Origin of the sequence: Trichocoleus sp. FACHB-90 (assembly GCF_014695505.1) — a bacterium.
In the GTDB taxonomy this organism is placed as follows: domain Bacteria; phylum Cyanobacteriota; class Cyanobacteriia; order Cyanobacteriales; family FACHB-T130; genus Funiculus; species Funiculus sociatus.
Genome location: NZ_JACJOK010000058.1, coordinates 115,344 through 173,014, shown reverse-complemented (window position 1 = coordinate 173,014; position 57,671 = coordinate 115,344). Strand labels below are relative to the sequence as shown.

Genomic DNA, 57,671 nt, shown 5'->3' with positions numbered 1-57,671 from the left:
CATGAAAGATGCGGTGCAGTAGCGGCGGCGGTCAAAGGCGATCCACTCCCTGGTAGAATTGGCACTTTTGTTGAGGATATCAAACCAGCCTTAGCAAAGATAAAAGGCAAATCGGGCGATCCAGTTGAAAATGCAGTCGTAGCCAATGTTCAATATCAAGTTGAATTGTTGCAGGAAACTTCTGTGATGCTGGCTCAACTGATCCAAGAAGGCAAACTAAAAATTGTCGGCTGTCGTTACGATCTAGATAGTGGGGAAGTAACTATTGTTACTTAATAAATATTAGGACTTACGCACTAGGAACCAGGAAATCAATTTCCTGGCTGAAAGCCCAAGTCAGTTGAAACTGACTAAAAAACCCCGAACCAACCCATTTCAATGGGTTTGGGCTTTGAGCCGGAACTTTAGTTCACGGTAAGTGCGTAAGTCCTGAAATATTTCTAGATGCGTAGGGTGCGTTACGCTTACGCACCCGTCTCCCCAGTTAGAGGGTAGGTTGGGCGATTAGTACCAACCTACCCTTTCAAGCATTTATTAGGTTTTGCTTAGTTGCACTGCACCAACCTAAAAATATTTTTAACTAAAACTATAAATGTAAGCGACAAAAATAAAATGAAAAAAATAGCAATTGTCACAGGTGCCAATCGGGGACTCGGCTTTGAAACTTGCCGACAACTGGCTTCAAAAGATATCCAAGTTGTTCTTACCAGTCGTGACGAAGCTAAAGGCAAAGCAGCGGTTGAAAAGTTGCAAGCTGAGGGATTGGATGTTGTTTATCATCCGCTTGATGTCACTAATGCAGAAAGTATCGAGCATTTGGCGCAGTTTATTCGCAATGAGTTTGGGAAACTGGATATTTTGGTGAATAATGCGGGAATAGCTAGAGATTTTACGGATGCAGAAAATAGCATATTTAATACCAAAATTGATACCTTGCAGGAAACAATCGAGACAAATTTATACGGGCCATTGCTGCTTTCTCAGGCTTTAATTCCCCTGATGAAAAAGCATAATTACGGACGAGTTGTTAATGTATCATCGGGTGCGGGACAGTTGTTCGAGATGAACACAGGATACCCTGCATATCGAATTTCCAAAACTGCCCTGAATTCACTAACGCGGCTTTTTGCCAATGAGTTGAAAGACACAAATATTTTAGTAAATGCCGTGTGTCCAGGCTGGGTGAAAACTGATATGGGCGGCTCGAATGCTCCGAGAACTGTAGAGCAAGGCGTTGATACAATTGTCTGGCTGGCTACGTTACCTGATGATGGTGCGACAAGTGGTTTTTGGCGCGATCGCCAACCCATACCTTGGTAAGCACGTAGCACAATAGAAGTGATAGGCTTCTTGCCTGTCGTCAACGTTAGGTATAATTATGGCTCATTTAAATCAAAGCCGTCCCCAAAATGTGAACGGCGATTTTTACGTTGATAGCACTTGTATTGATTGCGATACGTGCCGCTGGATGGTTCCAGAAGTATTCTCTCGCATTGATGAGCAGTCAGCTGTTTATCATCAGCCAGAAAATCAGGCAGAAAGATTGCTTAGTCTCCAAGCTCTCCTCGCTTGTCCTACCGCTTCCATTGGTACAATTGAGAAGCCAAAGGATATCAAAGAAGCGCAGCAGAGTTTTCCAATTTTAGTCGCAGAAAATGTCTACCATTGCGGCTATCATTCGGAAGATTCCTATGGTGCGGCAAGTTACTTGATTGTGCTGCCAGAAGGTAATATTTTGGTTGATTCTCCCCGGTTTACGCCACCTTTAGTTAAGCGGTTAGAGGAGATGGGGGGAATTCATTATATGTACCTGACCCACAGAGATGATGTGGCGGATCATAAAAAGTATAGAGAGCATTTTGGGTGTCAGCGCATTCTCCACACCGACGATATCACTTCTGGTACTCGTGATGTGGAAATTCAGCTAACTGGTACCGAGCCTTATCAGCTGACACCGGATCTATTGATTATCCCAGTTCCCGGTCACAGCAAAGGTCACACAGTTTTGCTGTACAAGAATAAATTCTTGTACACCGGAGATCATCTCGCTTGGTCTTCCCGACTCAATCAGCTGATTGCTTTCCGGGATGTGTGTTGGTACTCTTGGCAAGAACAGATTAAATCGATGCGAAAACTGGCGAACTACTCCTTCGAGTGGGTGTTACCTGGTCATGGACGCAGAAATCATGCGGACGCAAAGACAATGCACCACCAGATGCAGCAGTGTATCGCTTGGATGGAAGCAAATTAAAAGTTTTGATTTAACCAATTACCAAATTACGTGGCTATAAGTTGAGAGGGTGCCACGCGCCACAACTGATCTAACCGATTTGCTGGCATAGTCAAATATAAAATATCACCAGCACCGAGTCCAGTTTCCAAAACATTCCAGCCGTGGATGGTTTGGCAGTTGGTTTCGATGTACAAAGGCACGAAATCTGCATCCATTGCGGACTCTTTAACGCGCTTACCACAAAAGGGATGTCCGGGTGTAATCATCGTGGCTAAGGCAACCCAAAGACTATCGCCAGTCATGCCATTGCCTAAAACTCGCCCTCCCAAAGCCGCCGCCGCGAAGGAAGGCGCTGCTAATTCCGTCGGACTCAGCACAGCCTCAAATTCAAACACTTGTTGCGCTTGGGAAGCAAACTGCGGATCTTGAGTACGCACGACAACTTGCAACTTGGGAGCAATGCCTTTGGCGCTTAAGGCAATTTCTAAATTTGCCATGTCGTCGCTGGTGACGGCTAAGAGGGCATTTGCTTTGTGGATATTGGCAGCAGCCAGGGTGGCAAATAAGCTGGCATCTCCATGAACTACTGGTACTCCCAAGGCGCGGACGGTGTTGAGAAATCGATTGTCGGAGTCGCGTTCGATTACGACAACCTCATGTCCGTGGGTATGGAGTTGCTGGGCTATTTTTACACCAATGCCGCCGAGTCCGCAGACGATGTAATGATTTTTCTGGGGAACTCGTGCGGCATCCCAAAATTGTTTGAAGCGGCTTCCTAGGACAAAATCGTTGAGGAGGGCATAGCAAATCCCAATTACACCAGCACCAACTAGCATCATTATGGCTGTGAAGACTTTTATGCTGTCGGGAGCATTTTCTGCTACTTTCTCTTGTCCACCTGCGCCAGTAATCATACCGACGGAGAAATAAAGGGAATCAACAACAGAATTGTGTCGCTCGAAACAGATGAAGGTAAGGGTGGCGATGAAAATTGTGATCAGTAGGACGAGAGTCATCATTAAAACTGGTTGAGCGTGTTGCTGAAACTGTCGCAGGTTGGTAAAGACTTTGAGCAGTTTTGGCAGCGCCAGTTTACGTTCTCTAGCGATGTTGGGCTGGGTGCCAACGATTAAGCGATCGCCTACTTCTAATTCTTGCCCATACACTACCGCAGAAACCAGATCCATCTGACTATTTACTGGCAAATAGTAGATTAGCATCCGGGCGCGATCCTCCCATAAATCGCTCAATCGGCGACCTAGCCAAGGGTGATTTTCATGAATATACTCTTCGTGGATGGGCCAAGTTTGGTTAAATAGCCGCAACTGTCCAATCGCTAGATTTCCCAAGGCGGCAAAGGCAAAAACGGGCGCAGCAAGGGCAGCAACGCTCATGGTGACGTGTTCGGGGAGCGTATGGTCTAAGCGATCGCCCAAGCTAGTATTAAACAATCTATTGATAATCCGAATCCGAGGATTGAGAATTCTTGCTTGGGTGAGAATTGCTAAATTCAGCGCCTCATCTTCCCCAGATAGCACTAATGTATGTGCTTCCTGAATCCCGGCTGCTTTTAAAGTAGAAGCTGCTCGTAATTCTCCAATTACGACATCATATTCTTCACCAGGTACAGGCGCGGCATTGATGCCCACGACGCTTGCACCCTGCTGTCTTAGTAAACAGAATATTTTATACCCAGTAGAACCCAAGCCACAGACGATGATTCGAGGTTTCATCAACCAGATCGCTGCCTTCTAATCGTGCAACTGCATATTGTGACTTACTACGGCTGTTGAGGACTGTAGCTGAATACACCGCCTTATAGAAGTTTTGAGTTGAGTAAAGCGCGATCGCGTATTTAAAGCTTTTCTTCGGTTGCTTAAACTGGATATAACCCTGAAAGCGAGGTAATTGCAGATGATTGCAAATCCAAGTTATAGCCACATCTCCCCAGAGGAATATCTAGAAGCAGAAGAACTTAGCCCTATCAAGCATGAGTACAGAAATGGGCAAGTTTATGCAATGGCAGGCGCAAGCAATGTCCATGTAATTATTGCACTCAATTTAGCTTCAGCATTGAGAAGCCATTTGCGCGGGAGGGGATGCCAAACTTACATAGCAGACACCAAGGCTCATATTGAGTCAATTGATACTTATTACTATCCTGATGTGATAGTGAGTTGTGATCGCCGGGATAGGGAATTTAATAACTTTTTGCGTTACCCTTGCTTAATTGTCGAGGTGCTATCTTCCACGACAGAAGCATTTGACCGAGGCGATAAATTTAGTGATTACCGACAGATGGAGTCGCTTCAGGAATATGTCCTGATTAGTCAAACTCGGATGCGGGTGGAATGCTTTCGCCGCAATGCAGAGGGTTTGTGGGTGCTTTATCCCTATGACGAAGGCGCAGAGGTTCATTTGGCAAGTGTAGATTTTCGGTGCGCGATCGCACATATATACGAAGATGTAACTTTCCCCTCCCCGCAGCCAGAGGCTTCAGAATAGAAATATACTGCTAATCCTAAAAAAGAAAGCGATCGCAATGACTTACAACGTAATCTATGACGGCAATTGCAATCTCTGCGTTACTCTAGTGCAATTTCTGGAAAACTTAGACAAGGGACAGTTGTTTCAATACATCCCGATGCAAGACAAAGAGGCTTTGAATCACTTTGGAATTACACCTCAAGACTGCGAAATGGGGATGATTTTGATTGATGGTGAGCAAACTGAGAGACGATGGCAGGGTAGCGATGCAGCTGAAGAAATTGGGCGTTTGTTGCCGATGGGTAGCGCGTTCGTGGATGCTTATCGCGCTTTACCTGGGGTGAAATGGATGGGCGATCGCACTTACGAACAAATGCGCGACAACCGTTACACTATCTTTGGTAAGCGTTCTTCTACCTATCACTCTTCTTATCCGGCTGCTTGTACGGGTAGTTGCTCTTAATCTGTCTCGCCGCCGTTGAACAATTCAAATATCTGTCGGCAAAAGTGTTTCAGCTTTTCTCCCACCTCAGCTGCTGGCTGGGTTTCCCCGACAAACTGCCATTCCTCAACGGTGGAAAGTCGCCACTGTTTGCCTTTATGGTCAAATCCCGCCGCTTCTACGCCGATGACACGGCGATCGCCTGTTAGGGGATCTTCGTAAAAACGAATTTGCACTAGAATGCTGCGACTTTGAAATAATCGACTTCTACCTGGAAAATGAAAGCCGATATCGATGGAATCCGGATCTACTAATTCTCTAGTATCCGGATCATTTGCCCACGGTTTTAAGTCTGCCTTAGCATCAGGAAACTCAGACTTATACAGATTGACAACAGCAGCAATCTTACTAGCGACTTGTATATTTGTGGCTTGTTCAGCTGCGTTCACTTAGTTCTCTGTGTTGTTTTGGGGTTTTAATATATCAGGATGTTCCTTCGGAAGCAACCTTTGGTGCATCCTTCTTTAAGTTTAATTATTAAATCGATGCAAAATGGTAACTCGTTATACTATGCGATTCCCCCCTCTGGATGTATACTTAGATAATGGAAATATGTGCATTTTTTTGAAAAACGGATAGATTTCTACTATTAAGAAATAGGGTATAAATAAATATTACCACGATACTAAACAAAGGAGAAAAAAAATCGCAAATTTTGGATAATATCTGAACTTTATATTTTTAAATAAAATCCTTGCATCGATGCGACTTGCCTGTAGATCGCGTTGGGCGGTAAGCTCTTTCCAACCGGAAAATGTGCAGGCAAAGATAGTGTCAACGAACGAGCAATTAATTAAAGTAGGTTCGCTGGAGTGGTTTTATCGGGAAGAGAATCCGCTTGGGAGGACGGATAGACTGCCAGTGGTGCTGCTGCACGGGTTGCCGTCGCAGAGTTACAGTTGGAGTGGGGTAATGCCCGCTTTGGCAGAGAAAGGGTATAAAGCGATCGCGCCCGACTGGATTGGTTTTGGCTTCTCGGCAAAACCCGACAAGCGAGACTTTGCCTATACACCCGATGCTTTTATTAACGCCTTAGAAGAATTTATCAAAAATCTGAAAATTGAGCAATTTTCCCTGGTAGTCCAGGGATTTTTGGGTTCTGTCGGTCTACAGTATGCCTTGCGTCATCCAGAGCAAATCGAACGCTTGGCAATCCTCAACGCGCCAGTATCAACCACCGCCAAGTTACCCTGGAAAATCCAACAACTAGGTTTGCCTTTGGTCGGTGATATGATGACGCAAGACCCCCTCTTAGTGGACAGAACCCTAGAAGGTGGCAGCGGTTACAGGATAGAAGACAAAGATTTAGACATTTACCGCCGTCCCTTCCTCAAAAGTTCTGATGCGGGGCGAAGTCTTCTCTACACCGTGCGGAATCTCCAGCTAAAGGAGTCAATGGCAGAAATTGAATCCGGCTTTGGTAGCTGGACGCATCCTACTCTGATAGCCTGGGGAACGGCAGATCCTTGGCTACCCTTGAGCCAAGCGCAAAGCTTCGCCAGTTCGATTCAGGATGCCAAACTGATGAAAATGGAAGAAGTGGGGCATTATCCGCAAGAGCATTGGTCAGTAAAGGTAAGTGATGCACTTTTAAGCTTTCTTCGCCGCTAATATTTTTAAGGACGCTTAATTGAGAGGTTGATTGCAAAAGGAATGCTAAAAGTACGTTTTCGGTCTATTTTGGCTTTGATGCTGGCACTGGTAGCTACATTCACGATCAGTTGCAGTAGTGCAACTACTGCCGCAACAAAATCGGCTCCCAAGTACACGCCGGCTCAGATCGAGCAGATTCAGGAGTATGTTCCAGCGCTTGAGGAATTTCGCGATCGCATGAGTGAACTGCAAACCATGATCCAACAACGGCGATGGGTAGATGTAGGTACGTTCATTCATGGGCCCCTCGGAGAATTGCGGCTAAGCATGAACCGTGTGGCGGCGAACCTGTCCCCCCAGGACAAAGAGACGGCGCGGGAAGCAGCAAAAGATATCTATAGCGATCTCGTAAGGATTGACCAAGCTGCTAAAGAGGCAAATTCTCAGAAAGCCGTGAGTAACTTCCGATCTGTATTGCAGGAGTTCGATGCTTTCTTGAATTTAATTCCCAAAGCCTAAAAAAAAGGCAAAAGGCGATCCCCCTGCCCCCCTTAAAAAGGGGGAGGTAAAAGGTAAAATAAAGAATTCTTATTTTTTGCCTTTTGCCTTTTGCCTTAATTGAAATGAGTCATGTAGTCATAATCGGGTGCGGTGTTGTTGGGGCTGCGATCGCTTATGAACTGAGTCAAATTTCAGGGCTAAGCGTGACAGTTTTGGATAAACAACAACCCGCCCAAGCCTCCACAGGCGCGGCGCTGGGCGTTTTAATGGGCGTTATCAGCCGCAAAATTAAAGGCAAAGCCTGGAAAATGCGGCAAAGTAGCATCCAGCGCTATGAAACTTTAATTCCAGAGTTAGAAACACTTACAGGACGGCAAATTCCCTTTAATAAACAGGGAATTATCATGCTTTGTTTTGAAGGAGAAGATTTAGCTAATTGGGAAAAATTGGTAGAAATTCGCGCTTCTCAAGGCTGGAATCTGGAAATTTGGGATGCTGCCAAACTACAGTCAAACTGTCCTCAACTGAGTAAAGATAAAATTCTCGGTGCTATCTATTCACCCCAAGATCGACAACTCGATCCAACTGCTTTAACTTTAGCTTTGGTTGACGGTGCAGAACGTAACGGCGTTAACTTCAAATTTGGTGTCGCTGTTTTGGAGAATGAATTAACAACGAATGGTGTTTGCAAGCAGATTCAAACAACATCTGAAAAGTTAGATTGTGATTGGCTAATTGTAGCCGCTGGTTTAGGTTCAACTCCCCTCACGGCATCTTTAAAAGAGTCTATTGATATTAAACCAGTGTTGGGACAAGCGTTGCATCTGCGGCTGGCGCAGCCTTTGGGTAATCCTGATTTTCAGCCCGTAATTACTGGCGATGATGTTCATATAGTGCCATGCGGCCCAGGAGAATATTGGGTAGGTGCTACTGTTGAATTTCCCCCAGATGCGGGTGATGTCGTGGCTTCTGGTGCAATGCTAGAGAAGGTTTTAGAGGATGCGTTAGTATTTTGCCCGCCTTTATCCGCAGCCACCATCATCAGAACTTGGTCAGGCTTGCGCCCTCGCCCCGAAGGTCGCCCCGCACCCATCATCGGTCATCTCCCCGGTTACAGCAACGTCCTTCTCGCCACCGGACACTATCGCAACGGTGTGTTACTCGCACCCGCAACCGCAATAGCAATTCGAGAATTAATCTTGTTTAATAGCTAAACTAAAAAGCCACTTATTTAGTAATTTGTAGGTTGGGTTGAACGATAGTGAAACCCAACAACTCACGCTTGTTTACACCAATATTGGGTAAGGTTCCACCAAGCAAACCTAAGTTTTGTTATATATTATGAAATGTAAATAAGATAGAAAAACCTTTTATCCCTAGCTACAAATATGACAGAAAAACTCCTTGGTAAACCCCGTCCCTTGTGGCAAGTGATACTCTTCTCGGTCGCCACGCTGATGCTGTACTACGGCTGGTACAAATGGATTATTCAGGAAGAGTTGCGCCGCTACAACGGGTTTGGGTGGTCGGGAACGCTGTCTTTAGCGCCTTTTGTCTTGGGTGTAGCAATTCCGCAGCTTTTATGGATATTCGATCCTGATGTTCCGGGGTGGTTTGGTTGGTTTTCCTTAGTCGGTATTGCCTGGATTTACATTGTGCAATTCAAGCTTTATAGAACTGTAAACGAACTTTATCGCCAAGCTGGAATGAAGGAACCGCTTGTGGTTTGGTGGATTTTTATACCAGGTTTTAATTTAATTGTCGGCTTGAGACAAATTCACTTCTTAAGCGAGTATTGGGCAATAAAACAGGGGATAGATGTTAAAGATCCGCTTGCTGAAAATATTCCACTTCTCTCAGCGAATGCTTAACAGATGCAGCTTTAATATTTGTCCAATAATATAGACCTAACCCCCTACCCCCTTCCCTTGTAGGGAAGGGGAAAAGCCCTTCTCCCGTAAAAAAAATTTTCCTTTTCCCTCTCCTCTTAGGAGAGGGTTAGGGAGAGGTGGAAAAAGGTTGGGGAGAGGTTAACAATCCTATGTATTGGATGAAGCTTAACCGGGAATAGAGGGACGTTCGCCATCTTGAAAGCGTTGCCAAGACGTTTTTAAAGCGCTAGGAGCGGGATAATTAGTGTCATAAACGACAATTACATTTGTGAGGTTCCGCCCAGCCGGAAGCAAAATTTTACCGTTATGGGCTAAAGCTTCTGAAGCACCGCCATCCAAATTCATCGCTTCAACACAGCCAATTGCCTTCATAATTTCGGCTTCTTGTTGCAATGTTAAACTAGCCAGAAAGCTAATTAAAAATAGTTGTTTTCTATTGGCTGGAAAACCAATGGCGGTGCGATAGCCTTTATTTAAAACATTGGGGTCAGAGAATCCTTCTGATAATGGGGAAAGCCAGATTTTTCCATCCCTGATTAGTCTCGGCCCACAAGTAAGAGAAAACCAGTGTTGATCCCAATTTGGTTTACCTTGCGATCGCGCTGTAATCATTTCTAGCTGATTACCCGCTTTAATCCCCAAAGTAGTGCCATAATTTTCCCAACGGCTGTATTTCAGAAACTTCCCGCCAGCTACCATGTTACCCATAACCACCTTTTTTTCATTTTTACTAAAAAAGGTGCCGTTAGCAACCACTGCGGCCTTCTGACGCGCCACCAGCTTTGCAAAAGGTTCATCGCCAGCGGTCGCAGTTTGAGTGTTAGCATAAGTAGCATTATTAGCTAACCCAATGGTAAGGAAAATTTCCGGGTCGCTGAGGTCAATCGTGGTTTGATAAAAAGATACTCCGGCGACGGTTTTCTTAGTAACTTTTACAGGTTTTCCTTTTAAATTCGGGGTAGGAGTTGGTTTAGGTATAGAAGCAGGTTTTGGTGTAGGCGTACTACTGGGTAAAGGCGCTGATGTGGCAATAGCTTGGGGTATAGGCTGTTGAGTTACGTCTTGTTGAGACTTTTCCCAGAGAGCGATCGCTTTCTCCCATAATTGACCAACAAAATTGATAAAATTGCTGCGATTTTGAGCAATAGAAAAGAATTCCGTTAAGAGTTTAGCTAGTGCTATACCTATTAAAAATAGGAAAGTGCGCCGCAACATTTTACGGCAGCCATTGGGTTGTTTGCGCTCTCGCATACTCAGCTATTTATGTCTATCTATTGATATCAAAAAATACATTTGGATAAGTAGGGTGAGCAATAAACACCCTACAACTATCCTTATAGAATCAGCAATAGCTCAAGCTATTCCGGAGGCGATTGTAAAGTTAATAATGTATCAGGCAAAGCCATAAGAATTTGCTTTAGTTCTGCTTCCTGAATGTGCTTAACTGCTTGTTTAACACTAAGCCACTCTCGCTTTCTTAACTTAGCTTCCGGCCAATCTTCCAGCACCGTTTCAACTTGTAACAAAAAGGTCTCAACTCGACAAGTACGCCCCCACTTTTGATAGTCGTAAGTACCCATTGTTGTAGGCAGTACCTGGCCAATGACTCCAGCTTCTTCCCAGGCTTCCTTTGCTGCCGAATCTTGCGGTGACATCATAAACTCAATCATTCCTTTGGGAATCACCCAGCGTTTCCCTGTCGAAGAAGTGATTAACAAAACTTCGATTTTACCGTTTTTGATCCGGTATGGAATTACCCCCGATTGCTCAATAACTCCGGCTGATTTTGAAATCATACGTCTAATTTTTTTTATTATTTTTTCCAGCGTATTGCTCCCTATATTTGTTAGGTATTAGTTAGTTAGTAAGGTGGGCATCGCCCACCCCACGTTATGTTAAATGTCAACTGCTATGTCCAGAGAACGCACTAAGAAAGCCCACTTGTCTGCAACTTCTTCAATAATTTTAGCTGTTGGCTTCCCAGCACCATGTCCCGCTTTAGTCTCAATTCTAATTAACACCGGATTTTTACCCGCGTGTGCCTCTTGCAAAGCAGCAGCAAACTTGAAACTGTGGGCAGGCACCACGCGATCGTCGTGATCTGCTGTTGTGATCATCGTAGCTGGATAGGACGTTTCGCTTTTTAGATTGTGCAGCGGCGAATAAGCATAAAGCGCCTTAAACTCATCTGGGTTTTCCGCAGAACCATACTCAGAACACCAAGCCCAGCCAATCGTAAACTTATGGAAACGCAACATATCCATCACGCCGACAGCAGGCAATGCCGCACCAAATAAATCCGGGCGTTGTGCCAAACAAGCACCCACTAATAATCCCCCATTGCTGCCGCCGCCGATAGCTAGTTTTGCAGGCTTTGTGTACTTATTGGAAATCAGCCACTCGGCTGCGGTGATGAAATCATCAAAAACATTCTGTTTATTTAGCTTCGTTCCTGCCTGGTGCCATTCCTCACCATATTCACCGCCACCGCGCAGATTGGGAATCGCATAAACTCCGCCCATTTCTAGCCAGATCAAACTCCCAACAGAAAAGCTTGGTGTTAGAGAGACATTGAAACCGCCGTAGCCATAAAGATATGTTGGGTTATTTCCATCCAGTTGCAACCCTTTTTTGTGGGTGATAAACATAGGCACTTGGGTGCCATCTTTGCTGCTGTAAAATACCTGGTTTGTCTCGTAATCGCCGGGATTGAAATCAACCTTGGGTTGGCGGAAAATTTTACTTTCTCCGCTTACCATGTCGTAGTGATAGATAGTTGCTGGTGTGGTAAAGCTGGTGAAACTGTAAAAGGTTTCCGTGTCGTAGCGCTTGCCGCTAAAACCACCAGCAGAACCGATTCCCGGTAATTCGACTTCCCGGACAAATGCGCCATTTAGGTCGAAAATTTTAACTTGTGTGTGGGCATCTTTTAGATAATCAACCACAAATTGATTATTTAGCAGTCCGACACTTTCAAGGACTTCATCGGTTTGGGGGATAATTTCTTGCCATTGCGATCGCGCTGGGTTTTTGGTATCAATAGCAATAACGCGACCGCGTGGCGCATCCAGATCGGTGCGGAACCAGAACACATCACCATCATTGTCGATAAAGCTATAGTTAGCCTCAAACTCGTTAATAAGTTCTACTACCTCAGCATTTGGGTTTTCCAAATCCTTGTAGAAAATCAAATTTTTCGGGTCAGTTCCTAACCAAACGCTGATAATTAGGTAACGTCCGTCCTCAGTTACACCACCGCTGAATCCCCATTCCTTTTGATCCGGGCGATGATAGATCAGAATATCTTCTGACTGTGGTTTACCTAACTGGTGGTAGTAGAGTTTTTGGTAATAATTAACGTCTTCTAATTTTGTTTCTTCGTTGGGTTGGTCGTAGCGACTGTAGAAAAAGCCTTGATTGTCTTTAGTCCAAGATGCGCCAGAGAATTTAATCCATTTTAGATTATCTGATATTTCTTCGCCTGTTTCAATGTCGCGTACTTTCCACTCTTGCCAATCGGAACCAGAGGTAGATAAACCATAGGCCATCAGTTTAGCGTCTTCGCTAATGGAAACGCCAGACAAGGCGACTGTGCCATCTTCTGAAAGCTTATTGGGATCGAGTAAAACTTTTGGTTCAGCGTCGAGGGAAATTAAAGTGTATAAGACGCTTTGATTTTGTAAGCCATCGTTTTTGAAATAGAAGTAGCGAAGTGCGCGATCGCCTTCTTTAAAAGGAATACTAAATTTCTCATAATCCCACAATTGGGTTAGCCGCTGCTTAATCTTTTCGCGGACTGTAATTTCATTTAAGTATTCAAAAGTGACCTGGTTTTGTGCTTCCACCCAAGCCTTTGTTTCATCTGAGTCTGGATCTTCAAGCCATCGGTAAGGATCTTCTACTTTTGTACCGTGATAGTCATCAACTTGATCGACTTTTTGGCTAGTTGGGTAGGCTAGGGGTTTATCTGGATATGACATAGGGTTAGACTTTAGGCAACACTGTCCAGTCTAGCGTCAGATTTACTCTATGTTCGCGCGCCCTAGATTATTGGTTTCACAGCAGCCCTAATTCTGTCAAAATTTGCTTAGTTAGCTGGATTCGTTTTTTCATGAGTGCTTCTTTAGAAGTAGCTTCTAGGTTAGTAGCAAAGAAATAAACATTGTCTTCTCTTTCTAAATAACCAATAAACCAACCTAAAGCTTTTCCATTAACTACCCCACTTAAACCTGTTTTTCCACTAAGTTTGTAAGAATTAGTTTTTTCTAAAACCAGAATATCTTTGACAATATCAGTTGTGCGCTTGGATACAGATAATTCCTCATTGTAGAACTTCTTTAAGAATTCCACTTCTTCATTTGGCGATATTTCCAAGGAACTACCAAGCCAAAACTGGTCGATTGGCCCAGAAATATCTTCATTTCCATACTGGAATTGCTGGAGATATTTGTTGTATCTTTCCTTACCTACTTGTTTAGCAATCTCTTGATAATACCAGACAACCGAGTATTTCATTCCTGAACGAAGGCTGTTATCCTGTTGCCACTCGGCAGGCCACCATGCCTCAGATGGATGCTTGTCACTAGCGTAAGGAGTTATAACATTTTCGTCTTTAACAACACCAGTTTCTAAGGCAATTAATGCGTTAGGAATTTTAAAGGTTGAGTGGGGGCTAAATCTTTGGCGACAACGCGATTCATTGTATCGAATATACTTATTGTTCTTGAGATCGTATAGAACAAAAGCACCCTCAGTATCTTTAAAAAGTGGATTTAAAACTGATTCATTAGCATTACTTACGGGAATGGGGTTAGTTACGGGAATATGATTTACTATAAATACGAATGACAGAGAAAGTATAAATAATATAAGTGCTGACAAGAGTTTTGGAGTTTTCATTTTTAAGAAATTGGCGATCTGTTTACTTCAATACAACCTCATAAGCTTATCAGGTGTATGGGTTAATTCTGTTGAGCAAAAATGCCATCATTTTTAACTGATGTCCAAAAGATGCGATTTTAACTGGTGTCCAAAAGATGCGATCGCGTCCTTTTTCTCATAACCAATATAAAAATGCGGGCAATATGTAGAGACGTATACAACGTCTCTACATATTGCCCATACTTAGTTAAGCGTTGCTATTGATACTCAGCAACACCTCACCTTTAATCATTCGCTGCGCTGCATCGAGAAGCACCTCTTCCAAATAAGGCTTGGTAAAGTAACCCTTAGCTCCAAATTGAGCTGCCATTTGCTGGTGCTTGCTAGCGCCGCGAGAGGTCAGCATTGCCACTGGCAGATGGCTGAGTGTGGGGTCTTTCTGAATCCGCGAGAGCAGCTCCAGACCGTCCATGCGGGGCATTTCAATGTCACAGAAGACAATCTCGCAAGGTAGACCTGAGCGGAGCTTATCCCAGGCTTCCTGACCGTCACGGGCTTGTTCCACGCGGTATCCCGCCTTGTTGAAGGTCATAGAGAGCAGTTCGCGCACCGTAATCGAGTCATCCACAATCAAGACCATCGGATCGGTCTTAACCTCTGGAACTTCCACAGGCGCAGGAACACCACTCTTATCCCACAGAGACACGCCACGGTCTTTTCCGATTCGTCCCGTTGCTAAGTCAATCAGCTCTAGAACGTCGGCAATAGGCATAATCCGACCATCCCCCAGGACAGTAGCACCAGCAACGCCAAGGGGCTTGGGTACAGGGCCTTCCAGTTGCTTAATTACAATTTCCTGCTCGCCTAACACCTGATCCACCTGGACGGCAATGTAGTTGCCAGAACTGCGTAGCACCACAACCGAAATCATATCGTCGTCCCGTTTGCCGCCATAAACGTTGCCTCGACTGAGGTGACGATTGTATGTCAGCAATTCACTAAGAGGTTGGAAGGGCATTAGTGAATCGCGCCAGTAGATACAGGTCTGACCTTCAGCGTTAGTTTGGATGCGTTCTTGAGGCACATCCAGCATATCTTCCACCCCATCCATTGGGAAGGCAATGCGGGTTCTGTCGATCAGGCAGCAGAGGGCTTTACAGATACTTAAGGTGAGGGGTAGGCGGACGGTAAAGGTGGTTCCCTTGCCCAACGTGGAGTCTGTGTTAATGACACCGCGAATTTCGGTCAAGTTTTCCCGAACTACGTTCATCCCAATACCACGACCTGCGAATTCGTCTTCTTTGTCTTTGGTAGTAAAACCGGGGTGGAACAGCAGATCGTACACATCCAAACGGGTCATGGTTGTGGCTTGATCTGGGGTAATCAAACCCTTTTCAATCGCTTTGCTTTTCACCCTTTCGGCATCAACACCTGCTCCATCATCGGATACAGAAATCACGGTTTGGTTGCCTTGGTGGAAAGCGCGGATGGTAATCCGACCTACTGGCGGTTTACCAGCAGCTTTACGCACTTCTGGGGTTTCAATGCCGTGGGTAATGGCATTGTTAATCAGGTGCGTCATCGGGTCGGAGAGGTGTTCGAGGATCACTTTGTCGAGCAAGGTTTCCCGACCTTCTATGTGCAGTTCTGCTTGCTTGCCACAACGGATAGAAATGTCGCGCACGGCACGGGGTAAGCGATCGGCTGTATTGGCAAAAGGCACCATTCGACTTCGCGTCAGCCCTTCTTGCAGCTGAGACGTTATCTGCCGGAGCATCCGAGCCACCTGATCGGTTTCATCGACCAGGAATTCGATGTCAGCAGCCGACTCTCGGACTCGGACAATCAGCTCAATGATTTCCTGGGATAAGGTGTGGAAAGGCGTAAACAAATCGAGTTCTAGCTCACCCAAACCAAATCGGCTATTTGGGGGGGTATTATCTTGGGATTGGGAATCGCGATCGCCGCGTGGGTTGAACCGATTACCCTGACGGCTGGCGAGGAGGGAGCTTTCCAGAAGCGATCGCTCATACCGATCCTGCATTCTCGCACCCACATCGCTGAGTTGCTGTACCTGGTGCAGTAAGTTATCCAAGAATTGCCGCAGGCGTTCTTGATCCTGCTCCAAGGTGTTGCGGTTCACGACCAATTCCCCAACCAGGTTGCTGAGGTTATCCAGATGTTTGACTGGCACCCGCATTGTTTGCTCAAACACCTTAATTTGGCGGGTACGATTCACCGGGCGAACTGGACTAGAGCTGGTTTTCGCACTCCTTGGTACGCCCATTGTCTCCTCAGCTTGCCCCAGCAGTATCTCCAAATCCCCAAATTCATCATCAATAGTGTTGCTTGCGGGTGCAGCGCTCTTGGATGCCTGCTTCGCTTTGGGAGTAATGGCCTGCGGTTCATCTCCTAGTAAGGCTTCCAGGTCAGCAAACTCATCGAGTATATCTGCTGATGCCGTCTCCTGTTCACCCAGCAAGGAATCTAACTCGTCAAACTCATTGTTTAGTACCAGGTCAGGGGTTATTTGATCCCCGATTGCATCCTCACCCAGCAAGGAATCTAACTCGTCAAACTCATCTGCTCCCAAAAATTCGGCGGTTGATACCTTGTCTTCTTCAAAAGACAGAGAGTTAAAATCAGCGGTGCTTAGTCCTTCAGTCGTTTCAGAAGTCTCTATATCATTTTCTTCTTCTGCTGTCAAGCCCCAAAGCGCTTCTATCTGATTCAGCTGATTTGTAGCGATCGCTAAATCTTGTGAAGGCATCTGGGCAGTAAATAGATCCTCCTCAAAATCTAGCATATCTCCGATTTCGGCTGGCTCAACACCTAACAAATCCGCTTGGGTCAAGTCCGCATCTTCAGGCACGGCTGCTGACAGCATATCCCAGTCTGCATCCAGTTCACTACCCAACAAATTATCTGCATCCAAATCTAGCGCCTCATTAGTTGCAGACACATCCTCACCGAACATATCTTCCAGATTTTCGGTGGGTGACATTGCTGCTGGTGAGATATCCCACGCGGCGTTCATGTCGTCGCTGGCAAACAAATCTTCAGTAGTTCCAGACAAATCCTCACCGAACATACCGTCCATTTCGGCTGGTGTTGCAGACAAATCCTCACCGAACATATCGTCCATTTCGGCTTCGGCTAGTGGCATCGAAGACATATCCCACTCAGCGTTCATGTTGTCGCTGGCAAACAAATCTGACTCTGATAGTTCCAGCGATTCCGTACTTCCAGACAAATCCTCACCGAACATATCGTCCAGATTTTCGGCTGGTGTGGCTGACAAATCCTCACCGAACATATTGTCCAGATTGTCGAGTTCCAGCGATTGAGTAGTTCCAGACAAATCCTCACCGAACATATCGTCCAGATTTTCAGCTTCGACTGGTGGTGTGGCTGACAAATCCTCACCGAACATATCGTCCAGATTGTCGAGTTCCAGCGATTGAGTAGTTCCAGACAAATCCTCACCGAACATATCGTCCAGATTGTCGAGTTCCAGCGATTGAGTAGTTCCAGACAAGTCCTCACTGAACATATCGTCCAGATTTTCGGCTGCTGGCATTGCAGCTGGCATTGCAGACAAATCCTCACCGAACATATCGTCCATTTCGGCTTCGGCTGCTGGCATTGCAGACAAATCCTCACCGAATATATCGTCCATTTCGGCTTCGGCTGCTGGCAAATCCTCACCGAACATATTGTCCAGATTGTCGAGTTCCAGCGCCTCAGTAGTTCCAGACAAATCCTCACCAAACATATCGCCCATTTCGGCTTCGGCTGCTGACAAATCCTCACCGAACATATTGTCCAGATTGTCGAGTTCCAGCGCTTGAGTAGTTCCAGACAAATCCTCAACGAACATATTGTCCATCTCGGCTGGTGTGGCTGACAAATCCTCACCGAACATATTGTCCATCTCGGCTGGTGTGGCTGACAAATCCTCACCGAACATATTGTCCAGATTGTCGAGTTCCAGCGCTTGAGTAGTTCCAGACAAATCCTCACCGAACATATTGTCCATCTCGGCTGGTGTGGCTGACAAATCCTCACCGAACATATCGTCCATTTCGGCTGGTGTGGCTGACAAATCCTCACCGAACATATTGTCCAGATTGTCAAATTCCAGCGATTGAGTAGTTCCAGATAAATCCTCACCGAACATATCGTCCATTTCGGCTTCGGCTGGCGTGGCTGACAAATCCTCACCGAACATATTGTCCATTTCGGCTGGTGTGGCTGACAAATCCTCACCGAACATATTGTCCATTTCGGCTGGTGTGGCTGACAAATCCTCACCGAACATATCGTCCATTTCGGCTTCGACTGGTGCCATTGAAGACATATCCCACTGGGCGTTCATGTCATCGCTGGCAAACAAACCTGACTCTGATAGTTCCAGCGCCTCAGTAGTTCCAGACAAATCCTCACCGAACATATTGTCCATTTCGGCTGGTGTGGCTGACAAATCCTCACCGAACATATCGTCCAGATTGTCGAGTTCCAGCGATTCCGTACTTCCAGATAAATCCTCACCAAACATATCGTCCATTTCGGCTTCGACTGGTGGTGGTGTGGCTGACAAATCCTCACCGAACATATTGTCCAGATTATCGGCTGGTGTGGCTGACAAATCCTCACCGAACATATTGTCCAGATTGTCGAGTTCCAGCGCTTGAGTAGTTCCAGACAAATCCTCACCGAACATATCGTCCATTTCGGCTTCGGCTGCTGGTGTTGCAGACAAATCCTCACCGAACATATTGTCCATTTCGGCTGGTGTTGCAGACAAATCCTCACCGAACATATCGTCTAGATTTTCGGCTTCGGCTGCTGGCATCGAAGACATATTCCACTCAGCGTTCATGTCGTCGCTGGCAAACAAACCTGACTCTGATAGTTCCAACGCCTCAGTGGTTCCAGATAAATCCTCACCGAACATATCGTCCAGGTTTTCAGATGGTGTGGCTGACAAATCCTCACCGAACATATCGTCCATTTCAGCTTCGGATGCTGGCATCGAAGACATATCCCAGCCAGCGTTCATGTCGTCGCTGGCAAATAAATCCTCATCTGATAGTTCCAGTGCCTCAGTAGTTGCTGACAAATCCTCACCGAACATCGACTCGATGTTTTCGGCTTCTATTGGTGGCACCGTTGCTGAGGGAATTTCCCAGTCTGGGTCAGTTTCACTAGATAACAGGTTTTGTTCATTCCAATCCAAAGCATCTGTACTTGAAGATGGTTCGGTATCAAACACAACTAGGCTATTTTCTGCGTCATCAAAAACTGATGATTCTAAAGACGTGTCCGCTGTATTAAATAAGTCATCCGAGGATGGAAGGGTTGCTGACTCACTTAAGCTTGTGTCAACCAGCTCAGTGATATTATCGTCTTGGGTAGTATCAAAAGCATCCGCATCTGTATTTGCTTCGGATAGGTTAAAGCCCGTTAAGTCTAGGCTGCTATCCCAGTCAGAAGTTTCAGTTGCTTCTGGTTCTTCACTAAAGAAGTTATCCAGTGCTGTATGGGGGGTTTCTTCGTTGAGTTCGGTGAAGTCTAAGTTCAGCGGTTCGTCTAGATATTCGTTAACATTTTCCTCTGGTGCCGCGCTTTCGGCTGCACTATCCCAATCCATGTTGAAGGGACTGGGGTGAGGACTGTCTAAATCAAGCAATTCCAGTGCATCTGTTGTGGTTGCTGTTTCTGAGGTTTCAGAGAGTGCAAATGGATCGCCTGCTGCCCATTCACTGGGTATTTCCAGATTATCTAAAGCTGATAATGGATCTTCAAGCTGAGTTTGATTAAATTCCTGGCTGTTTGGATCTTCGTCTGCTGAGGTTGATTCTGATAGAACTGGGTTGTCGATTGTATCCCACGCCAAGTCTGCTGCTGACCCGTTTTCTGTGTCTGCTGGATTGGTGTCTTCAGTATTGGACGTGAAGGGCCAGTTAAAGTCAAGGTTCACATCATTTACAGCATTGGTTTCGGTAGAAGCGATCGCATCCTCATCTGGCATAGCTTCGCCTACCCCATCCAAACCAAACACTTCTAATTCCTCTGCGGTACTTCCATTTTCCTCAAGCCAAAGGTCGCCGTTTTCGTCTAGCACCAGTTCTTCTAAAACATTCTGACTCTCTGGTGTAGCCACTGGGGTTTCAAACAAATTCAAGTTGCTAAAGTCTGGTTCTTCTTCCCAACCAGCATCTGTCGTCCAACTTTCGTCATCTGCCATCATACCGCCGTTCAAATTGTCGCTCAAAGCGGCATCTGCATTTAGCTCATCGGCAAACATCGAATCTGACCAATCTTCAGGAGAACTGGTCAAAGATGGTTCTGTTTCTGAAACACCATCAAGTATTTGCAAATCTTCACTCGACCAGTCCGCAGTCCAGTCATCTGCTGCGTCTGTGGTGGACATCACTGGTTGAGTGTCCCAATCTTCTAGTTCGTTGTCGGAAGTTTCTCCTGTCAATTCAAAGTCGAACGACTCCAGTGAATCAGGTGCTGCATCGAAAATAGATTCATTTTCGTCGGTATCTGTACCCACAGCATTCCCATCCTCGCCAAATGATTCTTCCAAGTCTGCCGCTGCTACAGCCATTTCCACATTGTCAGCAGCCAGAATGACAACCAAATCTTCATCACTCAGTTCGGTTGCTTCTGTGGCTGTTGTTGCGATTTCTGGTGAATCGGATTCTTCCTCGTCTATGAAATTATCGTCCCAGAGACTGCTTAAATCTTCTGATGTCGTATTGAGCGAACTATCGTCCTCAAATAGCATATCGGCAAAGCCATCATCAACCGATTGGAGAGAAGGTTGCTCATCTACTGTTGCTTCGTCTACAAAGTCTTCGCCAAATAAATTGGTTAATTCGTCTCCCCCTGTGGCTGTGGGGGAGGGTTTTGCTACTCCACTTAATGAATCGCCCAAAAGATCGGAAAAATCATCGAAAGAATCGCCTTCTTCGTCAAAATCGCTTTCCCCGTGGCGCTCATTTACCAGGTCATGACCAACATCGCTGAGGACTTCTTCTTCTTGCCAGGTTTCATCTAGTTCCGGACTTTCGCCTTCAAAGAGGTCTGCGAGGCTGTTGAGTTCTGCCATCCCCACTTCTGGCCCGCTGGGGTCGGCGCGGTGGGTGGCTGATTCTTTACTCCGACCTTTGTTATTAGCTGGCTCAAAGAACATATTATCTACGTCTGGCGAAAGGGCTTGTTCCTGCCAAGAAGTAGCGCCAGAGGACACGGAGGCAACGATTTCTTCTTGGATTGGCGTATCGGCGTAGCGATCGCCATCAATGGCCGCGTGATGATTGTGGAGATTTCCCGCCTCTACTGCCAATACGGTGCGATCGCTTGTATGGTGTGCTGACTCAAAAGTAGCGATCGCTCCCTGGAGATAGTTTTCTGCTTCGTAAGTTTCACCAATCGCGACTACAGCAGTTAACGGTATCAGTGCTTTTAGCTGGGAACTTGGCTCTATTGATGTTTCCCGACCTGCCAACACCAGTTCTTGAGCTTGTTTTATTTCTTTAATAACGACGCTGGCCAGAGTGCGATAGGAATTTTCTGGATTAGCGATCGCGCTTCCAGCTGTCCGAATCAGCTGCGACCATTTTGGCAACTCAAATTGCTCGCCCAAAAGCTCTAAACTGCCGCAGATTTCCTGAAGTTTTTCCCTACACCTGGCAGAGTCCGGCTGCTTAAATAACTGCAACATCTCCCGCAGCTGGCTCAGCACATCGCTTGTAAATACGCTTTTTTGCGCCTGCCCATCTCGAACGCTGCTCCCAGCGTACTGTGCAGACATTACCATTGGTGCCTCAGCCTTAGTGCTGTTAGCCGCCTCTAAAGCCATGCCACCAGCCCCGCCCACCAGTAACGCCATGTGCTGGTTGAGTTCCTCAAATACAGGCTCCACCCCTGACATGATGCTGTTGCCAATATCTTCCGTCAGACCGAACGGGCCGCTTAGTTGCTCTATCAGTTCCTTGAGAGTATCAGAAACTCGCAAAAATAGGGACTCCAGCTTTTGGTCAATCTTCACCGGACACTCTTTGAGAATTTTAAAAGAGTCTTCTAAGCGGTGGGAGGCTTTCTGAATGCTATTGAGTCCTAGCATTGCCGCCCCTCCTTTAACCGAATGGGCGGCGCGGAATACTTCATTTACCATTTCCGGGTCTTCAATCGTGCTTTGCAGATTCATCAAACCCTGTTCAATGGTGTTGAGGTGGTCTTTAGCCTCCTCAATAAAGTAGCCCATGATTCGCTGTTGTTGTTCCGGCTGCATAGCAGTGTCCCTATCAGTGCTGAGTGCTAAGTGCTGAGTGCGTAGCACAGGTGTCTCGCCTGTGTGTCCTGATGATTGCTGAGTGCTGTCTCTTGAGTAGATTGCTTTTAATGTACCCAATCTACTCAAAATCGACATCACCAGTCATTAGTCATTAGTCGTTAGTCAGTCTTCAGGCAAGATTCAACTTCTTGAAACGAAGTCATGTTTTAACAACTTTCCCACCTGACAACCTGACAACGCCAACTGACCCTTATTTTCCCTCGGTAGCTTCGATGCGGAAGCGTTCCACGGAAGTCAGCAAATCTCGCGCCACGCCGACCAGATTTTGCAGCGCATTGGACACCCTCTGAGCTTCCTGTGAAGTTTCTTGCGCGGTCAGTTCCACCGACTGCATCACCTGAGCCACAGCAGAAGAAGTTTCTGTCTGTTCCACAGTGTCAGCGGTAATCGAACGCACTAGCGCATCAATGCGATTTGACACCTGAATGATGTCTTCTAGACTGCGCTTTGCCTGTTCTGCCCGTTTAGTTCCCTCAATTACCTGCTGGGTGCCTTCTTCCATTGCCGTCATCACCGAACCCGTTTCCTGCTGGATTTGTAACACGATCTGCTCAATTTCCTTAAGAGCTTTCGCGGCTCGGTCTGCCAGTTGTCGCACTTCATCTGCCACCACCGCGAAGCCGCGACCCGCTTCGCCAGCCCGTGCTGCCTCAATACTGGCATTTAACGCCAACAGGTTAGTACGGGAGGCAATTCCGGAAATCAAGGCGACGATCTTGGAAATTTCCTGGGAAGATTCCGCAAGTCTCTTGACTTTTCGAGTAGTTTCTGCTACTGTTTCCCGAATTTGCAGAATACCAGCAACCGTTCTTTCCACCGACTCCCCACCCCGAAGGGCAGTAGCAGAGGCGGCGCGGGCAACATCTTCCGCTTCTCGTGCATTCTCGGCAACGCGCTGAATCGATCCGGTCATCACCTGAACCGAGTTCAGAGTTACTGCCAACTCTTCTGCCTGACGCAAGGCATCGCTTGACAGACTACGGGCGAAAGATTCGCTATCAGTAGCATTTTTACTAACTTGTCGCGCAGCCATTTTCACCTGCTGCACAATTTCCCGCAGGTTTTGAATTGTCAGGTTAAACGAGTCGGCAACCGCTCCCAACACGTCGGCGGTGACTTCTGCTTGTACGGTGAGATCCCCACGAGCAGCACCTTCTACGTCATCCAGCAGTCGAATAACTTGCCGTTGTAAGTCTTCTTTGGCTTGCTCTTGCTCTTCGGCTTTACGTTGGGATTCTGATGTGGTAATCAGGATAACGCGAGACATTTGGTTAAAGCCAGCGGCTAGGGTGCCAAATTCGTCTTCTGTGTAGACGGTAGCTTGAGCGTTGAAATTGCCACTGGAAACTGATTCAAATTGGTTTTGCAGGTCTTCAGTGGCTCTTTTAATTTGTTGGGTAGTGATTCGCCCTAAAGCTAAAGTTGTGCCAAAGCTGGCGGCACCTGCAAAGAGAGTCATGACCCAGCCAGTGCTGCGGAGATGGTTAACAATCGGGCCTTTGTTGGCTGCGGGAGAGGCGTTGGCGGAGATTTGGCTAACTACGGCGACGACGATGGCGGAAACTACTCCTGCGATCGCAGCTGCAATCAGCGGTTTTCTTTTTAAAGGAGCATTTTCATAGAAAGCAAGCGGCCCTTGCTCAACCGTAACGTTTGCCTCAGCTCTGGTAACATCTGGGGAAAAGTGCGGTACTTGTTCGCTAGTTCCAGTGAAGGTGAAATTTTCATCATCCTGAACGCTAGTACCCAGCTCGCCAGCTTGTCCAGATGGAATTCGCTTATCTACTTTCCGGACAAAATCTTTGGGCGAAGATCGCCGGCTAATTCCACTCAAGTCTGAACCCGAAGTGAATCCTTGACTATTGCCTTCACGTTGCAAATCGAAATCTGGAATACTAGCTAAATCATCGCCAAAATCACCAAATTCGTCTAAAAAGTCGCTGCTACTTGTATTTAGTCCGCTACTACTCGGAGTATCTGATGAAAGCGAATCCAACGAGTCATAGTTAATTGCTTCGTCAAAAGCCTCAAAATCAAAATGCTCTTGAGCGCTGTTGCCGTTTTGGTCAGAGTGAGATACAAAAGTTACGTCTTCTTGGTAAGGATGACTCTCAAACGACCGATTTCGGGAGCCTATCGAGTCACTTATCGTTCCATACGGTTCGGTGTCGTCTGTGGAACCCAGGCTATCATATCCAAAACTGTCGTCTGGAGTTAGATCGTTTTCCAGCTCTTTTGCCCTCATTAAAAGAGTTTCATCTTCAAGAGGGAAGCGCTCGAAATTGTTTGCTTCTAAAGAGTCAGCAGCATTTGGAAGTTCATATGTCGAACTTTGACTAATGTCGAATGTGTCATCACCTGAAAATTCATCATTCGGCAGTTCATCAAAGTCACTAAAGGCATCGATAGGAAAAGCCGAATTGTTTGAATCTGCTACCGGATCGTCTAGGTCGTTTTCAGACCACGATTGTACAAACGGATCGTGATAGCTTGCTGGTGTCTCCAGAGTTGAATTTTCAAAAGCCTGATTACCAAAAGGATCAGCCTCTGGGTAAGCCTCTATATCTTGAAAATCTCCAGAGTCAAAATCATCTAGAGAGCCGAAATTTTCCGTCTCCATGTCTGAAGCTGGCGAGGAATTCCATGCTTCGTTAGCGTCTGGATCTTCCAGAGAATTCCATGTCCCTATTTCTTCGGGAATATAATTGCCACCATCCGCGAATTCTTCGTGGTTGCCTGACTCATAGGTTTCAACTGGCGTATCAGATACACCAACTGATTCCGAGTAGTTTTGACAAGAAACAGCGTATTCTATTCCATTGTTGGCACAATCAATAAATTCTGCATTGTCAGTGAGGCTAGACACCAACTCATATTGTTCCCGTGCGATGTCATACTGCCGTAACCCATAACAGTAAATATGACCTTTCAGGATTCGAGCATTCGGATCATCCGGATAATGTTCGACCAAGCGATCGATAATAGTAGCCGCCTCTTCGTAGTTACCCAGAGTGTATGCCGAAAAGGCGTGTTGATATTCTTGTGAGTAATCGGTACTTGATTTCATTTGCCTTCCCCAGCTAAAGAAGTAAAAAGTAAAAAGTAAAAAGTAAAAAGTAAAAATCAAGAAAAAAAGAAATATAAAACTGCAAAAAAGTTTTTTCTTTTGCCTTTTGCCTTTTTACTTTTGCCTTTTCATGCCGCCCACCGCGCTGAGCGAACAATTGCCACTTGGTCTAACAATCTCAGAAACTGATTGCTGGCTTCATCTAACAACCACTCGCCTCGCAAAAAAGGCGCCATACTGTCTGGAACGTTGGTTAGCATTTGCACCTGATCGATATCAAGCCAGTCCATCCCTACAATACGGTCAACAGCTAAACCTAACATAGTGTCCTGGTCTTCAACCGCAATCACCGGAATTTCCGGTTTATCTGTATTCAAAGGTTGGGAATCCCCTAAAAATTGACCCAAGTCTGCCACCCAAATCACTTGTCCGCGCCAGTTTAGTGTTCCCAATAGTAAGGGAGAAGCATTGGGAATGGGAGTAATCCTGTCTGGTGACGAGGAAATCACTTCGCGGATTCCACTTGCTCCCAAGGCAAACTCATTACCTGAAGGAACGTAGAAACGCAAATGTAATTCGCCTTCAGGACTCTCTAGTTCCTGAAAATCCGGTGAGTGATCTTGACCGCTGCTTGTTAAAAAGTCTGGATTGCCTACCATTCCATCTCCTCTAATTAAAAATCAAAAATTAAAAATGAAGAAAAAGTTTTTAAGTTTTCATCTTTAATTTTTAATTGATTTTTAGCCTCGTAGCAGCTGTTTTACCGTACCAATCAGCTCGGTTGGCTGAAAAGGTTTGGCTATGTAAGCATCTGCACCTTGTTTCATGCCCCAATAGCGGTCAAATTCTTCTCCTTTCGAGGAACACATTACAACTGGAACATTCTGAGTTTTTGGGTCAGCTTTGAGCCGACGGCAAACCTCATAACCATTCATCCGAGGCATAACAATATCCAATACCACCAAATCGGGGCAAGACTTGAGAATTTGTTCCAAGGCTTCTACGCCATCAGTGGCAATTGTAACTGTCAACCCACTTCCTTTTAGGAGGTCTGAGATCATTGCCCGTTGGGCGGGACTGTCTTCTACAACCAGAACTACACTCATAACTCTCTACCTCCCTGTCTGCCGGTTCAAACATGAACGCTCACGACTCACGCTTGGTTCACCCATAGACCTTCTAATAATTCAAGTATCCCATCTAACTTTAGACTCATGCCGGGGCTAAGTTTACATATATACTGATTTGCTCCGGCGCTGATGACTCCAGTGGTGTCTGATAGTCGATAGTCTGTAGTTCACCGTCCCTAGTCCATAGTCTATTCCTAGATTAATCATTAACTAAGCCAAAGCCCCAAGCCGGGGCAATTTTTTAGTAGAAGAGGGAAAAAATTCTCTCTGCTCTCTGCTCGTGTGTTTCTTTACCCGGCCCGTACATCTGTTTGTTCTATCTCACGATCTAAGCCGGAAGGGTAGGTGCTGTCGGGGAGTATAACTTCCTTTTCGCCTGGGCCAATGTATTTTTCTAGTAGCATCAATAACTCACTTTCTCCAAACGGCTTGGTTAGGTAGTCAGTTGCTCCTACCATTCGCGCCCTAACGCGGTCGATAAATCCATCTTTGCCTGTCAGCATGACGATGGGCGTTTGCCGAAAAGCTGTTGACTTGCGGAGCATGGCACAAATTTCATATCCGTCTAGTTCTGGCATTGCTAGGTCGCAGAGGATCAGGTCGGGTTTGAGTTGGAAGACGAGACTAAGGGCTTGCAGGGGATTGTTAATCGCAACTGCTTCGTAACCCTGTTGATTTAGGGTATATTCAACTGCTTTTCCTATGGCAACGTCATCTTCAATACAGACAACGCGAGGAACTTGGGTTTCTTGGGTTGGATCAGGTTTTAATCCTACGCCTACTTTGGTACGGGGGGGTTTGAAACCTGCTCCTATGGTTTCGTCGTTGGTGGAATTTAGTAGTTGTACCCAGCCTTGTTGTACATAAGGATAGATCGCTCTAGCTACGGTTAAGATATCGCGGTTCAAGTATCGGGATAGCTGGCGCAGGGATGTTTTTCCGTCTAGCTGACGCTCTAAGGTGTTAAAGGCAGTGTGCGGGAGGGCGTTGCCTAAACCTGCGGGATCTGTAATTACTGGGCATTGGTCGGGGGACTGGATGTGGGGATGAAACTGTTTCCACTCCTGCACCTGCTTCATGATTTTGGCGACTAGCGGGGCAATTTCTAGGGTGGTTAGTTGGGGTGCTAGTGCTGGCCCGATGTCGAAGATGAAAGCTCCTTGGTGGAGGCCCAAAAGGTCGAAGAGGGTTTCTTGTACCATGCTGCGGATGATACTGCGCCCTTGTGCTGGTGTGAGGATATGATTTTCGAGCATTGCCCACAGGTAGCCGTACTCTGGCGCGTTTATGGAATCAATTGCGGGGACTTCTAGGTTGTTGAGGGCGGTGTCGGCTCGGTAGCGACGCAGGTAATCGCGCAGGCGCGATAGGCTGAGAGTGCCATCGCTAGCATAAGCTATTTGCCCGTTGTGGAAGAAGACGAACCAGAAGGGGCCTGGTTCTTTTAGTTTGGCTTCGCGTCCGGGCATATTACGCGATCGCGCTCCTGCACTCTCCGAGGCACCAGAGGCAGAATGGCTGTATGCCTCTACAAATAATTCCCCTGTTCGCTGACCTAATTCGATCAGTTGCAGGATGCTGCGTATATCAATTTCATTTAACGTTCCCTGCATGTAATGAAAAGGCTCTCCTAATTACCGTTTTAAGAAAAAAGTTAATGCTGTATTCGGGGGAAGTGTTGATTTAATTGGCCATGTCTGCTATAAAATTCTTTACAATTATGCCCTTTTTCTTTTGGCAACGGATTGAACCAGATAATACAGTACCAGGGATCGTTCTGGTGGGGAGGTGAAAATGCTTAGCTTGAATCTGGACTCGTAGCAAGACGAATGCTTTAGAGATTGCTTCCGATGAAGATAAGCTCAACGGAAAATGAAACTATCTGACATACAGTGTTGAGATTGGGCGGGTTTTCAAGTTAGATATTAAATAAACAGAAAATCGAAATATATTTAGTTTAATTTAAGTCTTGACGGCGCTGCCAATACGGGCTTATTCATTGGGTTTTTCCACAGAAAACTGACCACCAGTCATAATGGCTAAGAGCGGGGTGTCAATTACTCTCTTTCAAAGCCTTATGGGTTGCCACTCCCACAACAGGGACACAAAAGGTTAGGATCTCGATTGTATTAGCCTTACGCAATTGTCACCTTATGGCTCTGGTTGGGCCAAAGGTCGGTCAAGAATCAGGCACAACACACATCAAGAGGACCATCAGTGTGCTGTATCTAGCAGAAGTACAAAAGCAGAAATCTGGGTTAATGGGTTTTAAGACCGACCTAAAACTGCTGGCTTGTCAGCGGACTGACCAGAGTTGGAGTGCGGTGACTGCTGATGAAGTAATTCCCGCTCCCGATGAAGCCAATAATTTTAATGCTGGCGTCTTGGTGTTAGTCGAGCTGAGTGGAAATAAACAAGTGCAGCGTCCGCCGACGGAGGCGGGGCGGCAGTTGGTGAGCATTTTGCAAAATTTCTCTCGCCAGCTGGAAAAGTCAAAAACCCAGGAAGAAGAAATTGAACAGTGGAAGCAGTCGCTGACTTATCAGAGTCAGGAGCTGAACCGCCGCGAGATGGAAATGGAAGCGCGGGTGGAACAACTGGCGCAGTTGGATGAAGATTTTGAACGGCTGGAGGCGCAGCGTCAGGAGATTGACACGGCGCGGGAGGAAACTCAGCGACTGCGGGAGGAGTTTGAGCGCAACCGCCTGGAGTTGGAGGGAGCTTGGGAACACCTGCGGGGCGAGACAAGACGGCTGGAGGAGCGACAGGCGGAGTATCACCAGGGAACGGTATTAGATGAGACTCAAGGGCAAAAGATTCGGGAATTGCTGGATCGTTTAGCGGGGGCGATCGCGCCCACTGAAGCGATCCGGGAACAACTGAATCTGGCTTTTGAAATTGTCAATGGGCAGCAGGAATTGCTTAATGGGCATTGGCAGCAGCTGGAGCAACAACGCAATAGCGCTACCCAGATGCAAGGAGATGTGGATCGGCAAACTCAAGAGCTGCAAAGGCGCACCGAGGAGTTGAAGCAAGCTGAAAATGCTTTGGAAAAGGCGCGTTCGGAGCGGATGGTGTTTCAGAATGCTCTGGAAATGAAGCAGGAGTTTGCTCGGATGCAGGATCTCCAGTTGCGAACCCAACAAGAGCTTTACGAGCAACTTAACCGTCTGGCAACGACTTCAGCAGATGTCAAAATTAGTCAGAAAATCGATCTGGAAGCCCTGGAGAAAATGCCGTTAGGAGAGCTGCAAGAAGTTGTGCAAAACTTGCAGCAGGATTTGGAAAAAGTGGTGCGCTTTGTCAACGACCAGGAAGAAGAGCTGACATTTCAGCGCCAGACGGTGGACGAGTTGCAGGCGAAGATCAACCAAGCCAGCGAGTATGACCGGATGAGTCTGGAGAATGAACTGGCAGAGGAGCAGGATTGCTACCAAATGCTAGACGAAACGCTGGTAGGTCAACGCCGAAATCTGCGGGAGCGAGAAGAGATTTTGAACCAGCACCAGCGGGTGCTGCGGCGACGGCAGGGGGTTACGGAATCTGATGGGCAGCAGGACAACCAGAAAATTGATTTGGGGCCTGTTCTGAGTCAGCTGGACGGGCAACGACAACAACAATCCGAGGAACTGCAAAAGCTGGAAAGTCAGGTTGAGCAGATGCGCCTCTCAATCAGCCAAGCGCAGGGAATGATCGATCATCAAGCTGGCGAACAAGAGGCAACTCGCAACCAAATTAAGCAGCTAGAGCAGAATTTGCTTTCGTCGAGGACGGCTTTAGCTGAACTTTGGAGCAGGGTGAATGTTTATCAGGAAATGCTACAGCCTTATCAGGATCGCATTAATGAGATGCGGCAAAAGTTGGAAGCGATCGCGTCCACTTTAGCTCAGGTTCAGGAAACGGGTGACTATCAGCTGCAATCTATTGCCCAGATGCGGGAAGTTATCGTTAGTTTGATGAATGGGCAGTTTAATGCCGCGTAAAAATAGTGTTGAGTTTTGAGTTATTTTCTCAATTCAACACTCAAATTTCCACAAAATCCAGTCACCCCAGACTTGGGCGATCGCGCCTCCGGGAAACGGATCGGTTTGGGAACGGTTGGAAGCTGTAATTAAGGCTGTCAACTTTTCAATTTGCTCGAAGCTGGGGGCGACTGGTAGGACTAAGGAGAGAAACTGGCGGATGACCCGGCGTTGTAAGGCCAAGGGTGCTTGACGCAGTACGAGGCGATTTAGTCGAGTGGGGATTGGGAATTGGGGATTGGGAATTGGGAATTGGGAATTGGGAATTGGGAATTGGGGATTGGACGGATTCTTACCCAGCCCCCAGTCCCCAGTCTCCAGCCCCCAGTCCCCAGCCCCCAGCCCCCAGTCCCCAGCCCCCAGCCCCTGATTCATAGCTTGTTCTAGTAGCTGCTGGGCGGCTGTTTCGAGATATTCCACATCTGCCCGGAGGAGTTCGGCGGTTTGGGCTAAAGCTTGCTCAACTTTTGGGTTGAAGTTGGTTTGTAGGTAGGGTAGTAACTCGTGGCGGATGCGGTTACGGGCGTACTTTCGGTCTTGATTGGTGGAATCTTCCCAGATGGCAAGCTGAAAGTTTTGGCAAAACTGGGCTGTTTGGGTACGGGTGACTTCTAGAAGGGGACGCACGAGTTGCAGCCCAGAATTTAATTGACGCTTCCAGGTAAGGGCTTGCAAGCCATCGGCACCGCTACCGCGAATTAGGTTATAGAGGAGGGTTTCGGCGCGATCGCTGGCTGTATGACCTGTGACGATGTAGGGGGAGTCGTTGTCGAGTGCGATCGCGCTTAGAGCTTGATAACGCCATTGTCGGGCTGCTGCCTCTGAGGCGATATTTTCCGTTTCTGGAGCGATTTGCAGATAGAAAGGGATATCCCAAGTTAAGGCAAGATTTTCTACGTGTTTGGCATTTTCCTGGGAGTCTTTCCGCCAACGATGATCGCAGTGAGCAATTGCCAGATGCCATCCCCACTTTGGTTGCAAATCTAGCAGTAATTTGATTAAGCAGAGGGAATCTTGCCCGCCAGAGACTGCTACTAATAGCCTCTCTCCACGGGGAATCAACGGGCGTTGCAAGAGGGTTCGGTGCAGCTGGGCATGGAGAGGTGTCCAAGTGGGTTGTGGCATTAGCGATCGCTTGGTCGATAAACATCACCCGGTGAATGGTCTGGATTAATCTCAATCACCAAATCTACCCAGTTGGGATTTGTGGTTAGCGGTTTGATAAATAACTCTGGGTGCAGCGATTTCCAAAAATAGTTGACAAATTCATTAATTTCTGAATCACTCATTCCCGATTTACCAGCAGCGATCATTTCCCGTTCTGCCTGCTGTCGCCACGCTATAGACAGGCGATAATCAACTGGATACAGTACCATCAAGCGGTCTAATCGCGCCCAAAGGGGTAAATAGTCCGCTAACCGAGCATTCATATCGCGGGCAAATGTCTTGTCATCGGCAGTTAGAATCGGCGGTGGCGGGTTCTCAAAGGCAACTGGGTCAATGGGGCGGACACCGACAAACCAACCTTCAAATAGGACAATATCGGCACCCTGGACAATTTCCGGCTGGGTTCTGTCTCCCGCACCGTTCCAGGCAGATTTATCAAAACGGGGGATGGGAATTGATCCGTCAGGATGGCGCAGGCGATCCAAAACTGCTAAACCCAGGTCAATATCGTGGGTTCCTGGTGGGCCTCGCCAGATAAGGCGTCTTTCTTGCTCTCTTAAAGCGAGGCGATCGCTATAGGTTTTGTAGAGGTCATCGAGGGAAAGGCTGAGTGTGGATTTTCCCAAGTGTTTGAGAATTAAGGTGAGGATAGCGGCCAGGGTAGTTTTGCCAGTTCCCTGTCCGCCTAAAATTCCCTGGATCAGGGGATGTCCCAACTGTTGCTGAGACTGGGCCAGCTGCATTGCTAAGGGAAGCCAGAGGTTCCAGAGAGTTTCTAGGCTGGGGACTGGGTGGAGATTTGGGTAGACACGCAGTAGGAGATGCGATCGCCCTCGAATAACTTCCTCAACATTAGCTGGTGTGATGCCGAAAGCAAGCGATCGCCGCCTATCTGATAACATCACCGAAGCCAAATATTCCAACTCGGCTGAAGTCGGCGTTTGTCCTGCTAAAGAACGATTAAGAATTTCACTCAGAGATAACATTACGAACCCAGTTTAAAGGCTTCAATGAACAAGCTGTAAGTCAGTCCAATTTTAAGAGCGTTCAAAATTTCTGACAGTAAACTGCGACGGGGATTACCAACAGCCGCCTGCGGGGAAAGCGGCTTCCCGCCATAAACATATCGGCTGACGAGTTCAGTGAAGAAAATCAAAATTCCCGCCGCAATTACATCTACCTCAGCGGTTTGTCCCGACGTGGTGGGAATAGCAGTTCCCAGAAAGACACCAAACAGCAGACTAATAGTAACCAGTGATATTCGCCGCCAAGGATTGCTCAGCCATTGTCCCAGGCGAGCGGCGATAACATCAACAAAATTGTTCAGACGAGTCCTTTGCATGATCGGGGCTGACGAGTGAAGTTGGCATTAGCAGACTTTGAGCAAATATTTCCTGCTCAGATGTCGTGCGTTCTATAACCCTGCTTCAATAATATTAGGGTGGCGATGCTTTCAAGAGCAGCTTGTTGTTATCGAGAAATAGTTATTGCTAGCCAGTGGTGCGGGGTAAAGCAGTTAAAAATTATGAAAAAGCTTTTCAGCTTAAAAGTTTACCCTGGAGTTCTGATTGCTTTACTTTTAGGACTCTTTGTGTTGGGAACGCAGTTTAGGGTAGAAACTGAGCCAGCGTCGCCAGATGCCTCTTTTTTAAAGAAAACTAAGCCTTCGGTGTTGCTCAATTCTCAAGGCGTGGAAAAGCTGAAGACTTCTGCGTTGTCGAACTCTATCCGAGTTTCCCCACCCACAGTCATTCCACCAGCCGTAGTCACGGATCTTCAAGGGGTTTTACGGGTGAGTAATCAAACCGATTACCCAGTTCGGCTGGCGTTCCTGGCGGCTACGGCACCGACTAAATTTTCTTCTGTTCCAGGGCTGTCTTCACCTAGCAGCCGCCCCTATTCTGTGCAGCCTGCACACTGGGATTTTGCGCCTGGGGAAGGTGGCAGCCAAGGACTGATTGTATCGCTACCAAATGGTGATTTCCAGCTAAAAAAGGGGGATATTCTGGTGGCATTTGCCCAGGATGGCTCCCGCCAATACTGGGGGCCTTATGTTGTGGGCGAGACACCTTTGCCTGTGTGGAATAGTCAGGTGTCGGAATGGCAGCTAGTTTTACAATGAGAATTTTGTCGGTTGTTGGTTGGAAGCGGACAATATTTCAACTTGACAATTTGACAAACTTTTCTCTGAAGAATAACCGGGAACTCCCGTGTACTGGCAGAGTCTGGAAATGCAACTGGGACAAGCGAGAGTATTAGCCCCTGCAACTGAGCATGAGCGTCGCATTTCCAGATAGATTAAGGTCTGGGAAGATGCTCTTTGGGGTTGCCCATTACTGAGGGACTGTTCGGGATTTCATGAAATTTAGGGTAGATCAAGCGCTTAGACGTGGGTGGAAATATTGGGATAAGCATCCAGGCGTTGCTTGGACGCTATCGATTCTGTGGGTGCTAGGGGTTTGCTGGCTGGCTTTTGTGTGGAATGTAGGCAGTATCGGTCTTATCGATGAGACGGAGCCGCTGTTTGCGGAAGCTGCCCGCCAGATGACGGTAACGGGAGATTGGATCACGCCGTTTTTTAATGGTGAGACGCGCTTTGATAAGCCGCCGTTGGTGTATTGGCTGATGGCGATCGCTTATAAATCGGTTGGCGTGAATGAATGGGCGGTGCGGCTGCCTTCTGCTTTGAGTGCGATCGCTGTGACTGGGTTAGCCTTTTACACGTTGCGATATGGGGCTACTTCTGGTGCTGTGGCGACGGGGCAATCTAGCGTTGGCAAACGTACACCTCCCCAGTTGTGGCTGTCGGCACTGCTGGGTGCAGCTTTGATCGCCCTGAATCCTGAAATGATCGTCTGGGGACGAACTGGCGTTTCTGATATGCTGCTGACTGGCTGCATGGGTTGTGCAATCCTATCCTTTTTTCTTGGTTATGCTCAGCCGTCTCGCCCAGCAATTCAGTCACGTTGGTATCTGGCGTTTTATGTGCTGGTTGCTTTGGCTATTCTTGCCAAAGGGCCGGTCGGAATTGTCTTGCCAGTGTTAATTATTGGGACTTTTCTACTTTATCTGGGCAATTTCTGGCAAGTTTTACGGGAGATGCGCCCGATTAGGGGCTTGGCAATTGTCCTGGCTCTAGCAGTGCCTTGGTATGTTTTGGTAATTTGGCGCAATGGGGAAGCCTACATAGAGAAGTTTTTTGGCTATCACAATTTTGAACGCTTCACGGGCGTTGTGAATGACCATTGGGCCCCTTGGTATTTTTATTTTCTGGTGGTGCTGCTTGGTTTTGCGCCTTGGTCGATTTATTTGCCGATAGCGATCGCGCGACTGCGCTTTTGGAAACGCGATCGCTGGCGTCAACAACCGCGTTCTGCTCAATTGGGTCTATTTGCCCTGTTTTGGTTTGCTGGTATCTTTGGCTTCTTCACAGTTGCAGTAACTAAACTTCCCAGCTATGTGCTGCCCCTGATGCCAGCAGCGGGGATTTTGGTAGCGCTTTTGTTCAGCGAACAGATGACTTTTGTTAGTCGTCCCTTGTCTGTGGTCACAGAAGATTCCTCAAGCTTGAACGCTCAAACGTTGGATTCTAGCAACCTTCCCATCCAACCGTCCTATCCAACCTCAAAGAACAAAGGACTCTTCTGGAGTGGCATTGTCAACGTAGTATTTTTGGCAGCGCTTGCAGGTGGTATTTTATACAGCCCAAATTTTCTGGGATACGATCCCGCTGTGCCAGATTTGCAGCAACTGGTGCAAAATTCCGGTTTGCCAGTGCGGGGATTTATCATCTGGGGAGCTGCTGCTGTTTCAGCCGCAGTGCTGTTGTGGCGACGCTGGTGGCGTTGGCTTTGGAGTCCCAATCTGATTGGGTTTATGGCTTTTATAATCTTTGTGTTGACACCCGCCTACTTCATGATGGATAACGCGCGTCAGTTGCCGTTGCGGGAATTAAGCGCGATCGCGGCTCAAGTTGAGCGGCCTGGGGAACCGATGGTTATGATTGGCTTCAAAAAGCCTAGCGTAGTATTTTACACCCAGCGTCCGGTAAATTACTTTGCAAAAGCAAGCTCGGCAATGGAATACATTGAAGCGCTCTCAGCCACTGGAGCTAAGCCACCTTCGGTACTCATTCTTACCGAGCCTAAATATTTGCAGCAAACAAAGCTTGCGCCTAATCAATACCAAACTCTAGGTAAAGTTGGTGCTTATCAGCTCATCCGAATCTCGAAACAAATGGTTGCTTGGAGCGAGCTGCCTCGCTCCAATTAATCAAATGACCCCGCCCCTCCCCGGCGTTCGTGGAGGGGCGGGGTTCTATCGGTAATTAACCGGATTTGATATCACTTGGTTTTCTGTAAGGTTTTTGCCTGCTCCAGAGTAATTTCTTTCAATGACTGGAAAGAACTGGCATTTGAGGCACCTTCAATTGCTTTAACAGCCAAATCCTGAACCTGTTTGAGGGCAAAGTCAAGTTGTTTAGAAAGGCTTTGAAGTCGTGCTTCTTGATTGCGAATAGTCTCCTCTAAGGATTGAATCTTTTGTTCGTGCAAACGCTTTTGCACTTCCAGATCCTTAGCATACAAATCCGCCTTAATCTTAGCTTGGTGATGAGCAATTCCTTTGCCTTCTTCCTTGGCTTTTTTGATAGCGGCTTCCAATTCTTTCGGAAAGGCTTCTACCTTGGCTTTAGCTTCGTCATATTGTTTTTCTCGTTCAGCGATCGCTTTCTCTCTCTCAGCCCACTGTTTATCTTTTTCTTGCTGGAATTCTTCTATTTCCTTATACAATCCTTTCTTGTTTTGGTCGTACTCATCTTGATTGAGTTTGCGTTGCAGTTCTAGCTCATATTTATATTCTTTAGCATCTCGCTGTCGAGTTTTATTCAGCGTCTCATTTCGTTCTTTAACTAAGCGTTTACGTTCTTCTTGCTCTTTGAACCAAGCGTTTTTTTCCTCCAGCGTTTGTTGTTCCAAAGTTTCGCGACTTTGGCTTAGTTCCTCGCCAAATTCCTTCGCGCTTTCCTCATACTGTTGGATGAGCGTATCCAACATTCCTTCTTCAATTTCAAGAGAGTGCAGCTCTTGTAATTGTGTAACCTCTGTTTCTACATTACTTCTGAATTCTTGTAATTTAGAAGCTTCTAAGGTGAGTTTTTCCGACAATTCACTGACAGCACCACCAAAGCCTAATTGCAGCTTCGCGAGACTTTCAATCACGTTACCCATTTTTTCTTGAGCCACAGCACCTTGATTCATAGTTGTCCAAGATTCTAATGGTTGTTTATCTTTAATCGCAGGCGGTTTAGCTTGACTCATTTGCTTAAGTTCTGACTCTACGGCTGCTTTTTCCTTGTTTAATTCCTCATACGCCGCTAAGATTTCAGCCTTGGTATTTTTATCGCTAGGTTTTCTTGCCATTGCTAATCTCCTAATTTTTTCCCAGTCCCCAATCCCCAATCCCTAACCCCTAGTTCTCTCTTTTGGTTGTCAGCTTAGCAGAAGAACTTTCAAAAGCTCTCATGGCGATATCTTGCGCTTGCTTGGACGCGGCTTGGAGTTGAGCGGTAATTTCTGTTATCTGTTCCATTTGTCTTTGAATTGTCTGTTCCAGAGATTGAATTTTAAATTCATTACTCTGTTTAGTAGCTTCCCACTCTTTCTCAGACAAATCAGCTTGCACCTTAGCGTCTTGGTGAACGTCTTTAATAGCTTCTTCTCTGGCTTTTTTAACAGCGTCCTCCAATTCTTTAGGAAATCCGTCTATTTTCTTTTGATGGTCTTGAAACTCTGTTTGACGCGCTGTTAGATTATTTTCTCGTTCTAACCATTGTTTTTCTTTTTCTTTCTCAGACGCTTGCAATTCCCGTTCTAGGTTTCGCTTAATTTCTTCGTACTCATCTGTTTCCAGCTTTCGAGTACGTTCTAATTCGTATTGATAATCTTCAGTTTCCCGCTGGCGTTCTGCGGCTAATAAGGCATTTTGTTCTTGGAGGGCAATTTCGTATTCTTCTTGCTCTTTTTGCCAAGATTTGCGGATTATAGTTTGTTGTTTTTCCAGCGCTTCCCGCTCAATTGCAGTTTTTTGTTCTAGCGATTTTAAGTTTTCTTGGTGTTCTTGAGTTAAGATGTGCAGCGCATCTGCTACTATTCTGATCTCTTGAAGTTCTTGTAGGTGTTGGGTTTCAATTTCTATCGCCCGTTTTAGTTCGTTTAACTTTGATGTCTCTCCTGTTAATTTTATAGAGAGTCCGGTGACGATGCTGCCAAATTCTAATTGCAGGTCGGCTAGACCTTTGACAATACTATCGACGGTATATGTAGAAGCACTTTGGAGAAGTTCTTTGTTTTTTTCTTTTTCGGCTTCCTGTTCTTTTGTGGCTATTTTCGACTCGATTTTTTTCTTTTCTGTTAGAAGCTGTTTGAAGGCTTCAAGAATTTTTTCTTTGCTGTCTCTTGAGGCTATTTTATTCATGCTTTTTTCTCCATAACAAAGTTGCTCTGTTGCAGGTGTTCCTACAGCAGAGTGCAGCAATCTGTCCGGGAACGCTGTCCTCTAGTAGAACATTTGTTCTAGTGCAATATACTCAAGGATTAGCAATAATGTCAAGGAAAGAAATACGTAGAAGATGTGTATAAAATTGCTTAGAGTTAAAAATCAAAGACCTGCGTAGGTTGGGTTGAGGTACGAAACCCAACTAATGCCTATGTGTGTTGGGTTTCGCTGTCGCACGGGCCCAACCTACAACTACTGGGAGGGAACGAGGGGAGAGCAGGTTAGAAGCTTGTTTGGGCGAGGGAGGCGTGAATGTGGTCTAGCACTTCTGCCATTGACAGGGGAGGTACTGAGAGAATTTTAGTAGCGATCGCTCTCAAGGCTGCCTCAAACTTAATGGTCGCTTCATCCAAATTTCTCCCATCCCAGCGATGATCCAGCACCAAAATGGGCGGTAGAGCAGGCATCTGCTTCAAAGAGGTCAAAGCTTCCACCAGTGCTGGATAAGGCTTGATGTCCGCCAGATCGATGAGCAGTAAGTCTACGTTTTGGTGTTGCAGTTGACGGCATACTTCCGCCCAAGAACGCGAGAGTAAACTTTTAAACCCTGCGCTTTCCAGATAGTGCAGCAGAGGGGAACCATTCGAGCTGCTAATTTGGGGGCTAGCCACAAATTGGGGGTCAAATGCTTCGCCTGTACGGTCATAAGGAGAAGTATTTGCGCCTGCATCTATTCTCGATTCCCCAATTTCTTCGGTGGGGGAGAACACATCGGTGAGACTGCGGGCATCCACAACTAAAATATTTGATTGGCAGCTGATGCCAGCAGCAACTTGAATCACCTGCAATAAGGCATCCATATTCTCATGGCGATCTGATGCTAAACACGGAAATACGGAAAGACCAGTAACTTGATTTGCCGCTTGAGTAGTCTGGCGGTCTAAGGTTATTAAGGGTAAAGAGGCAAGATCAGTTAACGAAAGCTCCTTTAAATAAGCCAGAGGGTCTTCTAAACCAGCACCATCGAGGATGACGACATTCGGGTGCCAAACACGCACCAAAAGTTCTGCCTGCTCTATATCGTCGGCTTCGAGAACCCGGTGCTTTGGCGACAGGCCCAATGCTGTAGGCGAGAATTCTATTGCTGCTTGCTCCTCAAAGGTAAGATGCAAAATCGTCAGACTGGGGGTAGGAATTTCAGGTGCTTTTAAGCTAATCAGGCTGTGTCGTAATGCTTCTGTCTGTACTGGCAGGGTTAAAAAGCCATCTGCGCGGTTGGCGGATGCTTGCTCTTTTTCTCCTTGGCTTGCTGTCACGAGGACTGGGATGTGACGGGTTTGTTCATCTGATTTGAGCAGAGTCAAAACGTCCCAGCCGGAAAGCAGGGGTAGTAAAGGATTGAGTAGTAAGGCTTGTGGCTGCAACTGCCGTGCTTTTTCGATTGCTTCTGTACCGGAACGAGCGATCGCGTATCGATAGCCCAAACCTGTCAGTTGCTGGGTTAAATCTTCGATGTACTGGGGTACAGCTTCGACAATTAAGATTAACCGATTGCTAAATTTTGGATTTTGGGCTTTGGATTTTTGTTTATTAGAAATTGGGGGTTGGGAATAATCTTGCTCAGTCCCCAGCTTTTTAGAATTGGGTGGTGGAACAGGAGGTAGTAGCAGAGTAAACTGGCTTCCCTGACCAACTTTGGAGATAAACGAAATATCTCCGCCGTGCAGGTGAGCAAGGCGTTGGGTTAAAGCCAGTCCCAAACCTGTACCATCAAATCTGCGGGTGAGGGTATCTTCCAACTGTTGAAATTTCTGAAAGATTAAATGCTGTTTTGCTTCGGGGATGCCAATGCCTGTATCCCAGATAGTAAAGGCAATCCAGCCTTCCCAACAAGCTACTTTTAGACCGATTGCGCCTCCAGACTCAGTAAATTTGAGGGCGTTGGAAAGCAGGTGAGTTAGCATCTGGCGCAGGCGCAATTCGTCTGCCACCATTGTTTCTAATTCGGGTTCTATGCAGAGTGTGAAGCTGATTTCTTCTTGTTCAAGATCAGTTTCCAATGGTTCTTTCCCCGGCTGGAGTTGTCGCGCTTGGGTAATCGCGCGATCGCATACTGTGGGAATATGCACTGGCTCTGGTGTCAGTTCCAGCTGGCCTGTCTCCATCCGGGTCAAATCTAAAATATCGTTGACTACTGTCATCAACTGCCGCCCACTCTGATGAATCAGTCGTGCATAGCGAGCCTGACGTTCATTCAGCTGCCCGATTAACTGATCTTTCAGCAAGCTAGCTAGACCCAGTACGCTCGTCAGGGGAGTTTTGAGTTCGTGGCTGATACAGGCTAAAAACTCATCCTTCATCCGATTGAGTTGGACTAAATCGGCATTTTTAGCTGCTAATTCCTTGGCGAAGATGTGCTGCTCTGTTACGTCGGTTGCCATCACCAGCGAGAGGTCAGGGCTGAGCGAATGCAGGGGCGTTGTAGTGTTGTAGTGTTGTAGGTGTTCCCACTCCGATACTCGGATGCGCTGCTCCTCTACGTTAGTGCTGTTTTGGCGCAGGGGAATTGTGACAAATTGCCAGAGGCGATCGCCTATCTTTTTTGTAGTTGGATTTTGCGTCACCGCCTCCCAAGAGGTCGTTTCCCTAGAGGCAATGGTTGCTTCTGTCGCTGACATTTGATGGTGATTTGTCTGGTCGGCACCTTCCCACCAATTTACAAATTCTGCTGCGGTGCCGCTAGAACTTACGCCCACTAACTCCTGTTGCCACAAGGAATCTATTAAGACAGGTGCTTCAGGCTCTTCTAGGTGAGGGTCAAGACTTTCCCCTATCTGCTGTCTCCAGGTCAGATTCTGGGCGATAATTTGCCCAGTTATCGTTTGCAACCTCAAGGGCAAAGGCAGTTGTTCCAAGAGTTGAATTAGGGACTCTTTGGTATAGCCAGTAGGGGAAGTAGATTCCAATTCCCCTGTGTTCCAATTCTCCTGAGTTCCTTTGTTCCTGGGTTCCTGGGTTCCTCGGCTCCTTTGCTCCAATTCCCCTGGAATTTCTTCTATCGTTGCCAGAAATTTCACCAGACGTTGGCTATCCAACAAACCCAAGAATTTATCTGAGGGATCGACTACAGCCCAGTGTGGGAGATGTGTTTGGGAATTAGAAGAACGCAAATAGAGCCAGAATTGGCTTAAAGAAATCCAAGCAGGCAAGGTTGCCACTTTTTCAATCAGCGGCAAATCCAGCTCGCACAGGGGTTGCTGCAAATCGATTGCTACCCCCGCAATTAGGTAATCTTGCTTCTTAAACTGGTTTTTTACGATCAGATGAGGCATAATTGCCCGGAGGTTTACTACTCCTAGGGGGTGTTGTTGTTCGCTCACCACCACCACGCGATCGCAACCGCCAGAGCGAAAAATCTCTAAAAGAGATGCGAAGGCAGCTGTTTGTTCGCAAACAGGAACTCGTTCAATAAATTCCTTTAGACTGGGATTGGTAATGAACATGACAAACCTGGCTCTTGGGAGAGTGACTTCTGCGCGGACGTACTTCCTTGGCTTTTCGGTAGGGGTTTCTCCTGCCTGCTGCCAAAAAAAGTTGGCTTTAAAAAAAAACTGGCGATCGCGCAGTTTCTTCGGGAATATGAAAGTAGAGGTTCTGCTTAATTATGGCTCCATCCAGGCGACTCCCAGATACTTATACTTACAATTAATTACAATTCGATTAATGTTTAAATTATTATTAAGTGGTTTTTGAACGATTCCGGTGAGAAATCCTTCTAGTGAAGGATGTCTCAATGGAAACACTGGAGCAATTTATTACACTGCCTAAAGTTTTGGATTCCCCCCTGTCTATTTGTACGTTTGTTTCTAATGAATCGCTGGCTAAGTCCGTGAGGGACGATTTGAGCAGCGATCACTATCTTGTAACTCAGTCCAGCTCCTTATCTGAGTTTTTTGCCGAAATCGAGCAACACAAGCAGGAGATCGATTGTTTGGTTTTACAGGAGGAAGGCGAGTTGCTACCCCTGTTTAACAAATTGTACGAACAAGGCACTCTGTTGCCGATTGTAATTTTCAAGAAGGTAACTGATGAACTCAGTAATTATGCGGTGATTACAGATAAGCCGAGTAACGTAAGTAGCGTCGATGATGCTAACCAATCGTTGGGTACTTATCTGTACCACCCTGGGGAAGTTCATGTAAGCGCAAACCAAGCCAACAAAATGACGCTGTTGATTGAGCAAGCGATCGCTCGATTCCTCACCCTAGCACCCAGCTGTCGTCTCCCTGACCTTTCCGCCAGCCTCGATCCCGTTACTGAGCTAAATACTCAAAGTTTCCTAATGCTACAGCAGCGTCGGCTAGCTGAAAAACTTCAGGAACGATTAGGGTATTTAGGCGTGTACTACAAGAGAAATTCCCAGGCTTTTTTCCGTCATCTATCGCGAACTGAAAGGCAAGAACTTTTAAACCAACTCAAAGCCGAATATCGCCAGATTGTCATAAATTACTTCTCCAAAGAGAGTACACTGAATCAAGCCATCGATCAATTTGTCACTGTGGCTTTTTTTGCCGATATGTCCGTGTCTCAAATTGTCGAGATTCATATGGAATTAATGGATGAATTCTCCAAATACTTGCAACTAGAAGGGCGGAGCGAAGAAATATTATTAGACTATCGTCTGACCTTGATTGATGTCATTGCTCATCTGTGCGAAATGTATCGCCGTTCCATTCCCAGAGAATCCTAACTAATTAAAAATTAAGAATTCAAAAAAGTTAAATTTTAATTCTTAATTCTTTTTTCAAGTCCTCAATTGCTAATTTATGGTCGCCCTGAAAAAAACCTATGTTCTTAAGCTCTACGTTGCTGGGAACACTCCCAACTCAGTACGGGCTTTAAAAACGCTCAAAAATATCTTGGAACAAGAGTTCCAGGGTGTCTATGCCCTGAAAGTGATTGATGTTCTCAAAAATCCCCAACTGGCTGAAGAAGATAAAATCTTAGCCACGCCGACTTTGGCAAAAGTATTACCTCCACCAGTCCGCAGAATCATCGGGGATCTTTCGGATAGAGAAAAGGTATTAGTCGGATTGGATCTTCTCTATGAAGAACTCAGCCAAGCCGAATTAGATTTATAAATTATATTCGGGTGTATTACTAATAAACCCTTACAACCAGAGGTACTTGCGCCTTTAAACTTTTGACTGGTCTATAGCCCTTACTCAGTTTCTGCTAATCTCTTATTTTTTTGACTCAAGTGATGAATCAAACTAATCCAAGCGATCATAAAGACGAATTGGCACCGCTAGGAGTCCAAAAAATTCGCACAATGATTGAAGGCTTCGATGACATTAGTCATGGAGGCTTACCACTGGGGAGAACCACCTTATTCAGTGGCACATCCGGAACTGGTAAAACCTTGTTTGCAGTTCAGTTTCTCTACAACGGTATTACTCAGTTTGAAGAGTCTGGCGTATTTGTTACTTTTGAAGAATCTCCCACAGACATCATTAAAAATGCTTCCAGCTTTGGTTGGGATTTGCAGAAATTAATAGATCAAGGCCAGCTATTTATTCTGGATGCTTCTCCCGATCCCGAAGGACAGGAAGTTGTCGGTAACTTTGACCTTTCCGCCCTAATTGAGCGCATTCAGTATGCCATTCGTAAATACAAAGCCAAGCGGGTTTCCGTTGACTCTGTAACAGCTATTTTTCAGCAATATGATGCCGCAGGGCTAGTACGACGGGAAATTTTTAGATTGGTAGCCCGCCTCAAACAAATTGGTGTCACCACCATAATGACGACAGAAAGGATTGAGGAATATGGTCAAGTGGCGCGATTTGGGGTAGAAGAATTTGTTTCTGATAACGTAGCCATTGTTCGCAACGTTTTGGAAGGAGAACGTCGCCGCCGCACCATTGAAATTCTTAAACTTCGCGGTACTACCCACATGAAAGGGGAATACCCTTTCACCATTACCAATAATGGAATCAATATCTTCCCACTAGGAGCAATGCGGCTCACCCAGCGTTCTTCCAATATTCGGGTGTCTTCTGGTGTCAAAACCCTTGATGAAATGTGTGGTGGTGGATTCTTCAAAGATTCGATTATTTTGGCAACAGGTGCTACAGGTACAGGAAAAACGCTTTTAGTAAGCAAATTTTTGGAAAATGCCTGCCTCAGGGACGAACGTGCCATTTTGTTTGCCTATGAAGAATCTCGCGCCCAACTTTCTCGCAATGCTTATTCTTGGGGCATTGATTTTGAGGAGATGGAGCAAAAAGGTTTGCTAAAAATTCTCTGTACTTATCCAGAGTCGGCTGGGTTAGAAGACCATTTGCAAATTATTAAATCAGAAATTGCTGAATTTAAGCCGTGTCGCATTGCCATTGATTCCCTCTCTGCTTTAGCACGCGGCGTTAGCAGTAATGCCTTCCGGCAGTTTGTAATTGGCGTTACTGGTTATGCCAAGCAAGAGGAAATAACTGGCTTTTTTACCAACACCACCGACCAATTTATGGGTTCCCATTCGATTACGGATTCCCATATTTCCACAATTACAGACACGATTTTGATGCTGCAATATGTAGAAATTCGCGGTGAAATGTCCCGTGCTATCAATGTTTTCAAGATGCGGGGTTCTTGGCACGAAAAAGGTATCCGCGAGTACACTATCAGTGATGAGGGAGCTGAAATTAAAGATTCTTTCCGTAATTACGAAAGAATTATCAGTGGCTCACCCACCCGGATTGCGGTTGACGAAAAGAGCGAATTATCCCGCATTGTTCGAGGGATGAGGGACAATAGTAGCGATACGGTAATTTAACCTTGGGTCTGTCAGTTAAGGGCTTATATCCGCAATAATACGGGTATAAGCAAATTTTTACCTAGTATTAACCTCAGTCGGGATAGTATAGCTTCTTCAATTGCCTGTCAGCCTTAATTTTAATGAAATATCCTAAATTCCGCTTATTGGTAATTACAACTAGACTTTACACAAGCTTCATAATTCTGCCTTCGGTTAGCCTCTTACTTAAAGATTAAGTGAAGATGGGTTTTAGCTATAGCAAAATTTTTCAAATAGAAATTAAAATGCAATTGATGTCAATCCGCATTTTCACGTAAATACCCGATCTTTAGGCGGCTAGGGTAAGGATACAGGTTCTTCGTATTCCGCCAAAGCTACAGGGGAGGTATATTCAAGTGGTTACACTCGCAGAATCTCAACTTCAGTTAAGCGATTTTCAACTGGTTCAAGAGATATATTTCCCCAAAAACTATGAGGCTAGTTCCATGTGGAAACTCAAGCAGTTTTTGTGGGAAACAGCTGTAGTGCAATGGGAACAAACAGCAGAGTCTCTAGGAAGTTTTGGGGAAGTTTGGGAACCCCTACCTATTGGTAAACATTTTGATTCAATTTTGGATCTAGGTTGTGGATATGGCAGACTCGCTGCCTATCTTTCAAAACAGAAAAAGATTACCTGCAACAAATATTATGGAATAGATATTTCCGAGAGTCTTCTGCGGCGTATGCTGGGGTATAAAAGAGCATATAATTTGTTTCCGTCAGCCGAGTTCTCTCTAATTTGTATCGCTGGGGATAAATTGCCATTTGAGGACAACTCAATAGATTTTGTTAGAGCAAGTAGTATTTTTTTGAGTCTAGAAACAGAGCAACTAAAAAACAATCTGGCAGAGATTGCTCGCGTTATTAAGCCGGGGGGAGTTTTTGTATTTGAAGATTTATTCTACAATCGCTACTGTCCGATGAATATTTTGGATAACGTTTTGAATAAAGCGAGGAAATCCAAACTCGATTTCGGTCATTTAAAGCAATATTCTTTACGTGAGATAAAGCGTTTGTTGAAAAATTCTCAATTATCGCAGAAGTGTCCCCAATATACTATCAAACCTCATAAACCTGCTTTGCTGCAAGAAAAATTTGGGAACGTGGGGATGCGTGTCTCTAATGACATCAATAAGGAAATAAATCCTCCCAAATTTTTGAAAGAGTTTTTAGCTTGTGGTTATAGCGTTTACAGCAAAGTTTAGATAGGGTTGTCTCTATACTTCTCGGTTAATAGCTGTCATCCTCAAGGGCGCGGTTACAGGGGCAAAGACTGCCAAAAGCAGCCTCAAGATATTTTAGCGGTTGCGAAGGCAATGGCTTGGCTTGTGGAGCATAGAAATATTGGGGCTTGTCTAATTTTTGGGAAAAACGCCTGACGACTAAAGTCAAGGGCGAAAAAACTAAGCCCGCCTACGCGGGCTTAGTTTTAGCGATTTGTTGGGTTTCGCTATTGCTTTAAACGAGCACGGAGGGATTTGAACCCCCGACACCCAGAACCGGAATCTGGTGCTCTATCCACTGAGCTACGTGCCCTGATATCTTTGGATAAGTATAGCACTGTTAGAGGTAATTGATGGGGTCTACTGGTTCGCCATTTTTTCGTACCTCGAAGTGGAGGTGGGGGCCTGTAGAAAATCCGGTGGAACCAACAGATGCGATCGCATCTCCTCTTCTCACCGATTGTCCCTCAGATACATAGAGTTGGCTAGAGTGAGCGTATAAAGTCGTAATACCCTTGCCGTGGTTGATTATCACTGCTTTGCCGTAACCGCCATACCAACCCGCAAAAATTACCTCTCCACTTTCGGCGGCGCGGATGGTGCTGCCATAGCTTGCCCCAAAGTCAAGACCGGAATGTAAGCGGCGGTAGCCTAGAATTGGGTGTATCCGCCAGCCAAAGTTGCTGCTAATTGCGGCATCGCTGGGATATCCGAAGATGCCACCAGTGCTACGCTTAATGTCGTCGCCGCGCAGAATAGCTTTTTCGGCTGCTTCTTTTGCTTTAGCTTCTGCAACCCGTTTTTGAATCAAGGTGGCGATGCCTTGGGAATCTTCTGCCAAAACTCTCTCGGCAGCTTCTAAGGCTTGTCTGTTGCTATTGAGGCGTTCAATCAGTTGTTCCTGCACCTGTCCCTGTGCCATAAAGTCTGCTTTTTGTAGCAGTAGCTGCTGGCTAATTAGGGCAATTTGATTTTCCTGCTGTTCGACTGCGATTTTCTGGCTATTGATTTGATCTGATTCGGCTTTCAGGTTGCTTAAGATTTGCCTGTCTGCCTGAAAAACTAATTTTATCTGACGACGGCGGTCAAAAAATTGATTAAAATTCTGGCTAGAAAGCAGGATATTCCAGCCTTGGTTAGTTAGGTTCTGGCGTTGCAGGAAACGCAATCTGGCGACGGTGGCGGCTTGCTTTTGTTGATAATCCCTTTGGGCGAGAAATAACTGGTTTTGTAACTTTTTTAATGTTTGGGTGGCTTGTTGTAATTGGTATTGATAATCGTTGATTTGGGTGTCGGTTAAGTTAATATTTTGCTGTACTTTGCCGAGTTGTCCCTGTGCGGCTTTTTCAAGTTTTTGCAAGCGATCGCTTTCTTGGGAAAAATTAGTCCTTTGTCGATCTAACTGTTGCTGCATTTGTTTCAACGTGTCCACTGTGACTGGCGGCGGCGTTGGAGATTCAGCCTTCACGGGCATTGATAGCATTAGCCACAGGGAAAAGCAAAGGACGATACCCCCAACAAAGCTTAAAAAGCGTCGGAAATTTCGGTGTAGCTTTGCCTCCCCAAATCTTCGGGCAATACACAGCAGCAAAAAGTAAGAATTCTGGCTTTGATTGGGAAATAAAGCTTTCATTATCTCTAATTGCAGGAAAGACCGCCTGCCCCACCAGTTGAAGCGATGTGGGTTATTTAAACATTTACCTGAGCGCACGGATTTCCATTATATAAATATACCACAAATTACTATTTTTACAAACTGCATAACGAAATAAAAAACTTAAAACTGTTAGGTATCTTTGTACACCGTTTTTTGATAGCCCTAAAGTTAGATGAAGTTTTTTGCAGTTAAAGCAAACTAGGTAATAAATAAGTATAAGCGATTAACAACAATGAACACTGACAAAACAACGAATTCCCAAAATCCTGTAGGTGAAAGTAAAAAGGATCTCAATCAAAAAACATCTAAGCAATTTGTCATCAGCACTACGATTGGAGTTTTAACAATTCTGATTTTGGCTGTAAGTTATTATTACGGACTCATCGGCTATTAATATGCTCAGAGAAGACTCTTAAATGCAAATCTCTCGTTCCCAGCATCTGACTGGGAACGAGAAATTAACCTATGGCAGACTTCCAACTAGCGAGATCGGCAAAAGCGCGATCGCGATAAGCGCCATATCGCTCCTGCTTATTGCGAATCCTAACAGGCAATTCCGGCAAAATGCCAAAATTGGGCGGCATCGGCTGAAAATGCTTTGGTGAAGCCGAACTAATAAACTCAAACAACGCCCCCATCATCGTCGTAGCTGGTAGCGTCAGCGGTTCTTTACCCAAAGCAATTCGCGCCGCATTCGTCCCCGCCAGCCAACCGCCAGCAGCCGCCGCCGTGTAACCCTCAGTTCCCACCAACTGCCCTGCTGCAAGCAACGTAGGACGGTTGTGAAATTGCAAAGAAGGCTTTAACAACTGCGGCGCATTAATAAACGTGTTACGGTGCATCACGCCCAACCGCACAAACTCCGCATTTTCCAAGCCTGGAATCAACCCAAACACCCGTTTCTGCTCACCCCAGCGCAAATTTGTCTGAAATCCTACCATATTCCAGAGTTGCCCCGCCTTATCTTCTTGGCGCAACTGTATCACCGCATAAGGACGTTGCGACTGATTTTCTGGGGCGCGGAAATCACCTTTGCGGGCATCAAACAATCCCACAGGCTTCAGAGGGCCATAGCGCATGGTATCTTCTCCCCGTTGCGCCAGTTCTTCAATTGGCAGACAAGCCTCAAAAAACTTTGCCGTCTCCCGTTCAAAGTCTTTCAATTCCGTCTGTTCAGCCTTGCAGAGTTCCTCCCGGAAATGTAGATACTGCTCCTTATTCATCGGGCAATTGAGATAAGCAGCGTCCCCCTTGTCGTAGCGAGAAGCGAGGAAAGCAATGTCACGATTAATCGATTCTCCCACCACAATCGGGCTGGCGGCATCGAAAAAACTCATGTATTCCATCCCCGTGAAGCGTTGCAAATCTGCCGCCAAATCGGGAGAAGTTAGAGGGCCAGTAGTGAGAACTGTAATGCCTTCTGTCGGGATTTGCGGCAATTCGCCGCGCCGCAACTCTAAATTAGGGTGAGAAGCGAGAGTTTCTGTTAGTTCGCTGCTAAATTTTCCCCGGTCAACCGCTAAAGCACCACCAGCAGGAACGGCGTGTTCGTCAGCTTTGCCAATGATAATTGAGTTGAGGCGACGCAGTTCTTCGTGTAAAAGACCAGCGGCGCGATCGCTTGACATTGCCCCAAACGAATTACTACACACCAGTTCCGCCAAATGTTCTGAGTGATGGGCAGGACTAAACCGCTTGGGGCGCATTTCGTGCAGCACTACAGGCAACCCAGCATTGGCAATTTGCCACGCTGCTTCCGTCCCCGCTAAACCGCCGCCTATAACTTGAATTGGTTGTTGTTCCATCTAAATCTTTCCATCCCTAGTGCGGATTTTCTTTTAACGCAAAGGTGTACGCAAAGGAACGCAAAGAAATCCTTAGCGAATTGCCTTAAAAAACCAAATTAACTGGCAGCACTCGCCGCGTTTTAAATATTTAACCATTGAGTAATAGTCCCAGGCACTGGCAAAAGAATGCTGACTAAAAGTGCTAATGCCAGCAATCCCCCAAAATCTCGCTTGCTGTCGAGTTCGCTGACATCATTCAGCGCTGGTTCATCAGCTACAGGCATCAAGAATAAGAAAATTGCCCAGATAAACAAATCCGTCTGAACCAAAGACAATCCCAGCATCAGCAGCCTGGTAACTTGACCAATAGTAGCGCCAGTTCGTTGCCCAAACATAGCATGGACAATGTGACCGCCATCGAGATGTCCCACAGGCATCAACTTAAATGCCGTCCACACAAAACCAATGTAAGCCGCCACTCCTACCGGATGCAGCTTGATTGCCATATTCGACGTTAATTCAGTTCCCAGCGCCAATTTACTCAGCACGGTTAAAAACAGAGAAAACCGGGGATTGAGGGAAGTGAAGTTTAAAATATTCGATTGGTCAGACAGGGGAACTACCGCAGAATGAGCTAATCCCCACCACAATAGCGGTAACGTTACCACAAAGCCAGCTAGGGCGCTGGCAATGCCCACGTCAAATAATGCTTTCCGGTTGGGTATAGGCGATCGCCTTTGAATAAACGCCCCAAATGTCCCCAGGAAAAACGGCACGGGAATAAAGTAAGGCAGTGTGGTGCGAATTTTGTAATATTGGGCTGTCAGGTAATGACTTATTTCGTGGATGCCCAAAATTCCTATTAACGCTACAGCATAGGGCCATCCTGCTAGTAACAAAGCTGGGTTTGATTGCAATTGTGAGTTAGAAACGCCTGCAATCTCCACCCCAACTAAAGTCGTGGTAAGCAAGGTAACGACCAGCAACGCCAAAGCTAAAACTGGTCGCTTTAAGGGTTCGGTGTTCTGTCGCGTCTCTGGATGTGCTTGGGGATTGGGAACTAGAGCAAAAAACGGATCTTTGTTCAAACCTTCTTGAAAGACAACGAAGAAGCGATCGCTAAATAAATTCTCAATATTCTCCCTAATTGTCTTGTAAGCCACCTCCGGGTTAGAGCGTAACTTACCCCGACAAATCACCGCTTGCGGTCGATAATCAATGTTCTGGAGGTAGTAAATCGACCAGGGAAAGCAATTTCGGAGATTAGTTTCTTCTGTTTTATCGATGGGACGATAGCTACTAACCGGCACGGGAGGCACAACAGCCTTTGCCTCAGTTGGATTCTGACTCTGGTTTGTTGCCGTCATCTCTTGCGTTTTTGTCGAAGGTGTGTTATTTTCCCTGCGACCCATCTGAATCAACACCCAGTACAATAACGGGCAGACGACGAACGGAGCAAATTGCAAGGCTGGAGGCATTTGCGTGTCTTGACCGTTGACCAAAATCCAGCCAGTCCAAATCAGTGCAGGAGTCATCATCACCAGCCACAATAGCCAGACTGGCGTTCGAGTGATGCTGGCAACACTTCTCTTCACGAGCAAGTAAGTAAATAGACCCAGTAAGATTAGGAGCAACCAGAGTTCCATGATATAAATCTGAATTGGTCTACAGGAGAATTAACGAGAGCAGCTTAAGCTTGTTAGCTGCTCTAATCACTGGCAAAATACAACCAGATTCTCCAGAATACAGCGCTTTCCTTCCCGCCTCACAGCTTCTGGCAGAACACTCTGGGGCTATTAAATAACCTCTCGATGTCCTTGATGCCATTTAGACTTTTCCACCCAATCTAGATAGATTGAGTGCCACACCCTATATTCCATTGTAGAAAACCCAGGCAATATCCTGAACGATTGTTTTAGAATCAGTTGTCCGTGGTTTTTCTCTCCCAATCCCCAATTCCCAATTCCCAATTCCCAATCCCCAATCCCCAATTCCCAATCCCCAATTCCCAATCCCCACTTCCCAATCCCCAATCCCTCAATCTAAATTCTGCGCTTGCAGATAAACTGTGAACACTGTACCGACACCCTCTTGAGAATTAAACTCAATCGTACCGCCGTGCATCTCCACTAGCTGGCGAGTCAAAGCCAACCCCAAGCCAGTACCCTCGTGCTGCCGATTTAGAGAACTATCAATTTGTTGAAACGCCTCAAACAAAAGATGCTGCTTATCTAGAGGAATCCCAATTCCTGTATCGGATACCTCAATCATCACCTTGTCCTCGGTATACCCGATTCGCAGCCATACCTCACCCCCAGGCGGTGTGAACTTGACTGCATTTGAGAGCAGATTCAGCAAAATTTGCTTCACCCGCCGTTCATCACCACAAAACTCGTCGCCTTGAGGCAACCCAGTAAAATCTTCCATCAAGCTCACTTGTTGAGCTTGAGCTTTTTCTTGCAACAGTGCCAAGCATTCATTACCCACCCGCAGCAGAGAAAATTGACTTAGCGATAAAGATGCCTTACCTGCTTCAATCTTAGACACATCGAGAATATCGTTGATTAGCTGCAACAGATGCTGTCCGCTACTATGAATAATGTTGAGATATTCTGTCTGTTTAACGTTCAGTTCGCCAAAGTACCGCTGCATTAAAGCTGAAGACATACCAATCACAGACGTAAGCGGTGTCCGCAATTCATGGCTCATCGTTGCCAAAAACTCGGTTTTTGCCTGAGAAGCAGCATGAGCCGCGGTTAAGGCATCTTGCAGCTGCTCAGTGCGTTCGGATAAAGCTTGCTTTGTTTTAAGTAGCTCGGTAATGTCGCGGGAAGTTCCTAAGCAAGCATAAACTTCGCCATTAGGGTGTTTTAGCGGCACTCGGAAAGTATCAAAGTGGTGAGTTCCGTCTGCGAAAATCAACGTTTCCTGCTCGTGTAGCGTTTCTCCAGATTCAAATACCCGCAGATTTTGTTTGGCAAAAGAATTGGCAACTAGCAGCGGGAAGCATTCGATTATAGACCGTCCCTGAACTGAGTAACGGTTATCAAAGCCAATCGCTTTGGCAAAAGCATGGTTGCAAAAGCGCAGACGCATACCTTCGCGCTCTACCACAAAAATGTAATCTGGGTGAGCGTCAAAAAAACTTTCAAGCTCGGCGGTGCGCTCTTGTACTTGGACTTCTAAAGTTTGGTTTTGCTCTTGAATTTTTTGGTAGAGTGTCGCTTGGTAGATAGCGATCGCCAGCTGATCGGCAACTGTAGTGACAAACCGTAACTCCGACTCGTGCCAGTAGCGGGGATACTTATCCTGACAGAAGTTGAGGAAACCCCAGATAGAGCCACTGCGGTGAATCGGCACCATTAGCCACGCTCCGGGATATTTTACTGCCAACGAGCGATTAATCGGGTCATCTACTGTGCGCGTATCGCTCACCTGAACCATCTGCAAATTCCGCAGCGCTCTGGAATAAGGGTTATTTTGATCGGGAATTATCAGGTTCATGGCTGTGGGAACATCACAATGAGCGCGATACTCCACGAGCGGCTTCCAACAATGCTGATCTTCTACATATTGAAAAATTGAACATCGATCTGCCACCAGGAGATGTCCCAATTCCAACGTTACCGTCTGAAAAATATGAGACACGTCTAGAGAAGCACGGATCTGGGCAACCAGTCGATTTAGCAGCGCTGTATATGTAATCCGTTCCTCGGCTTGCTGATAAAGATTTGACAGATCGTGCGCTCTGTGCATCAGATGGAGTGTCAGATGAAGTAATTGCCGCTCCCAAGGTTGCCAATCTCGCTGTTCATCCCATTGCTCAACCACCAGCAAACCAACGACTACAGACGTGCCATTTAGAGGCGCGAGATTTTGCATCTCTAGATTCTGGTTCGGGTGTGTATGCAGCCATGTTAGAAAGGCAGATTGGGCTGCTCTGGCGCTAAGGTTTTGCTCAAGGTACGAGTCCATAGCCGATCGCTCTATCGCCCAAGGATTAGATTGATGGTGTTGTAAAAGACACTGTTCAACCTTCTCCCAGTCGGGATAATGGTTTTGCCGCGAAGCAACGGGGATAGATGGAGCGTGAGCGATCGCACCCCAGATGACGCGCTCATCTTTGGGGCTATAGAACCCCATTAAACACCGACTGACTCCTAAATTCTCCTGAATTAATGCTGCCGAACCCTGCAAAATCGGCTGGACTCCTTGAGTTGTCCAGCTAACGCGCAGCAATTCGTGCAGTAACTTTTCTTGCTGTAACCATTGCTGCTGTTGCGAAGCTGTTGATTGGGGATTGGGGATTGGGGATTGGGGATTGGGGATTGGGGATTGGGGATTGGGGATTGGGGATTGGAGAATTCTTGCTCTCCCCTGAACCCCTGAACCCCTTCTCCCACTCTCCCCCTGTAATTGTGTGGTAGAGAGCGCACTTACCAGCATTGAGGTAAATTCGCTTTGTGCTTCTGGTAGATTGGGTTGAGGATGCCAAGATGCGATCGCTTGCTCAAATATCTGCTTTGTTTCTGGTGTTAAGACCAGACCGCTTTGGATTTGGGTGCAAATTTTGGCAACAATTGCTGGATCGAACACAAAGGACAACTCATAACAGTTAGCGCCCCCTGGTGAGTCTTCGGCTGCTTTGTAGGCTGAACATAGCACGTTGAAGCGATCGCCCATTCCCAAAATCGCCACAGATGGCAGGGAAAGGGCATTTTCAATTATTATCTCCCCCAGTTCGACAGAGCAAGGGAAGCAGCAGCGTAGTGCAGCGTTCTCCCCCACCCTACTTACTGACTTCTGGGTCGCCAGTGTCAAATAACAGTTGTGTTGAGACAAATCCGGCAAATCGTGGGGAGTATTTGATACCAAATCCGGACAAAGGTCGTCAAAAGTGAAATCTGACTCGCCAGGTTTGATGAGTAACACTCTAGAATTTTGCTCTGAAGCCAAAAACTTTAGCAGTGAATGAGCAACAGACAAAACAGATAACCGACTGATAGAGTATCTAGGATTATTTTGCAGAAAAACCATGAGCGTGAGCGTTGGGGAAAGGCGGTAAAAACACTCACCAGTTTTGGTGATTGGGCATTAGAAATTCAGTAACCGACAGGTCGCCGCATCGCAGTTCTTAACCCTCTCAAGTTTAGATTTTTCAACACTCTATTTATCGTCAAGCCTCTTGATTTATTCCCAATTTACGCTGGTCTTTTAATACAGAGTATTAAAAACTAAGAACTGAGTAAAATCTTGTCACTTTGTAGCTAATTTTTGGGATTACGAGAAATCCCGTTAGTTACTCAGTTTTCATATCTTAGTTGTAAATCAGGCAGCACCAGCAACTACGGTTTTAGCGGTTAACACCTCCAATGCGTCTTGATATTGGCGATCTGCCTGTGTACCAATCTGTTCAATAGTAATTGGCTCATTTGGCACTATTCGGTCTGGCGTGATCCCCAATTTATGAATATCGTGGTGGTTTGGTGTTTCGTACTTGGCAACTGTCACCGCCAGTCCGGAGCCATCGGGAAGGTCAAACAAAGATTGAATTAAGCCTTTACCAAAGGTTTTATCACCCACCAGTTGAGCGCGACCATTGTCTTGTAGCGCCCCTGCCAAAATTTCGCTGGCACTAGCTGTTCCCTGATTAACTAAAACTACCAGCGGAGCGCGAGTTAGTGCTGGTTGATTGGCATCAAAACTGCCTAAGATTCCTTGTCGGTTTACTGTATATACAATTGTGCCTTCATCTAACCAGAAACGGGCAATCTCAATTCCTGCTTGCAACAGTCCGCCGGGATTATTTCTGAGATCGAGAATGTAGGCTTGTGCGCCTTGTTTTTCTAGTTTGGCGACAGCATTAGCTAGCTCGATTGGAGCGTTGGCGCTAAACTGAGAGAGGCGAATGTAACCTACTGGTATCTCGGAATTGCGAGAATCTAATGCTGCATAAACTGGGTTGAGGGCAATGCGATCGCGTACCAGCTTGATTTCTTTTGGCGTTTCCGCTTCGTGTTGCACCAAAACGGTAACGCTGGTGCCTGCTCTTCCGCGCATCCGGGCAGCAGCTTCGTCGAGAGTCAGTTCGGCGCTTGACACGCCATCAATTTCCAGAATGCGATCGCGCGATCTGATTCCGGCTTTTTGCGCTGGCGAACCGTCTAACGGTGCCACCACTTGCAACTGCTTCGTCTCAGAATCCAGGGCAATTTGCAGTCCCACACCCTGAAGCTCTCCAGAAGTATTCACTTGTAAACTTTTGTATTGGTCTGGTTTCAGGAACCGCGTGAACGGATCGTCCAGAATCCCAACCATTTTCTGAATTGCCGTATAAGTTTCTTCACGATTCGACAGCGGCTGCTTGAGAGCTTTTTGCCGCGCCAACCACCAATTTTGATGATTAAAAGTATCATCCACATAGGCGTTATTGACAATGCGCCATGCTTCGTTCAGGATCTGCTGTTCCTGCGTCAAAGCCGAAGCAGGCGCACTCAACCAACTAAAGGCAACGATAGTTTGTATGATCAGTACAAATAGAACCCGAAAAACTCGATTGTGCATAACACTCTAATCTCCCTTTCGGGCTATGTTACATTTTTTGTAGAGGCTACGCCTAGACAACCCGCAAGCGCTGCCTTTAAACTAGCCTCATCGAAACTGAAAGCCCCCCCCAAAGAGCGGCACACTGTCTCATAGGCTTCAATCGTGTCAAAAACAAGAATAAATTTTTAGGAACTCTGGCTTCATGTTTTCTAAGCAGGTAACTGATTCAAAAGCATACAACTGGTTTGAGGAACGCCTAGAGATACAGGCGCTTGCCGAAGACGTCACCAGCAAGTATGTACCTCCCCACGTTAATATTTTCTACTGCCTGGGTGGGATTACTTTAACTTGCTTTTTGATCCAGTTTGCCACTGGATTCGCGATGACGTTTTACTACAAGCCAACCGTCACCGAAGCTTTCTCCTCAGTACAGTATTTGATGACGGATGTCAACTTCGGTTGGCTGATCCGCTCCATCCACCGCTGGTCTGCCAGCATGATGGTGCTGATGATGATTCTGCACAGCTTCCGGGTGTACCTCACCGGTGGTTTCAAAAAGCCCCGTGAGCTGACCTGGGTGACAGGTGTAATTCTCGCCGTTATCACCGTTTCCTTTGGTGTTACAGGTTACTCCCTGCCTTGGGATCAGATTGGTTATTGGGCGGTTAAGATTGTCTCCGGCGTTCCAGCTGCTATCCCCATTGTCGGCGATCAAATCGTTGAGCTAATGCGCGGTAGTGAAAGTGTTGGTCAAGCCACTCTGACTCGCTTCTACAGCCTGCACACCTTTGTGTTGCCTTGGCTGATTGCAGTCTTCATGCTGCTACACTTCTTGATGATTCGTAAGCAGGGCATTTCGGGTCCTTTGTAAATAGTGAAAAATGGCTAATGGTTAATAGCCATTAGCTAAAAATCACTAAAAATCTCCAAACAAACCGTTAACAACTCATTAGGAGAACACTTCAAAAAATGGGAACTCTAAAAAAGCCGAATCTGGCAGATCCAGAATTACGTGCAAAACTTGCCAAAGGCATGGGTCACAACTACTATGGTGAACCTGCTTGGCCTAACGACCTACTCTACATCTTCCCCGTGGTGATTATGGGGACAATCGCTCTTTGTACCGGGTTAGCTGTGCTAGACCCCGCGATGGTTGGCGAACCAGCAAATCCCTTCGCTACCCCTCTGGAAATTCTTCCAGAATGGTACTTATGGCCTGTTTTCCAAATCCTGCGGATTCTACCCAGCAAACTGTTGGGTATCGCCA

General features: G+C 46.3%; 43 protein-coding genes and 1 tRNA gene (2 of these 44 cut by a window edge). 19 read left to right on the top strand and 25 right to left on the bottom strand.

All coding sequences use genetic code 11. The features are described 5' to 3' along the window. The 3 genes from H6F74_RS17540 to H6F74_RS17530 form a co-directional block, all read left to right on the top strand. A protein-coding gene (locus H6F74_RS17540; protein ID WP_190443347.1) for a carbonic anhydrase crosses the window boundary here: on the top strand, positions 1-276 show its 3' portion. It extends 465 nt beyond the left edge of the window; the window shows 276 of its 741 coding nt (coding positions 466-741); its start codon lies beyond the left edge, outside the window; the stop codon is at positions 274-276. Positions 277-612: 336 nt separating this feature from the next. Continuing rightward, a complete protein-coding gene (locus H6F74_RS17535) occupies positions 613-1,320 on the top strand; it encodes an SDR family oxidoreductase (RefSeq protein ID WP_190443345.1) in 708 nt (235 codons plus the stop codon). 58 nt (positions 1,321-1,378) lie between these two features. Continuing rightward, entirely contained in the window at positions 1,379-2,251 is an 873-nt protein-coding gene (locus H6F74_RS17530; RefSeq protein WP_190443343.1) for an MBL fold metallo-hydrolase, read from the top strand. 26 nt (positions 2,252-2,277) lie between these two features. Here the strand turns inward: H6F74_RS17530 and H6F74_RS17525 are convergent, their stop codons facing one another. Then, complete coding sequence (locus H6F74_RS17525) at positions 2,278-3,966, bottom strand: NAD-binding protein (protein WP_190443341.1); 1,689 nt, start codon at positions 3,964-3,966, stop codon at positions 2,278-2,280. Beyond that, positions 3,920-4,174 (bottom strand): hypothetical protein, encoded by a 255-nt coding sequence (locus H6F74_RS17520; RefSeq protein WP_190443338.1) that lies wholly within the window; start codon positions 4,172-4,174, stop codon positions 3,920-3,922. Before H6F74_RS17520 ends, H6F74_RS17525 begins: the two co-directional genes overlap by 47 nt. On the opposite strand from H6F74_RS17520, the gene H6F74_RS17515 reads away from it, so the two are divergent. Together H6F74_RS17515 and H6F74_RS17510 are read left to right on the top strand one after the other, a co-directional pair. Continuing rightward, positions 4,148-4,738, top strand: coding sequence for a Uma2 family endonuclease (locus H6F74_RS17515; protein WP_190443337.1), 591 nt, complete (start codon positions 4,148-4,150; stop codon positions 4,736-4,738). The genes H6F74_RS17520 and H6F74_RS17515 overlap by 27 nt on opposite strands. A gap of 37 nt (positions 4,739-4,775) precedes the next feature. Continuing rightward, positions 4,776-5,183, top strand: coding sequence for a DCC1-like thiol-disulfide oxidoreductase family protein (locus H6F74_RS17510; RefSeq protein ID WP_190443335.1), 408 nt, complete (start codon positions 4,776-4,778; stop codon positions 5,181-5,183). Here the strand turns inward: H6F74_RS17510 and H6F74_RS17505 are convergent. After that, positions 5,180-5,611 (bottom strand): hypothetical protein, encoded by a 432-nt coding sequence (locus tag H6F74_RS17505; protein WP_190420632.1) that lies wholly within the window; start codon positions 5,609-5,611, stop codon positions 5,180-5,182. The two genes, H6F74_RS17510 and H6F74_RS17505, sit on opposite strands and share 4 nt — an antisense overlap. Positions 5,612-5,993: 382 nt before the next feature. On the opposite strand from H6F74_RS17505, the gene H6F74_RS17500 reads away from it, so the two are divergent. From H6F74_RS17500 to H6F74_RS17485, 4 genes are all read left to right on the top strand, one after another. Continuing rightward, positions 5,994-6,833, top strand: a complete 840-nt coding sequence (locus H6F74_RS17500) for an alpha/beta fold hydrolase (protein ID WP_190443333.1) — start codon at positions 5,994-5,996, stop codon at positions 6,831-6,833. 42 nt (positions 6,834-6,875) lie between these two features. Then, the gene (gene psbQ, locus H6F74_RS17495) at positions 6,876-7,334 is read left to right on the top strand and encodes a photosystem II protein PsbQ (RefSeq protein ID WP_190443331.1); all 459 of its coding nucleotides are present in this window, start codon (positions 6,876-6,878) and stop codon (positions 7,332-7,334) included. 104 nt (positions 7,335-7,438) lie between these two features. Next, positions 7,439-8,530, top strand: a complete 1,092-nt coding sequence (locus H6F74_RS17490) for an FAD-dependent oxidoreductase (protein ID WP_190443329.1) — start codon at positions 7,439-7,441, stop codon at positions 8,528-8,530. 174 nt (positions 8,531-8,704) lie between these two features. Continuing rightward, complete coding sequence (locus tag H6F74_RS17485; RefSeq protein ID WP_190443327.1) at positions 8,705-9,187, top strand: hypothetical protein; 483 nt, start codon at positions 8,705-8,707, stop codon at positions 9,185-9,187. A 186-nt stretch (positions 9,188-9,373) separates the two neighbouring features. On the opposite strand, the gene H6F74_RS17480 is transcribed toward H6F74_RS17485, so the two are convergent. The 9 genes from H6F74_RS17480 to H6F74_RS17435 form a co-directional block, all read right to left on the bottom strand. After that, complete coding sequence (locus H6F74_RS17480) at positions 9,374-10,459, bottom strand: phosphodiester glycosidase family protein (protein WP_190443325.1); 1,086 nt, start codon at positions 10,457-10,459, stop codon at positions 9,374-9,376. A gap of 107 nt (positions 10,460-10,566) precedes the next feature. After that, positions 10,567-11,004 (bottom strand): NUDIX hydrolase, encoded by a 438-nt coding sequence (locus tag H6F74_RS17475; RefSeq protein WP_190443323.1) that lies wholly within the window; start codon positions 11,002-11,004, stop codon positions 10,567-10,569. Between the two features lie 99 nt (positions 11,005-11,103). After that, the gene (locus H6F74_RS17470) at positions 11,104-13,188 is read right to left on the bottom strand and encodes a prolyl oligopeptidase family serine peptidase (protein ID WP_190443321.1); all 2,085 of its coding nucleotides are present in this window, start codon (positions 13,186-13,188) and stop codon (positions 11,104-11,106) included. Between the two features lie 76 nt (positions 13,189-13,264). Then, positions 13,265-14,107, bottom strand: coding sequence for a class D beta-lactamase (gene blaOXA, locus H6F74_RS17465; protein ID WP_190443319.1), 843 nt, complete (start codon positions 14,105-14,107; stop codon positions 13,265-13,267). Positions 14,108-14,336: 229 nt separating this feature from the next. Next, entirely contained in the window at positions 14,337-22,535 is an 8,199-nt protein-coding gene (locus tag H6F74_RS29430; protein ID WP_199301334.1) for a response regulator, read from the bottom strand. Between the two features lie 115 nt (positions 22,536-22,650). After that, positions 22,651-25,527 carry a methyl-accepting chemotaxis protein gene (locus H6F74_RS17450; RefSeq protein WP_190443317.1) on the bottom strand — a complete coding sequence of 959 codons (2,877 nt, stop codon included), beginning with the start codon at positions 25,525-25,527 and terminating at the stop codon, positions 22,651-22,653. A gap of 128 nt (positions 25,528-25,655) precedes the next feature. Then, on the bottom strand, positions 25,656-26,186 hold the full coding sequence (locus H6F74_RS17445) for a chemotaxis protein CheW (RefSeq protein ID WP_190420615.1): 531 nt from the start codon (positions 26,184-26,186) through the stop codon (positions 25,656-25,658). An 81-nt stretch (positions 26,187-26,267) separates the two neighbouring features. Continuing rightward, the gene (locus H6F74_RS17440) at positions 26,268-26,633 is read right to left on the bottom strand and encodes a response regulator (protein WP_190414517.1); all 366 of its coding nucleotides are present in this window, start codon (positions 26,631-26,633) and stop codon (positions 26,268-26,270) included. A gap of 314 nt (positions 26,634-26,947) precedes the next feature. Next, complete coding sequence (locus H6F74_RS17435) at positions 26,948-28,270, bottom strand: response regulator (RefSeq protein WP_190443316.1); 1,323 nt, start codon at positions 28,268-28,270, stop codon at positions 26,948-26,950. Between the two features lie 606 nt (positions 28,271-28,876). Between H6F74_RS17435 and hmpF the strand changes: the two genes are divergently transcribed. Beyond that, complete coding sequence (gene hmpF, locus H6F74_RS17430; protein WP_190443314.1) at positions 28,877-30,640, top strand: pilus motility taxis protein HmpF; 1,764 nt, start codon at positions 28,877-28,879, stop codon at positions 30,638-30,640. 33 nt (positions 30,641-30,673) lie between these two features. Here hmpF and tilS read toward each other — a convergent pair whose 3' ends face one another. The 3 genes from tilS to H6F74_RS17415 are packed head-to-tail and all read right to left on the bottom strand — an operon-like array spanning position 30,674 to position 33,188. Beyond that, complete coding sequence (gene tilS / locus H6F74_RS17425) at positions 30,674-31,804, bottom strand: tRNA lysidine(34) synthetase TilS (protein WP_190443313.1); 1,131 nt, start codon at positions 31,802-31,804, stop codon at positions 30,674-30,676. Next, the gene (locus H6F74_RS17420) at positions 31,804-32,832 is read right to left on the bottom strand and encodes a glycerate kinase (protein WP_190443307.1); all 1,029 of its coding nucleotides are present in this window, start codon (positions 32,830-32,832) and stop codon (positions 31,804-31,806) included. The genes tilS and H6F74_RS17420 overlap by 1 nt, the downstream gene beginning before the upstream one ends. Next, positions 32,832-33,188 carry a DUF565 domain-containing protein gene (locus H6F74_RS17415; protein WP_190443305.1) on the bottom strand — a complete coding sequence of 119 codons (357 nt, stop codon included), beginning with the start codon at positions 33,186-33,188 and terminating at the stop codon, positions 32,832-32,834. Before H6F74_RS17415 ends, H6F74_RS17420 begins: the two co-directional genes overlap by 1 nt. 183 nt (positions 33,189-33,371) lie before the next feature. On the opposite strand from H6F74_RS17415, the gene H6F74_RS17410 reads away from it, so the two are divergent. Both H6F74_RS17410 and H6F74_RS17405 read left to right on the top strand, forming a co-directional pair. Continuing rightward, positions 33,372-33,968, top strand: a complete 597-nt coding sequence (locus tag H6F74_RS17410; protein ID WP_190443303.1) for a hypothetical protein — start codon at positions 33,372-33,374, stop codon at positions 33,966-33,968. Between the two features lie 236 nt (positions 33,969-34,204). Then, positions 34,205-36,118, top strand: coding sequence for a glycosyltransferase family 39 protein (locus H6F74_RS17405; protein ID WP_190443301.1), 1,914 nt, complete (start codon positions 34,205-34,207; stop codon positions 36,116-36,118). A gap of 71 nt (positions 36,119-36,189) precedes the next feature. On the opposite strand, the gene H6F74_RS17400 is transcribed toward H6F74_RS17405, so the two are convergent. The 3 genes from H6F74_RS17400 to H6F74_RS17390 form a co-directional block, all read right to left on the bottom strand. Beyond that, on the bottom strand, positions 36,190-37,266 hold the full coding sequence (locus tag H6F74_RS17400) for a hypothetical protein (protein WP_190443299.1): 1,077 nt from the start codon (positions 37,264-37,266) through the stop codon (positions 36,190-36,192). Between the two features lie 49 nt (positions 37,267-37,315). After that, positions 37,316-38,320 carry a hypothetical protein gene (locus H6F74_RS17395; RefSeq protein WP_190443297.1) on the bottom strand — a complete coding sequence of 335 codons (1,005 nt, stop codon included), beginning with the start codon at positions 38,318-38,320 and terminating at the stop codon, positions 37,316-37,318. Between the two features lie 302 nt (positions 38,321-38,622). Beyond that, on the bottom strand, positions 38,623-41,844 hold the full coding sequence (locus tag H6F74_RS17390) for a hybrid sensor histidine kinase/response regulator (RefSeq protein WP_190443295.1): 3,222 nt from the start codon (positions 41,842-41,844) through the stop codon (positions 38,623-38,625). A 290-nt stretch (positions 41,845-42,134) separates the two neighbouring features. Between H6F74_RS17390 and H6F74_RS17385 the strand changes: the two genes are divergently transcribed. The 4 genes from H6F74_RS17385 (at position 42,135) to H6F74_RS17370 (ending at position 46,396) form a co-directional block, all read left to right on the top strand. Next, positions 42,135-43,091 carry a circadian clock protein KaiA gene (locus H6F74_RS17385; RefSeq protein ID WP_242022156.1) on the top strand — a complete coding sequence of 319 codons (957 nt, stop codon included), beginning with the start codon at positions 42,135-42,137 and terminating at the stop codon, positions 43,089-43,091. Between the two features lie 76 nt (positions 43,092-43,167). Beyond that, on the top strand, positions 43,168-43,482 hold the full coding sequence (gene kaiB, locus H6F74_RS17380) for a circadian clock protein KaiB (RefSeq protein WP_190443293.1): 315 nt from the start codon (positions 43,168-43,170) through the stop codon (positions 43,480-43,482). Between the two features lie 122 nt (positions 43,483-43,604). Continuing rightward, positions 43,605-45,170 (top strand): circadian clock protein KaiC, encoded by a 1,566-nt coding sequence (kaiC, locus tag H6F74_RS17375; protein ID WP_190443292.1) that lies wholly within the window; start codon positions 43,605-43,607, stop codon positions 45,168-45,170. Positions 45,171-45,547: 377 nt separating this feature from the next. Beyond that, positions 45,548-46,396 carry a class I SAM-dependent methyltransferase gene (locus tag H6F74_RS17370; protein WP_190443290.1) on the top strand — a complete coding sequence of 283 codons (849 nt, stop codon included), beginning with the start codon at positions 45,548-45,550 and terminating at the stop codon, positions 46,394-46,396. A 258-nt stretch (positions 46,397-46,654) separates the two neighbouring features. Here H6F74_RS17370 and H6F74_RS17365 read toward each other — a convergent pair. Both H6F74_RS17365 and H6F74_RS17360 read right to left on the bottom strand, forming a co-directional pair. Further along, positions 46,655-46,727: transfer RNA gene (locus tag H6F74_RS17365), tRNA-Arg, on the bottom strand. A gap of 27 nt (positions 46,728-46,754) precedes the next feature. Then, positions 46,755-48,047, bottom strand: a complete 1,293-nt coding sequence (locus tag H6F74_RS17360; protein WP_199301332.1) for a peptidoglycan DD-metalloendopeptidase family protein — start codon at positions 48,045-48,047, stop codon at positions 46,755-46,757. Between the two features lie 256 nt (positions 48,048-48,303). Between H6F74_RS17360 and H6F74_RS17355 the strand changes: the two genes are divergently transcribed. Continuing rightward, a complete protein-coding gene (locus tag H6F74_RS17355) occupies positions 48,304-48,465 on the top strand; it encodes a hypothetical protein (RefSeq protein WP_190443288.1) in 162 nt (53 codons plus the stop codon). Positions 48,466-48,529: 64 nt separating this feature from the next. On the opposite strand, the gene trmFO is transcribed toward H6F74_RS17355, so the two are convergent. The 5 genes from trmFO to ctpA all read right to left on the bottom strand — a co-directional run bounded on the left by trmFO (position 48,530) and on the right by ctpA (position 56,422). Further along, a complete protein-coding gene (gene trmFO / locus H6F74_RS17350; protein ID WP_190443287.1) occupies positions 48,530-49,876 on the bottom strand; it encodes an FADH(2)-oxidizing methylenetetrahydrofolate--tRNA-(uracil(54)-C(5))-methyltransferase TrmFO in 1,347 nt (448 codons plus the stop codon). A gap of 122 nt (positions 49,877-49,998) precedes the next feature. Next, positions 49,999-51,504 (bottom strand): site-2 protease family protein, encoded by a 1,506-nt coding sequence (locus tag H6F74_RS17345; RefSeq protein ID WP_190443286.1) that lies wholly within the window; start codon positions 51,502-51,504, stop codon positions 49,999-50,001. 150 nt (positions 51,505-51,654) lie between these two features. After that, a complete protein-coding gene (locus H6F74_RS17340; protein WP_190443284.1) occupies positions 51,655-51,891 on the bottom strand; it encodes a hypothetical protein in 237 nt (78 codons plus the stop codon). A gap of 4 nt (positions 51,892-51,895) precedes the next feature. Continuing rightward, entirely contained in the window at positions 51,896-54,790 is a 2,895-nt protein-coding gene (locus H6F74_RS31095; protein ID WP_190443282.1) for an ATP-binding protein, read from the bottom strand. Between the two features lie 396 nt (positions 54,791-55,186). Next, positions 55,187-56,422 carry a carboxyl-terminal processing protease CtpA gene (gene ctpA, locus H6F74_RS17330; protein WP_190443274.1) on the bottom strand — a complete coding sequence of 412 codons (1,236 nt, stop codon included), beginning with the start codon at positions 56,420-56,422 and terminating at the stop codon, positions 55,187-55,189. Between the two features lie 184 nt (positions 56,423-56,606). Here ctpA and petB point away from each other — a divergent pair, with 184 nt between their 5' ends. Beyond that, positions 56,607-57,275 (top strand): cytochrome b6, encoded by a 669-nt coding sequence (gene petB, locus H6F74_RS17325; protein ID WP_190420582.1) that lies wholly within the window; start codon positions 56,607-56,609, stop codon positions 57,273-57,275. Between the two features lie 98 nt (positions 57,276-57,373). After that, on the top strand, positions 57,374-57,671 hold the 5' portion of the coding sequence (gene petD / locus H6F74_RS17320; RefSeq protein ID WP_190420580.1) for a cytochrome b6-f complex subunit IV. It continues 185 nt past the right edge of the window; only the first 298 of its 483 coding nucleotides appear in the window; it begins with the start codon at positions 57,374-57,376; its stop codon lies beyond the right edge, outside the window.

Excerpts from the sequence above, each read along its gene's own strand:
- H6F74_RS17535 (WP_190443345.1), top strand. The coding sequence starts at position 613 with ATGAAAAAAATAGCAATTGTCACAGGTGCCAATCGGGGACTCGGCTTT.
- H6F74_RS17530 (WP_190443343.1), top strand. The coding sequence starts at position 1,379 with ATGGCTCATTTAAATCAAAGCCGTCCCCAAAATGTGAACGGCGATTTT.
- H6F74_RS17525 (WP_190443341.1), bottom strand. The coding sequence starts at position 3,966 with ATGAAACCTCGAATCATCGTCTGTGGCTTGGGTTCTACTGGGTATAAA.
- H6F74_RS17515 (WP_190443337.1), top strand. The coding sequence starts at position 4,148 with ATGATTGCAAATCCAAGTTATAGCCACATCTCCCCAGAGGAATATCTA.
- H6F74_RS17510 (WP_190443335.1), top strand. The coding sequence starts at position 4,776 with ATGACTTACAACGTAATCTATGACGGCAATTGCAATCTCTGCGTTACT.
- psbQ (WP_190443331.1), top strand. The coding sequence starts at position 6,876 with ATGCTAAAAGTACGTTTTCGGTCTATTTTGGCTTTGATGCTGGCACTG.
- H6F74_RS17490 (WP_190443329.1), top strand. The coding sequence starts at position 7,439 with ATGAGTCATGTAGTCATAATCGGGTGCGGTGTTGTTGGGGCTGCGATC.
- H6F74_RS17485 (WP_190443327.1), top strand. The coding sequence starts at position 8,705 with ATGACAGAAAAACTCCTTGGTAAACCCCGTCCCTTGTGGCAAGTGATA.
- H6F74_RS17480 (WP_190443325.1), bottom strand. The coding sequence starts at position 10,459 with ATGCGAGAGCGCAAACAACCCAATGGCTGCCGTAAAATGTTGCGGCGC.
- H6F74_RS17475 (WP_190443323.1), bottom strand. The coding sequence starts at position 11,004 with ATGATTTCAAAATCAGCCGGAGTTATTGAGCAATCGGGGGTAATTCCA.
- H6F74_RS17470 (WP_190443321.1), bottom strand. The coding sequence starts at position 13,188 with ATGTCATATCCAGATAAACCCCTAGCCTACCCAACTAGCCAAAAAGTC.
- blaOXA (WP_190443319.1), bottom strand. The coding sequence starts at position 14,107 with ATGAAAACTCCAAAACTCTTGTCAGCACTTATATTATTTATACTTTCT.
- H6F74_RS29430 (WP_199301334.1), bottom strand. The coding sequence starts at position 22,535 with ATGTCGATTTTGAGTAGATTGGGTACATTAAAAGCAATCTACTCAAGA.
- H6F74_RS17450 (WP_190443317.1), bottom strand. The coding sequence starts at position 25,527 with ATGAAATCAAGTACCGATTACTCACAAGAATATCAACACGCCTTTTCG.
- H6F74_RS17445 (WP_190420615.1), bottom strand. The coding sequence starts at position 26,186 with ATGGTAGGCAATCCAGACTTTTTAACAAGCAGCGGTCAAGATCACTCA.
- H6F74_RS17440 (WP_190414517.1), bottom strand. The coding sequence starts at position 26,633 with ATGAGTGTAGTTCTGGTTGTAGAAGACAGTCCCGCCCAACGGGCAATG.
- H6F74_RS17435 (WP_190443316.1), bottom strand. The coding sequence starts at position 28,270 with ATGCAGGGAACGTTAAATGAAATTGATATACGCAGCATCCTGCAACTG.
- tilS (WP_190443313.1), bottom strand. The coding sequence starts at position 31,804 with ATGCCACAACCCACTTGGACACCTCTCCATGCCCAGCTGCACCGAACC.
- H6F74_RS17420 (WP_190443307.1), bottom strand. The coding sequence starts at position 32,832 with ATGTTATCTCTGAGTGAAATTCTTAATCGTTCTTTAGCAGGACAAACG.
- H6F74_RS17415 (WP_190443305.1), bottom strand. The coding sequence starts at position 33,188 with ATGCAAAGGACTCGTCTGAACAATTTTGTTGATGTTATCGCCGCTCGC.
- H6F74_RS17410 (WP_190443303.1), top strand. The coding sequence starts at position 33,372 with ATGAAAAAGCTTTTCAGCTTAAAAGTTTACCCTGGAGTTCTGATTGCT.
- H6F74_RS17405 (WP_190443301.1), top strand. The coding sequence starts at position 34,205 with ATGAAATTTAGGGTAGATCAAGCGCTTAGACGTGGGTGGAAATATTGG.
- H6F74_RS17400 (WP_190443299.1), bottom strand. The coding sequence starts at position 37,266 with ATGGCAAGAAAACCTAGCGATAAAAATACCAAGGCTGAAATCTTAGCG.
- H6F74_RS17395 (WP_190443297.1), bottom strand. The coding sequence starts at position 38,320 with ATGAATAAAATAGCCTCAAGAGACAGCAAAGAAAAAATTCTTGAAGCC.
- H6F74_RS17390 (WP_190443295.1), bottom strand. The coding sequence starts at position 41,844 with ATGTTCATTACCAATCCCAGTCTAAAGGAATTTATTGAACGAGTTCCT.
- H6F74_RS17385 (WP_242022156.1), top strand. The coding sequence starts at position 42,135 with ATGGAAACACTGGAGCAATTTATTACACTGCCTAAAGTTTTGGATTCC.
- kaiB (WP_190443293.1), top strand. The coding sequence starts at position 43,168 with ATGGTCGCCCTGAAAAAAACCTATGTTCTTAAGCTCTACGTTGCTGGG.
- kaiC (WP_190443292.1), top strand. The coding sequence starts at position 43,605 with ATGAATCAAACTAATCCAAGCGATCATAAAGACGAATTGGCACCGCTA.
- H6F74_RS17360 (WP_199301332.1), bottom strand. The coding sequence starts at position 48,047 with ATGAAAGCTTTATTTCCCAATCAAAGCCAGAATTCTTACTTTTTGCTG.
- H6F74_RS17355 (WP_190443288.1), top strand. The coding sequence starts at position 48,304 with ATGAACACTGACAAAACAACGAATTCCCAAAATCCTGTAGGTGAAAGT.
- trmFO (WP_190443287.1), bottom strand. The coding sequence starts at position 49,876 with ATGGAACAACAACCAATTCAAGTTATAGGCGGCGGTTTAGCGGGGACG.
- H6F74_RS17345 (WP_190443286.1), bottom strand. The coding sequence starts at position 51,504 with ATGGAACTCTGGTTGCTCCTAATCTTACTGGGTCTATTTACTTACTTG.
- ctpA (WP_190443274.1), bottom strand. The coding sequence starts at position 56,422 with ATGCACAATCGAGTTTTTCGGGTTCTATTTGTACTGATCATACAAACT.
- petB (WP_190420582.1), top strand. The coding sequence starts at position 56,607 with ATGTTTTCTAAGCAGGTAACTGATTCAAAAGCATACAACTGGTTTGAG.